This is a genomic window from Psychrobacter pasteurii (assembly GCF_900162815.1).
Lineage (GTDB): Bacteria > Pseudomonadota > Gammaproteobacteria > Pseudomonadales > Moraxellaceae > Psychrobacter > Psychrobacter pasteurii.
Genome location: NZ_FUGD01000049.1, coordinates 1 through 57,671 on the forward strand (window position 1 = coordinate 1; position 57,671 = coordinate 57,671).

The 57,671-nt window shown below is 42.7% G+C and carries 48 protein-coding genes and 2 pseudogenes (1 of these 50 running past the window's edge); 14 read left to right on the forward strand and 36 right to left on the reverse strand.

Annotation, left to right across the window (positions count from 1 at the left end):
- A pseudogene (locus A1232T_RS02450) lies at nt 1-390 on the forward strand (transposase); the annotation flags it as partial.
- A 69-nt stretch (nt 391-459) separates the two neighbouring features.
- Here the strand turns inward: A1232T_RS02450 and A1232T_RS02455 are convergent.
- The 6 genes from A1232T_RS02455 to A1232T_RS02480 form a co-directional block, all read right to left on the reverse strand.
- A complete protein-coding gene (locus A1232T_RS02455; protein WP_244152344.1) occupies nt 460-684 on the reverse strand; it encodes a cation transporter in 225 nt (74 codons plus the stop codon).
- A gap of 65 nt (nt 685-749) precedes the next feature.
- The gene (locus tag A1232T_RS02460) at nt 750-998 is read right to left on the reverse strand and encodes a heavy-metal-associated domain-containing protein (RefSeq protein ID WP_077447891.1); all 249 of its coding nucleotides are present in this window, start codon (nt 996-998) and stop codon (nt 750-752) included.
- An 84-nt stretch (nt 999-1,082) separates the two neighbouring features.
- Nucleotides 1,083-1,943 (reverse strand): 3-deoxy-8-phosphooctulonate synthase, encoded by an 861-nt coding sequence (gene kdsA / locus A1232T_RS02465; RefSeq protein WP_077447892.1) that lies wholly within the window; start codon nt 1,941-1,943, stop codon nt 1,083-1,085.
- 233 nt (nt 1,944-2,176) lie between these two features.
- Nucleotides 2,177-3,805, reverse strand: coding sequence for a CTP synthase (locus A1232T_RS02470; protein ID WP_077447893.1), 1,629 nt, complete (start codon nt 3,803-3,805; stop codon nt 2,177-2,179).
- A gap of 328 nt (nt 3,806-4,133) precedes the next feature.
- Complete coding sequence (locus tag A1232T_RS02475; protein ID WP_077447894.1) at nt 4,134-5,183, reverse strand: porin; 1,050 nt, start codon at nt 5,181-5,183, stop codon at nt 4,134-4,136.
- A gap of 641 nt (nt 5,184-5,824) precedes the next feature.
- On the reverse strand, nt 5,825-8,026 hold the full coding sequence (locus A1232T_RS02480; RefSeq protein ID WP_077447895.1) for a malate synthase G: 2,202 nt from the start codon (nt 8,024-8,026) through the stop codon (nt 5,825-5,827).
- Nucleotides 8,027-8,651: 625 nt separating this feature from the next.
- Between A1232T_RS02480 and A1232T_RS02485 the strand changes: the two genes are divergently transcribed.
- Nucleotides 8,652-9,383: a MiaE family protein gene (locus A1232T_RS02485; RefSeq protein ID WP_077447896.1), complete on the forward strand. Its 732-nt coding sequence runs from the start codon at nt 8,652-8,654 to the stop codon at nt 9,381-9,383.
- A gap of 160 nt (nt 9,384-9,543) precedes the next feature.
- On the opposite strand, the gene A1232T_RS02490 is transcribed toward A1232T_RS02485, so the two are convergent.
- The 4 genes from A1232T_RS02490 to mtgA all read right to left on the reverse strand — a co-directional run bounded on the left by A1232T_RS02490 (nt 9,544) and on the right by mtgA (nt 13,464).
- On the reverse strand, nt 9,544-9,882 hold the full coding sequence (locus A1232T_RS02490; protein WP_077447897.1) for a hypothetical protein: 339 nt from the start codon (nt 9,880-9,882) through the stop codon (nt 9,544-9,546).
- Between the two features lie 114 nt (nt 9,883-9,996).
- Nucleotides 9,997-10,173, reverse strand: a complete 177-nt coding sequence (locus A1232T_RS14065) for a hypothetical protein (protein WP_167367025.1) — start codon at nt 10,171-10,173, stop codon at nt 9,997-9,999.
- A gap of 278 nt (nt 10,174-10,451) precedes the next feature.
- Nucleotides 10,452-12,668, reverse strand: coding sequence for a polyphosphate kinase 1 (gene ppk1, locus A1232T_RS02495; protein WP_095532717.1), 2,217 nt, complete (start codon nt 12,666-12,668; stop codon nt 10,452-10,454).
- A gap of 118 nt (nt 12,669-12,786) precedes the next feature.
- Nucleotides 12,787-13,464: a monofunctional biosynthetic peptidoglycan transglycosylase gene (mtgA, locus tag A1232T_RS02500; RefSeq protein ID WP_077447898.1), complete on the reverse strand. Its 678-nt coding sequence runs from the start codon at nt 13,462-13,464 to the stop codon at nt 12,787-12,789.
- A 173-nt stretch (nt 13,465-13,637) separates the two neighbouring features.
- On the opposite strand from mtgA, the gene A1232T_RS02505 reads away from it, so the two are divergent.
- The 6 genes from A1232T_RS02505 to A1232T_RS02530 all read left to right on the forward strand — a co-directional run bounded on the left by A1232T_RS02505 (nt 13,638) and on the right by A1232T_RS02530 (nt 20,035).
- Complete coding sequence (locus A1232T_RS02505; RefSeq protein ID WP_077447899.1) at nt 13,638-13,943, forward strand: glutaredoxin family protein; 306 nt, start codon at nt 13,638-13,640, stop codon at nt 13,941-13,943.
- Nucleotides 13,944-14,215: 272 nt separating this feature from the next.
- Nucleotides 14,216-15,979 (forward strand): L-lactate permease, encoded by a 1,764-nt coding sequence (locus tag A1232T_RS02510; RefSeq protein WP_077447900.1) that lies wholly within the window; start codon nt 14,216-14,218, stop codon nt 15,977-15,979.
- A gap of 171 nt (nt 15,980-16,150) precedes the next feature.
- A complete protein-coding gene (locus A1232T_RS02515; protein ID WP_077447901.1) occupies nt 16,151-17,362 on the forward strand; it encodes an alpha-hydroxy acid oxidase in 1,212 nt (403 codons plus the stop codon).
- Nucleotides 17,363-17,529: 167 nt separating this feature from the next.
- Nucleotides 17,530-18,276: a rhomboid family intramembrane serine protease gene (locus A1232T_RS02520; protein ID WP_077447902.1), complete on the forward strand. Its 747-nt coding sequence runs from the start codon at nt 17,530-17,532 to the stop codon at nt 18,274-18,276.
- A 60-nt stretch (nt 18,277-18,336) separates the two neighbouring features.
- Nucleotides 18,337-19,140, forward strand: a complete 804-nt coding sequence (locus A1232T_RS02525) for a MipA/OmpV family protein (protein ID WP_077447903.1) — start codon at nt 18,337-18,339, stop codon at nt 19,138-19,140.
- A gap of 118 nt (nt 19,141-19,258) precedes the next feature.
- Complete coding sequence (locus A1232T_RS02530) at nt 19,259-20,035, forward strand: hypothetical protein (RefSeq protein WP_077447904.1); 777 nt, start codon at nt 19,259-19,261, stop codon at nt 20,033-20,035.
- A 132-nt stretch (nt 20,036-20,167) separates the two neighbouring features.
- Here A1232T_RS02530 and A1232T_RS02535 read toward each other — a convergent pair whose 3' ends face one another.
- From A1232T_RS02535 to hppD, 4 genes are all read right to left on the reverse strand, one after another.
- Complete coding sequence (locus A1232T_RS02535) at nt 20,168-21,577, reverse strand: Na+/H+ antiporter NhaC family protein (protein WP_077447905.1); 1,410 nt, start codon at nt 21,575-21,577, stop codon at nt 20,168-20,170.
- Between the two features lie 90 nt (nt 21,578-21,667).
- Nucleotides 21,668-22,009, reverse strand: coding sequence for a 4a-hydroxytetrahydrobiopterin dehydratase (locus tag A1232T_RS02540; RefSeq protein ID WP_077447906.1), 342 nt, complete (start codon nt 22,007-22,009; stop codon nt 21,668-21,670).
- A 108-nt stretch (nt 22,010-22,117) separates the two neighbouring features.
- On the reverse strand, nt 22,118-22,957 hold the full coding sequence (gene phhA / locus A1232T_RS02545) for a phenylalanine 4-monooxygenase (RefSeq protein WP_077447907.1): 840 nt from the start codon (nt 22,955-22,957) through the stop codon (nt 22,118-22,120).
- 206 nt (nt 22,958-23,163) lie between these two features.
- Nucleotides 23,164-24,282, reverse strand: coding sequence for a 4-hydroxyphenylpyruvate dioxygenase (gene hppD, locus A1232T_RS02550; protein ID WP_077447908.1), 1,119 nt, complete (start codon nt 24,280-24,282; stop codon nt 23,164-23,166).
- Nucleotides 24,283-24,529: 247 nt separating this feature from the next.
- Here hppD and A1232T_RS02555 point away from each other — a divergent pair, with 247 nt between their 5' ends.
- The 3 genes from A1232T_RS02555 to A1232T_RS02565 all read left to right on the forward strand — a co-directional run bounded on the left by A1232T_RS02555 (nt 24,530) and on the right by A1232T_RS02565 (nt 27,634).
- On the forward strand, nt 24,530-25,474 hold the full coding sequence (locus A1232T_RS02555; RefSeq protein ID WP_077447909.1) for a LysR family transcriptional regulator: 945 nt from the start codon (nt 24,530-24,532) through the stop codon (nt 25,472-25,474).
- Nucleotides 25,475-25,673: 199 nt separating this feature from the next.
- A complete protein-coding gene (gene fahA / locus A1232T_RS02560) occupies nt 25,674-26,963 on the forward strand; it encodes a fumarylacetoacetase (RefSeq protein ID WP_077447910.1) in 1,290 nt (429 codons plus the stop codon).
- A gap of 95 nt (nt 26,964-27,058) precedes the next feature.
- On the forward strand, nt 27,059-27,634 hold the full coding sequence (locus A1232T_RS02565; RefSeq protein ID WP_077447911.1) for a VOC family protein: 576 nt from the start codon (nt 27,059-27,061) through the stop codon (nt 27,632-27,634).
- 112 nt (nt 27,635-27,746) lie between these two features.
- On the opposite strand, the gene A1232T_RS02570 is transcribed toward A1232T_RS02565, so the two are convergent.
- A complete protein-coding gene (locus tag A1232T_RS02570; protein WP_077447912.1) occupies nt 27,747-28,568 on the reverse strand; it encodes an IclR family transcriptional regulator in 822 nt (273 codons plus the stop codon).
- A 134-nt stretch (nt 28,569-28,702) separates the two neighbouring features.
- On the opposite strand from A1232T_RS02570, the gene maiA reads away from it, so the two are divergent.
- Entirely contained in the window at nt 28,703-29,377 is a 675-nt protein-coding gene (gene maiA / locus A1232T_RS02575; RefSeq protein ID WP_208606904.1) for a maleylacetoacetate isomerase, read from the forward strand.
- A 96-nt stretch (nt 29,378-29,473) separates the two neighbouring features.
- On the opposite strand, the gene A1232T_RS02580 is transcribed toward maiA, so the two are convergent.
- The 21 genes from A1232T_RS02580 to A1232T_RS02680 form a co-directional block, all read right to left on the reverse strand.
- Nucleotides 29,474-30,295 (reverse strand): ferredoxin--NADP reductase, encoded by an 822-nt coding sequence (locus A1232T_RS02580; RefSeq protein WP_077447914.1) that lies wholly within the window; start codon nt 30,293-30,295, stop codon nt 29,474-29,476.
- 137 nt (nt 30,296-30,432) lie between these two features.
- Entirely contained in the window at nt 30,433-31,908 is a 1,476-nt protein-coding gene (gene nuoN, locus A1232T_RS02585) for an NADH-quinone oxidoreductase subunit NuoN (RefSeq protein WP_077447915.1), read from the reverse strand.
- A complete protein-coding gene (gene nuoM, locus A1232T_RS02590; protein WP_077447916.1) occupies nt 31,908-33,665 on the reverse strand; it encodes an NADH-quinone oxidoreductase subunit M in 1,758 nt (585 codons plus the stop codon). Before nuoM ends, nuoN begins: the two co-directional genes overlap by 1 nt.
- A 1-nt stretch (nt 33,666) precedes the next feature.
- Nucleotides 33,667-35,541: an NADH-quinone oxidoreductase subunit L gene (nuoL, locus tag A1232T_RS02595; RefSeq protein WP_077447917.1), complete on the reverse strand. Its 1,875-nt coding sequence runs from the start codon at nt 35,539-35,541 to the stop codon at nt 33,667-33,669.
- Between the two features lie 4 nt (nt 35,542-35,545).
- On the reverse strand, nt 35,546-35,899 hold the full coding sequence (nuoK, locus tag A1232T_RS02600) for an NADH-quinone oxidoreductase subunit NuoK (RefSeq protein ID WP_077447973.1): 354 nt from the start codon (nt 35,897-35,899) through the stop codon (nt 35,546-35,548).
- A gap of 116 nt (nt 35,900-36,015) precedes the next feature.
- Nucleotides 36,016-36,723, reverse strand: coding sequence for an NADH-quinone oxidoreductase subunit J (nuoJ, locus tag A1232T_RS02605; protein ID WP_077447918.1), 708 nt, complete (start codon nt 36,721-36,723; stop codon nt 36,016-36,018).
- A complete protein-coding gene (nuoI, locus tag A1232T_RS02610) occupies nt 36,720-37,268 on the reverse strand; it encodes an NADH-quinone oxidoreductase subunit NuoI (RefSeq protein WP_011960909.1) in 549 nt (182 codons plus the stop codon). The genes nuoJ and nuoI overlap by 4 nt, the downstream gene beginning before the upstream one ends.
- A 186-nt stretch (nt 37,269-37,454) precedes the next feature.
- Complete coding sequence (gene nuoH / locus A1232T_RS02615; RefSeq protein WP_077447919.1) at nt 37,455-38,501, reverse strand: NADH-quinone oxidoreductase subunit NuoH; 1,047 nt, start codon at nt 38,499-38,501, stop codon at nt 37,455-37,457.
- Between the two features lies 1 nt (nt 38,502).
- Nucleotides 38,503-41,520: an NADH-quinone oxidoreductase subunit NuoG gene (nuoG, locus tag A1232T_RS02620; RefSeq protein ID WP_077447920.1), complete on the reverse strand. Its 3,018-nt coding sequence runs from the start codon at nt 41,518-41,520 to the stop codon at nt 38,503-38,505.
- A gap of 16 nt (nt 41,521-41,536) precedes the next feature.
- The gene (gene nuoF / locus A1232T_RS02625) at nt 41,537-43,045 is read right to left on the reverse strand and encodes an NADH-quinone oxidoreductase subunit NuoF (RefSeq protein WP_482822383.1); all 1,509 of its coding nucleotides are present in this window, start codon (nt 43,043-43,045) and stop codon (nt 41,537-41,539) included.
- A 101-nt stretch (nt 43,046-43,146) separates the two neighbouring features.
- Nucleotides 43,147-43,656 carry an NADH-quinone oxidoreductase subunit NuoE gene (gene nuoE / locus A1232T_RS02630; protein ID WP_208606905.1) on the reverse strand — a complete coding sequence of 170 codons (510 nt, stop codon included), beginning with the start codon at nt 43,654-43,656 and terminating at the stop codon, nt 43,147-43,149.
- 89 nt (nt 43,657-43,745) lie between these two features.
- Nucleotides 43,746-45,533 (reverse strand): NADH-quinone oxidoreductase subunit C/D, encoded by a 1,788-nt coding sequence (nuoC, locus tag A1232T_RS02635; protein ID WP_077447923.1) that lies wholly within the window; start codon nt 45,531-45,533, stop codon nt 43,746-43,748.
- 160 nt (nt 45,534-45,693) lie between these two features.
- Nucleotides 45,694-46,362 (reverse strand): NuoB/complex I 20 kDa subunit family protein, encoded by a 669-nt coding sequence (locus A1232T_RS02640; protein ID WP_077447924.1) that lies wholly within the window; start codon nt 46,360-46,362, stop codon nt 45,694-45,696.
- A 10-nt stretch (nt 46,363-46,372) separates the two neighbouring features.
- Nucleotides 46,373-47,011, reverse strand: a complete 639-nt coding sequence (gene ndhC / locus A1232T_RS02645; RefSeq protein ID WP_077447925.1) for an NADH-quinone oxidoreductase subunit A — start codon at nt 47,009-47,011, stop codon at nt 46,373-46,375.
- 287 nt (nt 47,012-47,298) lie between these two features.
- Complete coding sequence (gene dcd / locus A1232T_RS02650; protein ID WP_077447926.1) at nt 47,299-47,874, reverse strand: dCTP deaminase; 576 nt, start codon at nt 47,872-47,874, stop codon at nt 47,299-47,301.
- 267 nt (nt 47,875-48,141) lie between these two features.
- A complete protein-coding gene (locus A1232T_RS02655; RefSeq protein ID WP_077447927.1) occupies nt 48,142-49,245 on the reverse strand; it encodes a DUF2804 domain-containing protein in 1,104 nt (367 codons plus the stop codon).
- On the reverse strand, nt 49,245-50,495 hold the full coding sequence (apbC, locus tag A1232T_RS02660; protein WP_077447928.1) for an iron-sulfur cluster carrier protein ApbC: 1,251 nt from the start codon (nt 50,493-50,495) through the stop codon (nt 49,245-49,247). Before apbC ends, A1232T_RS02655 begins: the two co-directional genes overlap by 1 nt.
- Nucleotides 50,496-50,765: 270 nt before the next feature.
- Nucleotides 50,766-52,103 (reverse strand): magnesium transporter, encoded by a 1,338-nt coding sequence (gene mgtE / locus A1232T_RS02665; RefSeq protein WP_077447929.1) that lies wholly within the window; start codon nt 52,101-52,103, stop codon nt 50,766-50,768.
- Nucleotides 52,104-52,492: 389 nt separating this feature from the next.
- The gene (locus tag A1232T_RS02670) at nt 52,493-53,290 is read right to left on the reverse strand and encodes a 3-hydroxybutyrate dehydrogenase (protein WP_077447930.1); all 798 of its coding nucleotides are present in this window, start codon (nt 53,288-53,290) and stop codon (nt 52,493-52,495) included.
- A gap of 97 nt (nt 53,291-53,387) precedes the next feature.
- Nucleotides 53,388-54,017, reverse strand: coding sequence for a CoA transferase subunit B (locus tag A1232T_RS02675; RefSeq protein ID WP_077447931.1), 630 nt, complete (start codon nt 54,015-54,017; stop codon nt 53,388-53,390).
- Nucleotides 54,018-54,093: 76 nt separating this feature from the next.
- Nucleotides 54,094-54,795, reverse strand: coding sequence for a CoA transferase subunit A (locus tag A1232T_RS02680; RefSeq protein ID WP_077447932.1), 702 nt, complete (start codon nt 54,793-54,795; stop codon nt 54,094-54,096).
- A 351-nt stretch (nt 54,796-55,146) separates the two neighbouring features.
- Between A1232T_RS02680 and A1232T_RS02685 the strand changes: the two are divergent.
- Both A1232T_RS02685 and metG read left to right on the forward strand, forming a co-directional pair.
- Nucleotides 55,147-56,557: pseudogene (locus tag A1232T_RS02685) on the forward strand (GntP family permease).
- 293 nt (nt 56,558-56,850) lie between these two features.
- Nucleotides 56,851-57,671: the 5' portion of a methionine--tRNA ligase gene (metG, locus tag A1232T_RS02690; protein WP_077447933.1), read on the forward strand. The gene runs 1,267 nt beyond the window's last position; 821 of the gene's 2,088 nt are visible here — the first part of the coding sequence; it begins with the start codon at nt 56,851-56,853; its stop codon lies off the right edge, out of view.

Sequence of the window (57,671 nt, forward strand, 5' to 3'; positions counted from 1 at the left end):
CAAGAGACGTCCGTCAAGGGTGCAGATATTAGTCAGTGGTATTATTGGCGTTGGCAAATAGAATCTTATTTTAAATTGCTTAAAAGTGCAGGACTTCAGTTAGAGTCCTGGTTACAGCAAAGTGGAGACGCTTATTTTAAGCGGTTGTTAATTGCCTCTCAGGCTTGTACGCTCGTGTGGCGTATTATGCAAGTATCTGATAAACAGTCGAAAGAGTTTGCTTTGTTTTTAGTGCGCCTCTCAGGTCGGCAAGTGAAACGGAGCAAACCAATAACCGCACCTGCTGTGATGGCAGGATTGTTCCAGTGGCTTAATTTTACCGAACTGGTAAATCATTATCCCCCTGACAAACTAAGTGAATTCGCTGATGCCGCTAGTAAATTTGTGTAGATACCTATGCACTTCAGGGGGTGGATATAGGGCGAATGGTGATAAAATAAAGCTATTAACCCTTTTGACTTATTCGCCTGCAACTACCGCATCAAAGCCTGCCTCTTCAATAGCTTCTACTATAGCATCAACAGCTACTGCTGAGGAATCATAAGCCACTGAAGCTTTATTGCCTTCTAGATCTACTTCTACTGACTGCACCCCATCAAGCTGTGTTAAAGCGCTGTCTACGCTTTTTACGCAGCCGCCGCAAGTCATACCATCGATGTTAATTACTTGGGTTTCAATGCTCATTATCTACTCCTTATCATTTTTTATTGTTTTGGCTTATATTTAATTTATATTCTACTCGATGCTGACTAGTTTTTTGGATTGGCGGGAGCATCCACAGGGAAAGGCTGAGTAACATAATCTACCATACGGATGGCCGCCTTAATGGCATGGATAGAGGTTTTGGTATCTTCAAATTTTACAACCCCGGTATCACTCTCAGGAGATAGCTCGGCTGCCAGCACCCCATCCATATTTTGTAAGGCAGTAATGACACCCTCAATACCTTCAGCATCATCAATGTTTTTGATACTAAATTGCACCTGTTGAATAGCCATACTGCCTCCGTTTTATCATTTAGATTAATATCGTTGTTTTGGGTTTATGTGTGGCATATATTGTGCGGCATATAGCAGGTCAAATTAATGAGTATCTAATACGCTAAAGCCTTTTACCAAGTCATCGATTTGCTTTAACTGAGTTAAAAACGCTTCTAATTGGCTCATTCTTAACGCACAAGGACCATCACATTTTGCCACTTCTGGATCTGGGTGAGCTTCTAAGAATAGTCCTGCCAGGCCTGTTGCCATACCAGCACGAGCCAGTGTGGTAATCTGTTCACGGCGACCACCCGCACTATCACTGCGCGCGCCAGGCTGCTGCAAACTGTGCGTGACATCAAAGAATACCGGCACATCCATCTGCTTCATAGTATCAAAGCCCAGCATATCTACCACTAGGTTATTGTAACCAAAGGAAGTACCACGCTCACATAGGATAATCTTGTCATTTCCGGCTTCTAAGCACTTATTGATGATATGGCGCATCTCGTGTGGGGCTAAAAACTGTGCTTTTTTGATATTAATAATAGCCCCAGTTTTTGCCATAGCCTGTACTAAGTCAGTTTGACGACTTAAAAAAGCAGGCAGCTGAATAATATCGGCTACTTCTGCCACAGGCTGAGCTTGGTATGGCTCGTGGACATCAGTAATGATAGGCACATTATATTTTTCTTTGATTTGACCCAACCAGTCCACCCCTTTTTCTAGGCCAGGACCACGGTATGAGTTTAAGCTTGAACGGTTGGCTTTATCAAAGCTTGCCTTAAAGACATAGCCAATGCCCAAACGGTTACAGATATCAATGTAGCCTTCAGCAATTTCGAAAGCCAGCTCTTTTGATTCTAGAACGTTCATACCACCAAATAGCACAAACGGCTTATCATTGGCGATAGTAATATCATTTAATTGAATTTGTGATTGTGCTTGAGTTAATGCAGTCATAAAGTTCTCTTTTTATTATCCAAAGTTGGCTGATTTTTTAAATAGGTCTTGTTCATTAAAAAATTGATAGATATAAGGATTGTAGTACATGCTAAGCCAAATACAAACCTTATATACAAAACACCAAACTTAGCTTAAAAACGAAAAAAGAGGTCAGGATAGCCCAACCTCTTTTTTTATAAAACGGATTGTTAATCGCACAACCCGTTTATGACTCATGAAATATTATGAGCTTACTTTTGGTTTTTAATCGCAGCTTCGATGAAGCTTGCAAATAAAGGATGACCGGTTCGTGGTGAGCTTGTGAACTCAGGGTGGAACTGTACACCAACAAACCAAGGATGATCCGCAATCTCTACTGACTCAACCAAATGCTGCTTAGCTGAGTAGCCTGAGATGCTCATACCCGCTTCTTCTAATGGCTCAATATAGCGGTTATTCATCTCATAACGATGGCGATGACGCTCAGTGATCACCTTAGAGCCATAGATTTGATGTAGCTTAGAGCCTTCCACCAATTCTGCCTTCTGGCTACCTAAGCGCATAGTACCGCCTAAGTCTGAGTCATCATTGCGAACTTGTAACTCACCTTTTTCGTCTAACCATTCAGTGATTAGGCCGATGATAGGCTCTTCGGCTTGACGATCAAACTCTGTTGAGTCTGCTCTTAGACCTAGCTTGTTGGTCGCAAATTCAATAACTGCCAACTGCATACCCAAGCAGATACCCAAGAATGGAATATTGTTTTCACGCGCATAAGTGATGGCACGCATCTTACCTAATTTACCGCGCTCACCAAATCCGCCGGGTACTAAGATAGCATCGGCCTGCTCTAGTTGCTTAACTAGACTGTCGTCAGTTTCTAACGCTTCAGCATCAACGTAATCAATCTCAACCTTAGTCTTATGGGTAATACCGGCATGCAATAAAGCTTCATTGATTGATTTATAAGCATCGGGTAGCTCTACATATTTACCTACGATAGCTACAGTCAATTTACCTTCAGCATTTAACAGACGATCAACCACTTTATCCCAATCTGATAGATCGGCTTCTGGTGCTTCAATACCAAAACGCTCAAGGATAATATCGTCTAAGTCTTGCTCATGTAGGGTGCGTGGAATCTGATAAATACTATCAGCATCTTCACATAAGATAACCGCGCGCTCTTCTACATTGGTGAATAACGCAATCTTACGACGGTTGTCTTCGCCAATGGCATGCTCAGAACGACAAATCAATACGTCTGGCTGTAGGCCAATTGAACGCAGCTCTTTTACTGAATGCTGAGTAGGCTTGGTCTTAGTTTCGCCAGCACTTGAGATGTAAGGCACTAACGTTAAATGCATAAGCATGGCACGATTTCGGCCTAGCTCAACTTGCATCTGACGAACCGCTTCCATAAATGGTAGCGACTCAATGTCACCCACAGTACCACCAATTTCGATGATAGCGATATCATGACCTTCGCCACTGGCGTGGATACGGTGTTTGATTTCATCAGTGATGTGTGGAATAACTTGTACTGTACCGCCCAAATAATCACCACGGCGTTCTTTGTTCAATACAGTTTGGTAGATACGGCCACTGGTAAAGTTGTTGGTTTTACTCATTTTTGAGTGGCGTAAAAAGCGCTCGTAATACCCTAGGTCTAAATCAGTTTCAGCGCCATCTTCGGTAACGAATACTTCACCGTGCTGGAAAGGACTCATGGTACCTGGATCGACGTTGATGTACGGATCCATTTTGGTCATGGTGACTTTTAGGCCACGCGCTTCCAATACGGCCGCTAAAGAGGCTGCGGTAATACCTTTACCTAGTGAGGACACAACCCCACCGGTCACAAATATAAATTTAGTCATAGTTTTAGTCTTAATGCGGCAGTCGCAAGTTGGTAAAAAGAGATTTTACTAAATTTGAGGGAGAATTTACAGGGTTGACTTTGTATTAACTTTAAGATTGCAATTAGATAGACAGGATATATTGATACACTCATCAAAAACCTTCAGATTTGAGCCTGACTATAGTAATACACAACAATTGTCAGGGGCATAGTGTAACAGTTTCTTGCTGTGTAGACGCATGAAAATAGGTATGGTTTTAACACTCATTGCTAATTTAAAGTTTTGACCCATAAAAAAACTCATCCCCGAAGGGATGAGCTTTTTGAGAATAAGATTCTAATTTAAATTAGAATTTGTATTCTAGACCGCCACCAAATGCGAATACTTTACCGTCGCCAAGGTTGCCACTAAGACGCTTGCCGTCCTTATCAACCCATACAACATTATCAGCATCGTTTTGACCAATGTAAGCATGAGCAATCATGTTTTTCTGATAGTAGTACTTACCACCAACAACGATTTGGCTTGAGTCAAAACCATCTACACCGTCTAAGTTAGAAGTGTTGTTATACTGAGTGTAAATAGTAGCAGGCTTAGCAAAGTTAGTTAGACCCATTTGAGCACTAATTACATAGCCTTTTTCTTTCTTATCGCCGTAATCGTAGTCAGCTTCTTGATATAAGCCACCTAGCGTTACAGGGAAACCTGAGTTGAAAGTAGCTAGGTCTAAAGTAGCAGTACCACGGATTAAGCTACCAGCAAGGTTTACATCATCATCATATGCAACACCAGCCGTGAAACCTTGACCTTGGTCATACATTAATGAGGCACCCCAGCCACTGTTATTATCGTCACTGATATCATCATCATTGGCATACATAGCAGCAAACTGTAATGGAATACCATCAATCTTAGGTGCTTGCCAAACCACAGAGTTTGAGATACGACCGCTGTCTGCCATGTTTAAGGCAGCAACTTTCTGTTCTGATTTAATCTTAGTAGTACCTAGGTTATCCCAATAGCCTTCGTTTACTACTACGTTGTTGATATAGTCAGTAGTTGATTGGTTATGACCAACGCGGAACTCACCAAAAGTGTTGTTTTTAACACCTAGGAAAGTATCACGGTTTTTGAAGGTTTGGTCATCATCATTATCAACATCAACTGCGTACTCTAATTGATAAATAACATCAGTGTTAGCACTTAATGGCTCTGAGCCTTTAAGGCCTAGACGTGAACCATTAGAGTTAATTTGAACGCCGTCATCGCTTTTGTTGCCTAGCTCTTCATCAACGTAATCAGCAGTCATAAATACTTTGCCGTAGAACGTTGGAGCAGCGTTAGCCGCAGATACAGATAGAGCAGCAACAGCTGATGCTAAAAGTAGTTTTTTCATGGGGTAAATCTCCACTTTACAATTTTAGTTATGGGCTGCCCTAACAAGCTAACGCCCAGTTTCTTCCATAAAAGATCTAAACTTTACTTGTACCTAAAAAAAGAGACAAACTTAGTTAGAACTGACTTAAATATGATTATGGCAACATTATGTGACATATCTGTTAAATGAGTAACTGAATTTATCTATTCGTTTCATATTATAACGATACAAGATAAAACTATATTTATAGTTCTGTTACATCACTAACCAAACTCATACTTTCGATCTAAGGATATCAACTTTGAAATAATTTGCAACATTTATTTCAAAGTTTTTATCTGCTGCATCCCCCTATATTTTATTTAAAACACTGATTTTCTTAAAAAAATTAGTGCTAAAAAAATTATTTAGCCCCTATTGATAACCGATCTTAGATACATTTTGGGCTGATATTTGCTACTTACTGGATTCTGCCCCTATCTAAATGATGGTTATTAATATTTGGCTTCAATATGGATCTGTAGCACCAGGTTAATAGATCACAGCACTTTCCTACAGGCAATAAAAAACCCTAAGGCGTATATCAAATACGCCAAAGTGAAATTAGGACGGATAATAAAGACTAAGCTATATAAAGCCTATTTTATTCACCAGTCGGCTTAGCGCGCTTTTAGCTCTAAGCGGGCAGCGTGTAGCAATGGCTCAGTGTAACCACTTGGCTGCTCACGACCTTTAAATACTAAGTCACAAGCGGCTTTGAAGGCGATTGAATTGTCGAAGTTATCAGCCATAGGCATGTAGTTTGAATCGCCTAAGTTTTGCTCATCAACAACTTTGGCCATACGCTTCATAGATTCCATAACCTGCTCTTCAGTTACGATACCATGGTGTAACCAGTTAGCGATGTGCTGGCTTGAGATACGTAGCGTTGCACGGTCTTCCATTAGACCAACGTTATTGATGTCAGGCACTTTTGAACAACCCACACCTTGATCAACCCAGCGTACAACGTAACCTAAGATACCCTGTGCGTTGTTATCAAGCTCTTGACGCTTCTCTTCTCCACTCCAGTTAGTGTCTTTGGCTAATGGAATGGTCAAGATATCATCTAGGCTAGCACGCTCACGGCCTTTAAACTTCTCTTGAATCTCTTTAACGTTGTTTTGATGGTAGTGGATACTGTGTAGCGTTGCGCCAGTTGGTGAAGGTACCCAAGCAGTCGTCGCACCCGCTTGAGGATGGTTAGACTTAGTCTCAACCATTTCTTTCATTTCATCAGGCTTCGCCCACATACCTTTACCGATTTGAGCACGACCAATTAAACCTGTCTCGATACCCACATCTACGTTCCACTGCTCATAAGCAGGTAACCAAGCTTGTGACTTCATGTCGCCTTTACGTACGAACGGACCGGCATTCATACTGGTGTGCATCTCATCGCCTGTACGGTCTAAGAAGCCTGTATTAATGAAGATCACACGCTCTTTAGCTTGGCGGATACACTCTTTTAGGTTAACAGTAGTGCGACGCTCTTCATCCATTACCCCCATTTTTAGAGTGTTACGTGGTAATCCTAGGGCATCTTCAACCGCTGCGAATAATTCGTTAGCGAACTTAACTTCTTCAGGACCATGCATTTTCGGCTTAACGATGTACATTGAACCTTCACGAGAGTTTGAACGCTCATTGTTGCCTTTAATATCATTGATGGTTAATAATGGCGTTACCAAGGCGTCCATGATGCCTTCGAAAATTTCTTCTTGACCTTCGCCTAGATCTACCAATACCGCTGGGTTTTGCATTAAGTGACCCACGTTACGGATTAACAATACCGCACGACCTGGTAATACTAGCTTGCCACCATCTGGAGTAGTGTATTCACGATCTGGATTTAGTTTACGGGTTAACTCTTTACCGCCTTTATAGAAAGTCTCAGTTAGGTCGCCGTTCATTAAACCAAACCAGTTACGGTAAGCTTCTACTTTTTCTTCAGCATCTACAGCCGCTACTGAGTCTTCACAGTCTTGAATAGCAGTAATAGCTGATTCTAATAACACGTCTTTAATATGAGCGGGGTCAGTTTCGCCCACTGGATGGCTGGCATCAATTTGGATTTCAACGTGTAAGTTATTGTTCTTTAATAAGATACCTTTTGGATTGCTCTCTTCACCCACATAGCCTACAAACTGAGCGGTATCCGCCAATGTAGTGCTGTTATCACCTTGAGCAATTTTTAATTCGCCACCTTCAACGCTAAAACCAGTAACGTCTGTGTAGCTGCCTTGCGCCAGTGCAAAGTTCTCATCTAAGAATGCTTTGGCATAAGCTACAACCGCTTCACCACGTTTTGGATTGTAGCTGCTGCCTTTGTCTTTACCATCAGCGGTATCGATTACATCAGTACCATATAAGGCATCATAGAAGCTACCCCAACGAGCATTGGCTGCGTTAAGTGCGTAGCGAGCATTACGAACAGGTACTACTAGCTGTGGGCCAGGGATACTAGCGATTTCAGGATCAACATTCTCTGTTGAAACTTCGAAGTCATCGCCTTCTGGTAATAGGTAGCCGATTTCAGTTAAGAATTCTTTGTATTTTGGATAGTCGATTTCGCCATCTTTGGTTGGGTTGTCTAAGTGCCACTGGTCAATCTTGGCTTGTAGCTCATCACGCTTGGCCAAAAGCTCTTTGTTGCGTGGCGTGAACTTCTTGACAATCTCTTCAAAGTTAGACCAATAAGCGTCTGATTCCACACCAACACGGGGTAGCACATCATTTTCAATAAAATTATAAAGTTGGCTATCAATGGCTAAGATGCCTTTTTGAACGCGATTTTCATTGTTATTAACAGAGTTACTCATACCATATGATCCTTTGTTGGTGAATGAATTAATCAGTGTCTTCAGTGTTTCCTATAAGCCTACCCTATGCACAAGCATCTTTAGGCTAGTTATTATTAATTTTATTGAAACAAATTAGCGCTATACCCATAGCTGAAATACACTCTTATACTGATTGACGACCCACTAGGAGGCCGTCTTTCTTCATACTACTATCATTGAGATAAATAAACAAGAAACCGCCATTTTTTAAATAAATGTTTAATCTTTACTGCCTTGATACTCCTAATTAAACCCTTTATTATCAATGTATTACCAAATATTTTTATAGAGAACTTATGAGTTCTTTGTCATTAATTGGCCGTTAGTAGCTGTAACAAAAGATTTTTATAGCCCTAAATAGTGCCTTATTAACGTTAATTTCAAAGCCATAAAGTAAGTTGCTAAAAACTAGAAGTATAACTGTGGCTAATATGTTACCTCTAATTTGTTACAATAGTCATTTTTAACTTTATGCCCTTTAATCTGAATACTCTTTAACCTAAATACTCTTTAATCCGAATACACAATCAACCTGAATAAAATATAACCTTATTGATTTACACCTGCTGTCTGGCTTAGTCAAAGGTATAAATGAGCTGCTATTATGAGTGACGATCTTCTTAATGACCAAAACAACACCGTGACTGCTCCTGCCAAAACGGATATCTCTCACATTCATGATTTCTTGGGAGCCCCTACCCCTAAAGCTTGGCTTGAAGCTGCCGTCAATGATTTACCGACTATTATTCAAGATCATGCCAACTGTGAGAAAAAAGCCGCAGGCACTGCGATGAACTTAATATTCCGTTATGAGTTCCATCAAGATTTACAAATGAAACTGGCGCAGTTAATCCGTGAGGAAATGCTGCACTATGAGCAAGTGGTGGGAATTATGGAAGAGCGCGGTCAAAAGTGGCGCCATTTACCCGCCAGCCGCTATGCCAAAGGTATGTTGAAGCACAAACGCACTTATGAACCCGCTGCGATGATTGATATTCTGATTATCGGGGCCTTTATTGAGGCTCGATCTTGTGAGCGTTTTGCCGCCTTAAGTGAGGTGGTCGATGATGAGCGCTTGGCAAAATATTATCGCTATCTACTCAAGTCTGAAAGCCGTCATTATGAAGACTATATCACCCTCGCCCGCTCATTACAGCCTAAAGACGGAGCAAGTGTGGATCTTGAAGCCTTATCGAAAGCTACTAATGGCAGTATCAATACCGATGAGGACACCATGAATGTTGATCAACGTATTGCTTTTTTTAAGCAAGTTGAAGCTGAGCTGATCAATAGTCCAGATACCGAGTTAAGATTTCACAGTGGTATACCTGTTTAAAGTGCTGAGCCTCTTCTATTAATTAGTAAGCTGCAAGTTCGAGTCCTTAAGCTTATCAAATAAAAAAAAGACCCACTAACTTAGTTAGTAGGTCTTTTTTATTAATGAGACTTTTAATAAATGGCATTTATTCTAATCTATGCCGCTTACTCTCGTCACACTAGTCGTTATCATGACGACCTAAATCAAAGGCGTTTAAGTCACCGACATTTTTACCCGCTGGCGGTAATTTAGCATCCTTTTCGCGACCATCTTCATAGACATCATCAGTTTCTTGAGAAGCCTGTTGTGGTCCATCAATGTCAGGCTTATGTTTTCTGCCTTCATAATCACCAGGCTCTAGATTACCTTTGTCACTGGTCTCAGTATCCACATTCTGATCAATAGAAGGGGCTTGTTTAGGATCAGCCTGTAATCTACGCTCATCTTTTACTTGCTCTTCTTCATTCAGGCTACGATTATTATCATCAACTACTTTTATGGTTTGATTAATAGACATATTTTTCTCTTTATTATAGTTATGGGTTTAAAATATTTAGGTGGTTTGGTTAATTGTATGTCGCATAGCTTTAATGAAAATGATTCATTAAAAAAATGCTAAAACCTTAGCCAACTACTTATCTGTACGTAACTCATCATCGATAAACGGCGTTTCTTGCTGTTCTGATAAGTTGGCTGAGTTTGATTCATCACTTTCAGCATTATTAGGGTCTAGGTTTTCACTAACTTCACTTGGGTTTACTTCTTCAACTGCTTGTTCGATATCCGTTTTATTATTATCGTTACTCATAATATATTCCTTGTGAGTGGGACTAATTTAAGTTTTAACCTAACTATTTTTTAACCTGACTACCTGAGTATAGTTCGAACCTTACAGTTCACGTCTTACTCAAAGCCTTTATAGTTATAACTTATTGGTTATGCTTATTATCATATAGGGATTAATGGTTAGTTAACTACTGGAAACACGTAGCTTTGTGTTTATTTATGTTGAAAAAAAAGCAACTTTGTTAACCAAAGTTGCTTTTTTTACTATTAGCCAAGTAGTTATATTAAAAGAAAATATTATTACTGCTGTGCTGGGTGGACCACGATATCTGAGACATTATTAATTTTCTGCAGAAGATAATCTTGGGCAATAAACGGAGTTTCGCCTGGTTTAGGCTGAATCCGCTGCCAACTGCCATCCCCTTTTAACTCCCACGCTTGTACATTATCCTTTAAATAGCTAATTAAGCCATCTTGGTAAACCCGCTTAAATAACTTACGGTCTTCTACTGGGAAGGCTACCTCAACACGGTGGAACAAGTTACGACTCATCCAGTCCGCACTACCGCAGTACAGACGTTCATCCCCGCCATTATAGAAATAATACACTCGGGTATGCTCTAAGAAGCGGCCCACAACAGAGCACACGGTAATATTTTCAGATAAGCCTTTCACCTGTGGACGAATACAGCTCATAGAACGCAAAATAAGCTCAATCTTCACCCCTGCTTGTGACGCATCATATAACTTATCAATTAAATTACGCTCAGTTAAAGCGTTACATTTGACGATGATATGAGCTTTTTTGCCAGCTTTGGCATTGGCAATCTCATCATCAATAAATGACATTAACTGAGTATGCAACGTAAAGGGCGCATGTAGCAGTTTATTAACATTGGCTGCTTTGCCCATGCCGGTAAGCTCTTGGAAAATCTTGTGCACATCTTCTGAGATATCAGGATCTGCGGTAAATAAACCATAGTCGGTATAGGCTTTCGCATTACCTTCGTGATAATTACCCGTACCCAAATGCACATAACGGCGAATCTTATTGTCTTCACGGCGCACAATCAGCATTAACTTGGCATGGGTCTTATAACCGACGATACCGTAAACCACGACGGCCCCTGCTTCTTGTAGCATATTGGCCACTTCAATGTTCGATGCTTCATCAAAACGGGCGCGCAGCTCAATAATAGCCGTTACTTCCTTACCATTTCTGGCAGCTGCAGCTAAGGCTTTCACAATCTCAGAGTTTTTTCCTGAACGGTACAAGGTTTGTTTAATGGCCAAAACTTTAGGATCGTTTGCCGCCTGCCAGATCATATTGACCACAGGGTTAAATGACTCAAAGGGATGATGTACCAACACATCACCACGACGAATGGCCGTAAACATACTCTCGCCCTTGTCAAACGACTCACGGCGAAAAGCTTTGGGCATAATGTGTGAAAATGGCTGAAAGCGCAGCTTAGGAATATCAAAATCAAATAGCAAACGGGTTAAGTTAACCGGGCCATTGACTCTGTAAAGCTGGTTGTCGTGTAAACCAAATTCATCTAGTAGGTAGTCTCTAATCTCTTTTGGACAATTGGTGGTGACCTCTAAGCGGACTTTGTCACCAAAACGGCGATTATCCAGCTCTCCTTGCAGGGCTTTGGCGATGTCCTCCACATCATCCGATAACTCAAGATCAGCGTTTCGAGTCAAACGGAACTGATGACAGCCAGTGACACTCATACCTGGGAACAGCTTACCGACATGCTCATGAATCACAGCAGACAGCATGATGTGGTGCTCTTTACCCCCAGTTAGCTCATCCGGCAGGCGAATAACCCGCGGTAGGCTGCGAGGTGCTGGGACTACGGCCAGATTAATATCGCGGCCAAAGGCATCTTTGCCCTCTAAGCTGACCATAAAGTTCAAGCTTTTATTCACCAGACGCGGGAACGGGTGCGCCGGATCAATGCTAATAGGTGTTAACACCGGCATGACCTGCTCAATAAAATACTCTTTCATCCACTGCGCTTGCTTGGCATTAAGCTCATTGCGCTTTAGATAGCGAATGTCTTCTTTGGCCAGCGCTGGCAAGATATCTTCATTTAAGATTCTATACTGCTCTTCAATGGCGGTATGCGCCACATCTGAAATCTCTTGCAGCACTTCGCTCGGACGCATTTTGTCAGGCTTGTGTGAGATATTGCCATGATTTAGCTGCTGCATTAATCCTGCCACGCGAATCTCAAAAAACTCATCCATATTGGAGGAGAAAATAATTAAGAAAAACAAACGCTCTAATAAAGGATGACGCGGATTAGTAGCTTGGGCTAAGACTCTTATATGAAACTGAAGCCAAGATAACTCTCTATTGATATAGCTGTTTGGCGAGTAAGTCCCATCTTCATAACGCTCCCAGTCCAAAGTCGTCAGCTGAGACCCTGATTTATCGATAGCATTATCAGTGCCTGTGGCTTGTGGCTTATCTTTTGCCTGATCTTGTTTATTGGCTGTGGTCATAGTGCAACTCGCCTCCTTCCTTTATAGGTATGGGTTATATTCTGGCTACTCTGTGGCTAATACTTTAGCTGAAAAATCACTTTGGTCTATACTTTACCATGCAAATCTGACAAAGGTATTAAGGCAGTACCGCCTGGTGCATACGGCGCATAATAATTCGCTGCTTATTGCGCAGTCGCTGATTGCTCATGTTTTTTTCATAATATTTAGGATTGGTCAGCATACTAATTAGCAAAGCAGATTCATCTCGATTTAAGTTTCTGGCCGATTTATTGAAGTAATATTTGGCCGCCTCTTCAATCCCATAGATACCATTACCAAACTCGGCCACGTTCAGATAAGCGGTCAAAATACGCTGCTTATCCCACATGCCCTCAATCATGACCGTTATGCTGGCCTCAAGCCCTTTACGCACATAAGAGCGATGGGAAGTTAAAAATAGGTTTTTTGCCAACTGCTGAGTAATGGTCGACCCGCCAGCGGCCACTGTACCCGTACTTTCATTCTTCTTCATCGCCGCTTCGATACCTTCCATATCAAAGCCGTGATGGCTCACAAATCGAGAGTCTTCACTGACAACCGCCGCCTGCTTAGCAGACTTGGCAATATTGTCATATTCCACCCAAGTTTGGGTCACCTCACCCCCGCCCAAACGGTGGGTTAACATGAACATACTGTTATTAATAGGCTGTGTCTTCCACACCATTAACAGGCCAGCGACAGAGACATAAAACGCCACTGCCAATATCATTAGTGCCCAAAAGATACGCTTAAAAAAAGTAGAAACTGCCGTCATAATTTTTGACTCGGCTAACGGTTAAAATTAAAACAATGATAAACTAACTTTACGCTGACTGGTAGCGGTCTTTTCCAAGGCTCACTAGAGGCTATCTAGTAACCAACTGCCCAATCAAGGAATAACTACCAGACAACGAAAAATTAATTAAATTAGCCACATAGGATAACACTTTGACTGATATTGCCACTACCCGTCAGCTAATTATGGATCAGGCCCAACTGGATCTAAGGCCCGATAACGCTGAAAGCACTTGGTTTTTATTAGGTACTCTAGGCTGCCACTTGTGTGATGAAGCCGAAAATACGCTTAGGCTATTTTCAGGCGTTGTACCTATTACTCTTCAAAAAGTAGATATTGCTGATTTTGATGAAGCGCTTATGAATCAGTTTGCCACTATCATTCCAGTTGTTCTTACGCCAACCCAGCAATTAAATTACCCTTTTTCTGTGGCAGACCTTATGGCACATGGCGTATAAAAAATACTTATGACGGATAATACTATTGTTTACTTGAGTGCTAAATATCAATAAAATAGCCAACCCGCTTAACATTTATTGAGGAATAACCGCTCCGTTTAAGCGTATGAATCTAAATAGATTTAGCCAATTAATCATTCTGATTTTAGTTATCTAAATCTTATTTCTTTTTTTAAGTTACTAGCATTTTATTTAAACCCAATTGTTACTTATAGGTTATTAAGTCAATAACTACTACCCTCAAGCACTTCTAAGCTAAACAAGGATGTTTTATGTTTACTTTTTTGGCGCTCACGCCTATTTTAACCGTCTTCTTATTACTGGTGGTGCTACGCCTGCCAGCTAAGTATGCGATGACCGCCTCTTATTTGGTCACCGCGTCACTGGCCTTGTTTGTGTGGCAAACTGGCACCGCAAAAGTAGCGGCGGCCACCACCAACGGGGTTATCGTTGCCCTAACCATCTTATTTATTGTTTTTTCGGCTATTTTGCTCCTCAATACGCTAAAAGAAAGTGGCGCTATGATGGCTATCCGTCGCGGCTTTATGGATATCACGCCCGATAGGCGCGTTCAGGCCATTATCGTCGCTTGGCTGTTTTGTTCTTTAGTCGAGGGGTCATCTGGTTACGGTACGCCTTCAGCGGTTGGCGCGCCTTTATTACTCGCGCTAGGATTCCCTGCGATGGCCGCGGTTATGGTGGTATTGATTATCCAGTCCACACCTGTTTCTTTTGGCGCAGTTGGTACACCACTCCTACTTGGTGTTTGGTCAGGTATTGATAATAAACAGGACTTGGCTGACTCTATTGAGCCACTTACAGTTGCAGATTATTTATTACAAATCACGGCCAATGTCGGTTTCTTTCATGCCTTAATCGGGGTATTAATCCCTCTAATTTTAAGTGCTTTTTTAACCCGTTTCTTTGGTGAGAAAAAGTCCTTCGTTGAAGGCTTAAAAGTTTGGCCTTTTGCGCTTTTCGCAGGCATTTGTTTTACGCTGCCCTACTTCTTGGTCGCCAAATACTTAGGCCCAGAATTCCCCTCGCTGGTTGGTGGCTTTATTGGTTTGCTTATTGTCATTCCAGCAGCCAAGCGCGGTTTTTTAATGCCCAAAGAGATCTTTGACTTTGGCCCTAGAGAAAACTGGGACAAAGAATGGCTAGGTACGCTTGCCCAAGAAGACTTTGATGACAATGTCACACCAAAGTTCTCTGTTTTAAGAGCTTTTTCTCCGTATGCTATTGTGATTGGTCTATTGATTATCACCCGCATTATTGAACCGCTTCAGAAATTTTTAACCGGCGACTCTGCGACGATTGTACTTAGCAATTTATATGGCAGTGACATCTCTAGTAAAATTCAAATGCTATATTCGCCGGGCACTATTTTGATTATCACCTCTTTATTGTGCATGTGGATTTTTGGCATGAATAAAGGTGAGGTTAAACGCAGTTGGTCGAACTCTGCAAAAACCATGGTCGCAGCAGCGCCTGCCTTGTTATTGTCTGTGCCTATGGTTCAAGTGTTTATTAACTCTGGATCAAGTATTGATGTTGCCACCGACTTGCCAGCAATGCCTATCTTATTGGCACAAAGTGCCAGTGATGCCTTTGCTCAGACATGGCCACTGGTATCACCATGGATTGGGGCCATGGGTGCTTTCATTGCTGGATCGAATACCATTAGTAATATGATGTTTTCTTACTTTCAATGGTCAACAGCCAGTCAAATTGGATTAAGTACCGACCTTGCTGCTCAAGTTGTGGCTCTACAAGCTATTGGCGGTGCTGCTGGCAACATGATTTCAGTGCATAACGTGGTGGCTGCCTGTGCGGTTGTGGGTTTGGTTAACAAAGAGGGATACGTCATTCGTAAAACCTTGGTTGCCATGACCTACTATGTGGTTCAAGCTGGCTTCTTAGGCATGGCAGTTATCGCAGGTGGTCTAATTTGGTGGTTATTAGCCATTATATGGCCCATCGTATTTTTGACAGTGATGTCTGTTACCAGTAAATCAGCGGCCTCTAAAAGCTAAAGTGTTTTGCTTAATTTTGTTCAAACAACTTACTTAAGCTTCGAATAAATAGATCCGTTGTGCTATCAGTGTATTAAATAATACAATCGATAATCCTGACCTATTAACTCTAATTTTCATTAGCCTTTGGGCATCCCTGCATTGACGCCCACACCAGTTGAGTGTATTACTATGAAAGATTTATCAAAAATCACCGAAATTGAAGATTTACGCAAAATCGCTGAGCGTAAAGTACCGCGTATGTTCTACGATTATGTGGACTCAGGCTCATGGACGCAGACGACTTACCGCAATAATGAGACCGACTTTGACCGCATTAAATTGCGTCAACGTGTCTTAGTAGATATGGACAATCGCAGTCTGTCCACCACCATGATCGGTGAAGACGTCAGCATGCCTATCGCAATTGCGCCAACTGGATTTACCGGTATGATGTGGGCCAATGGCGAGATGCATGCCGCCAAAGCTGCCAAAGATTTTGGCATTCCTTTTTCACTGTCTACCATGAGCATCAACTCTATTGAAGATGTGGCGGAATATACCAATCACCCGTTTTGGTTTCAGCTGTACGTGATGCGTGATAAGGACTTCATGGCCAATCTAATCCGCCGTGCCAAAGAAGCCAACTGCTCTGCCCTTATTTTAACCGCAGATTTGCAGGTATTGGGTCAGCGTCACAAAGACATCAAGAACGGTCTATCAGCGCCACCGAAGCCTACTTTGGCCAATATCTTAAACCTAATGACCAAGCCTGAGTGGTGCTTTAATATGCTCGGTGCTAAACGTCGTACCTTCGGTAATATTGTGGGTCATGCTAAAGGTGTGGGTGATTTGTCCTCGTTGTCTTCATGGACCGCTGAGCAATTTGATCCAAGCTTAAGTTGGGATGATGTGGCTCGTATTAAAGACATGTGGGGCGGTAAACTAATTATCAAAGGCATTATGGAACCGGAAGATGCGGTATTGGCTGCCCGTAGTGGCGCTGATGCTATGGTCATCTCTAACCATGGTGGCCGTCAGCTAGATGGTGCGCCCTCCTCTATTGCCTGTCTGTCAGACGTGGTCCAAGCGGTACAAGCGGAAAAAAGTGACATTGAAATCTGGCTCGACAGTGGTATTCGCTCAGGTCAAGACGTGCTTAAAGCCGTTGCTTTAGGTGCAAAAGGCACTATGATTGGTCGTTCATTCTTATACGGACTGGGCGCTTATGGGGAAGATGGCGTTCGCCGTGCGTTAGAGATTCTTTATAAAGAGTGCGACGTGACCATGGCATTCTGTGGTCATACCAATATTAATAATGTAACCGACGACATTTTAGTCAAAGGCACCTATGAATATTTGAAGACCTCTATTCCGCAATTAGAGCCTATCCGCTGGGGCTAGGCCGGCTGAGGTTTGTCTTAGGATAAAGACTTCCTAAGGCAAACTTTATTGTCAGTGAGTCGGTATTTTCAAGCTATTTTTATTAACGCTGTCAATAAGTGTGCGATGGCTATACTGTGCCTTTAGCTATGCTAAAATAGCCACACCTTGTGTTATAAAAAACTATTATGCCTATCACTACGTTATTCAGCCGTGCCCCGGTCACCGTCTTATTGCTGCTAAGCTTCGTGGGTTTATTTATAATCCAGATTGCCACAGGAGTCGACATTAATGAGCCCAGCTTAGAGTCGCTTATCCAGTGGGGAGCCAACGCCTTGCCTTATACCATAGGCTATGAGCCTTGGCGCTTGGTAAGTAGTGGCTTTTTGCACATAGGCTTAATGCATTTATTATTTAACTGCTTTGCGATGTATTACTTCGGTCAAGTGGCGGAAGTTACCTTTGGTTCAGTTAAGTTTTTGCTATTATTTTTGCTCTCTGTCGTGGGCGGAAACCTATTAAATAACTATGTAACTTGGTGGCAAATCTTCCACAATGATGGCGCTCCTGGTATTTCCGCGGGTGCCTCAGGTGGCATTATGGGCATAGGTATGGCCCTACTCATGGTTGAGTTATTAAAGAAAACTTTACTCAACTTCCCTGCAAAAGGTGGCAATCCCCAATTAAAAAGCTTAGCCATCATCATGGGTATCAACCTGATGTACGGTTTTGCTGTCCCTGGTATCGATAATGCCGGCCACATTGGTGGCGCTCTAACCGGTGCGGTCTTAGCCGTTGGCATCATGCTTGGCTACCGCTACTCTGCCCACAGTAATAAACTTTCTTTTACCGCCTTACCTTGGTTAATTTTTGCTATTATTGCGCTTATATTTTATAAGTTATGGCTAGACTTACATCTACAGATAGGGCTATAGTTAATTGAATTTTCTTCTCCTTTTTCGCTGCAGCCCCCTAACCACAATACGAGTATCCCAATGAAAATTTCTACCAGTAAACTTATGAACACAGCTGCGATTACCCTAGCATTAGGGGTACTTACGTTAGCTTCCACCTCAGCCCAAGCTGAGTCTGCCCCGACTGTATCGACTAGCGACAATGATAAGCTAGGCCTACAGTTGGGTGTGAACCTTAGATGGAACAACAGCGCTTACGACTTGGATGACAATGAAGTCTCTGTACTGCCTAGCATGTTTTATGACGACGGTAAGTATTATGCCCGTGGCAGCCAACTGGGTACCTACTTAGTGAATGATCGCGACAATGAGGTCTTAGCCTTTGTACAGCCAGGTGGCGAAAACTTTGACCCTGACGATGCCAAAGGTGACCTAGCTCAGCTTGATGAAAGAAAATGGTCAGGCTTAATTGGTGCAAGCTATATGCGTGCCACGCCTATCGGTGGCTTTAGAGCTCAGCTTTCAACCGATATTACTGGACGCAGTGAAGGTACCGTGGCTCGCCTGACTTATCTGGCCAGACTAAACCCAGGTAAATGGACCATCTATCCTAGTGCAGGCCTTGAGTGGGTAAACAGCAACTATAACGAATACTACTACGGTATTAGCCAAAAAGAGGCCAACAAGACCAGCTTAGATGCTTACAAGCCAGGCTCAAGCATCAGTCCGTATCTCAGCGTCAACGGCATTTATGATATTAATAAAGACTGGGACTTATTCTTAGGTCAATCCGTTAAGTTCTTAGCAGATGAGCAGCGCGATAGCCCAATGGTGGATGAGAAGGTAAGCTACACAACCACACTGGGTCTTATGTACCAGTTTTAATAGAACAAAAGCTATAATAAATAATTATGCGTGCTATCTAAGCCAGCTAAAGCGCAGTAGCGCAGCCTATTTCTTGTCCTATTTTTAACATTTTTGGCTCATATTAAGAGGAATTTACGTGCAACAAACTCAACAAGCTATCAGCCAGGTTCCTGATAAGTCTTATGAAGATTTTGATGAGGGAATGAAGTTTAGTATCTCTGACGTTTGGTCCTTCGTTACCGACAAAGTAAAATCTGCTTACGGTAAGGCGGCCAACTCTATTGATGATGAGTTCTCGTTGCCGGTTAGCCAAGAGCAAGTAAATGGCGCTTTAAAAAAGTTTGTCACAGACAACGTGAAAGCCATTTTAGAGCTGAGGGTTGAGCTTCATGATGACTGGTTTAGACTGTTTTGTACTATTGATATCAAGGGTATTTACGTCGAGGTTGCCAGTAACTTTGAGCTGGTACACGTTCAGATAGACCGGGATGTTCAGCGCTTTGTGTTTGGTCAGCTGACCAATACCGATGTGTTAAAACTGCGCTGTGATTCTGTCTTTAAACGTTATGGTATTAAGCTTGTGATTTGGTTTTACCACAGTGTTCTAAAAAAAGACCCACTGGGTATGATTTTGCATAAAATTAATATCGTTAAGCCAAAAGACAATGTGCTGTACCTAGATATTAACCGCTGGCTTAGAAAGAATAAGAAAATCATCAGCACTCTGCACAAGGTTCAGGTCAACTATGGCCTAACTGAAGAAGAGCAGCTGATTTTGAAAACTAAAGTTAACGTCCGTGATCTTCTGGTTAATTCAAATATTGAAGACATCATTACGCCAAAAGATGATCCCGAACTGTTAAAAGGTCCGCTTAACCCTATTTCTGATGCGATAGAACCTAGCCAAGAATAATAGAACAATTTTCTTTTTTTGCCGGCAAATATCAACCTGACCTCATATCAAATTAAAAAAGCCTCAATTTTAAAATTGAGGCTTTTTTTGTGGCTGATTACTTCTTACTTAGCCTAACTTAGCTCTGAGCATTTACTGAGCAGCTACTGTTTTTTCAGCATCGGTTATTTTAGAGATGGTAATACCCGTGTAGCCAAATAAAACCGTCAATAAGAAGGATAAGTAACAGAAGAACGCATATGGCAGATAATCAAGAACCGGTACACCTAACGCTTGGCTAATAAACACACCACACACACTCCAAGGTACCAATGGGTTAATGACCGTACCTGCGTCTTCTAGCGTACGAGATAGGTTTTTTGGATGTAGGTTTAATCGCTCAAACACAGGTCTAAACGCGGTCCCTGATAACAGTAGACTTAAATACTGCTCACCAATCAACACGTTAATACTTAGTGCAGACATGGCAGCGGCAGCAATGGCTCGGCCAGAAGTGGTTAGACTGTCTTTAATACCCGATAACAGCGCTGGCAAGATACCCAGTGCAGTTAACAATCCACCCAAGCTTAAAGCTAGGATAACGATGGTCTGGGTAAAGAACATACTGTTTACCCCGCCACGAGATAGCATACCGCCTACTTCGCCTAGCTCTAGGCTTTCAGCAGGTTTATACCCTCCAAAGAAGTAACCACCCAGCTCGCCAATGCTCGGTGAGCTATGGATATAAGTCACAATAAGCGCGGCGATAATGGTACAAATGATGGTATAAATCGCATTCACTCGCATTAATGCCAGCGCTATTAATACCACAAAGGGTAAGACAGCATAGCCATGCACTAAGCCACTATCAATCAGCTGGGCTTGCAAGGTGATCACCTGACTTAAGTCAGAGGCCGTAGTGTTGCCCGACATAAACCAAAATAAGAAGGCGGTAATTAGCCAAGCAGGTACTGTGGTGTACATCATATTGCGAATGTGCTCGAACAAATCGATGCCCACCACATAGGCTGCAATGGTACAGGTATCTGATAAAGGCGACATCTTATCACCAAAGAATGCACCTGATACTACCGCACCTGCTGCAATCGCTACGTTGGCATCAAACGCATGGCTCATGCCAATAAAAGCCACACCAAGTGTGGCTACAGTAGTCAAACTACTGCCCAGTGCAATACCAATAATAGAGGTTAAAACAAACGCAGAGATGTAATAAAACTCTGGTGAAATGAGCTCAAAACCAAAATACATTAAGGTTGGAATCGCCCCTGACATCATCAAGGCAGCGACCATCAATCCAATGAAGAAGAACAGATAAATAGCCCCAATACCTCGCATGACACCGCTTGCCATTTGGGTCTGCATGTCATCCAAGGTTAACCCTTTAAACAAGCCCACTGCCAATAGAAAACAAATGGCCAAGATTAGAGATAAATGGGGTACCCAGCCAAAGCCGATCATGGTCACACCCATAATCACAATAATTAAGGTGGAGAGCACGAACGCTAGCTTTGGCGAAACCTGAGTTAATATTTGTGGAGGCATAACACATCCTTATGTTGCCGTTGTCTTAAAAATCCATTTTATTTAAAAGCTACCAATGAATGGCTGTGTCCGCTATATACGATATATACGTTATTTAGCAAACAGCTCATCGGTCTTTGCCGCCATAACAAAGTCATTGCGATGCAAGCCTTTGATGCTGTGTGACCACCAGCTGACCGTTGCCTTGCCCCACTCTACTAAAATACCTGGGTGATGGCCTTCCGCCTCGCTGATTTCAGCTAATTGGTTAGCAAAATTCATTGCTGCCATAAAGTTTTTGAACTTATAAACTCTATGTAGCTGTTTAATGCCATCGACATCCACCAGTGACCACTCAGGGATTTGGGTCATTAGCTCATTGGCTTCGTCTTGAGTGACAGTTGGTGCCCCAATGCGACAGGCTTCACAGCTTGATTGAGATAGGGTTGTCATAATAATTTCCTTTTATTTATTTTCAATTGAGTGTTCAGTTATTTTAAGTTTTTTGAGTTTAAGTTGTTTGAATCTTGAAGCAGCGCTATGGATTTGGTTCACTTCAAGCTAATAAGTGGGATCAAATAAGCCAAGCGACATCGCTTTTTTTACTTCGCTCATCACATCACTGTTTGCAATATCAAACAGAGTGTCCAAATCATCAATCACATAATAAATGGGCTGAATATGGTCAATGCGATAAGGCGTGCGCAGGACGTCTATCAAATCAAACTCTCGATACTCAGGCTCACCACTTAAGGCGTAAACTGTCTCAGAAGGAGAGCTTAAGATGCCGCCACCGTAAATACGGCGCTCATCCAGCTTGCGGCCCACCAAGCCAAACTCAATGGTAAACCAATACATACGGGCTAAAAACACCCGCTCTTCTTTGCTTGCCTCAAGACCGAGCTTGCCATAAGTTTCATTAAATGCTGCAAATGCAGGGTGTGTCAGCAATGGACAATGCCCGACAATCTCATGAAAGATGTCAGGCTCTTGAATATAGTCCATATCCTCAGGGCGGCGAATGAAGGTCGCCACAGGGAATTGTTTATTCGCCAAAAGCTTGAAGAATTTACCGAAGCTGATTAAAGCAGGTACCGCAGCCGTTTGCCAGCCTGTGGTGCTTTGTAGTACCGCGTCAATATCACTCAATTGAGGAATATTGTTTTGCGGTAAGTTTAGTTTCTCAAGTCCTTCTAAATACTCTGGACAAGCTCTATTGGGAATCTGCTTTTCTTGACGAGATAATAAAGCGTGCCACATCTCGTTTTCTGGCTGACTGTATTGGATAAAGCCATTAGAATCCGGTGTATGAGAGACGTAAGGCTCTTTGGTCGGCGCAGAGGGCGACGAATTCTGATCTTGGATCAGGGAAGATTGGGTCGGTGAAGCAGTGCGTTCCATGCCAGCTCTCCTTCTATTAACTGTAAGCTATAAGATTACTGCAAGCTATAAATCGTTAGTTTATCGGCCTAAAAGTTTGGCCTATATCGGTTAGATTGCATCCTTTCATCTAACGCTGATTGTGTTGTTTAAAGCGGATTATTTTATTTGAACTTTTTGCTTAGCCCTATCGTAGAGCTAAGCAAAACGTCTACCCTCTATTAAAATTAAGCACCAGCAACATCAGTGTCATCATTGGTACCATCAGTTTCAATCGCACCACGGCGTACCTGATCACGTTCAATAGATTCAAATAAGGCCTTAAAGTTACCTTCGCCAAACCCATCTTCATAATCTCCTTTACGCTGGATAAACTCGAAGAATACTGGGCTACCTAAAATGGTTTCTGAGAAGATTTGTAGTAGTAATCTTGGCTTACCCCCCTCTGTGGTACCGTCTAATAAGATGCCACGGGTTTGCAGCTCTTTCACATCTTCACCATGACCTGGTAGACGCTCACTGAGCATCTCATAATAGGTGTCATTTGGCGCAGTCATCAGTGGAATACCCGCTTTTTTAAGCATATCGATACTCTCTAACAGGTTGTCACTTAATAGCGCAATATGCTGAATACCCTCACCATTAAACTGCATCAAGTACTCTTCAATCTGACCACCGCCTTGACGGGCTTCTTCGTTAAGAGGAATACGAATCTTGCCGTCTGGTGCAGTCATCGCCTTACTGGTTAGACCGGTATATTCACCTTTAATATCAAAATAACGGATCTCACGGAAGTTAAATATACGCTCATAGAAGTTGGCCCAGTACGCCATACGACCACGGTAAACGTTGTGCGTTAGGTGATCAATGACCTTAAAGCCATACCCTTTTGGATGTCTATCCACACCAGGCAAGAACTCAAAGTCGATGTCATAAATTGAGCTGCCTTCATCGAAGCGGTCAATTAAATAGATTAAAGAGCCGCCGATACCTTTAATTGCTGGTAATTTAAGCTCCATAACACCAGTTGGCACTTCAACAGGTTGAGCGCCCATTTCAATAGCACGTTTATACGCTTTGCGAGAGTCTACTACGCGAAAGCCCATGCTACACGCCCCAGGACCATGCTCTTCAACGAAGTAGCTGGCGTGGCTTTTTGGCTCTCGGTTTAAGATAAGATTAATGTCACCTTGGCGATATAAGGCAACATCTTTTGAGCGGTGATTGGCGACGTGGGTAAAGCCGAGTTTTTCAAATAATTCCTCGACAAGTTTTGGCTCGGGCGATGCAAATTCTACAAAGTCAAAACCACATAAGCCCATTGGGTTGTCAAATAAATCTGCCATGTCAAATCGTCCTTAATATTGTGTGAGCACGCCCCGTCTTAGGTTAGTCTTCGCTGAAATACCTAGACCTTCTGGTGCTGCTCTATCCTTAGAGTTCATTTAAAGAGGTGTCAAAAATTGTGTTGTCATCTAGCAGGTAAATAGCCAGACAATACATTTATCAACAATAGTTGACCTGATATTTATATTAGAATAGGTTTATTTATAAGACTAATCGTATTTTATGATTTATTTATAAGGTTTTCCTATGAATGTAACTCTACGTCAATTAAATGCGTTTATTAACGTGGCTGAAACGGGCAGTTTTACTCGAGCCAGTGACAAAATGCATTTGACCCAATCTGCCGTTAGCGGACTGATCAAAGAGCTTGAAAATAATTTAGAAGTGTTGCTATTTGATCGCACTACCAGACAACTATCGCTCTCTGTGGTGGGTTATCATTTACTGCCTCAAGCTCGGCGCGTGCTCAATGAAATGACCTTATTTGAGAATGAAGCCTCAAGCCTGACCAGTTTGGCTCAAGGCAAAGTTAGGTTGGCTGTCTCCCAGTTTGCCGCCTCTTCCATGCCTGCAGTCATTGCTCAATTTGCCAAGCAATACCCAGACATCAATGTCACTTTGCTGGACTGTTCGGCTGAGCATGTGCTTCAGCATATCGAGAATATTGAGGTGGATTTAGGGGTGGGTGTTGAGCTGGCCGAGGTCGATGAGGATGATAATTTAACCGCTGATTTATTATATGAACTGCCCTTTTGTGTTGTCGTTCCTGAAGAGCATCGTTTGGCCAGCTTCACTGAAGTGACTTGGAGCGACTTGGCGGGTGAGCCACTAATTACGCTAAATGGCCCCTTCATTGATCATGTCACTTTAGAGCTTAGTGAAGATATTGCTCACCAAATCAAAAACGCGCCTTACAAAGTCAACTTTATGTCGACGGCACTAGAGATGACGCGCCAAGGCTTTGGGGTAACCTTGTGCTTGCCCTATATGCCAGAGGTCATTGACTGGGTGAGCGCCAATAAGTTGGTTCTAAAACCGCTTTCTGAACCTGTCAAACTGCGTAAGTTTTATATTTATCAACGCTCATCACGTGCCCTATCGCCTGCCAGCATGACCTTCAAAGACTTCTTGCAGCGTTATTTTGATGATTACTTTACTGAGTTATCTCAGTTACACATGTTGCCTTCTTAGTGACTCTATTAGCAACACCGTTAAAAAATTTTAACTTGCAAAGCATCAGTGAATAAATTACATTATTTATAAACAATTACCTATATCGTAATATACCGTTTGTTTATTTTATTATTGAATAATTAATTACTGAGTTAAATTACTAAGCCAAACCATAACCCACTAACGATATTCAGACTTTCAGAAAAAGGATTTTTCTATGTCATCAATTGATAAAAACCTAACCTCATTTGTTGAAGTGGCTAACGACAGCGACTTTTCTATTCACAACCTACCTTACGGTATCTTTAGCGAAACCACAGGTGGCAAACGCCGTGCGGGTATCGCTATTGGTGATCAAGTTTTAGATTTGTCTGTCCTTGAAGATGCTGGATTATTAAAGCTCTCTGGCGGCCCGTACTTTGATAAACCCACTCTAAATAGCTTTATCGAATCTGGTAGAGACAACTGGACCACTGCCCGTAACACAGTGCAAAAGCTACTGTCTGCCGACAATGACACCTTACGTGATAACGACGGATTACGCCGTAAAGCCTTGTTTAATCAATCAGACGTTACCCTTCACCTGCCGCTACACGTGCCTGGCTACACCGACTTTTATTCTTCAAAAGAGCACGCCACTAACGTTGGCACCATGTTCCGTGACCCAAATAATGCACTACTACCAAACTGGACAGAACTTCCAGTAGGCTATAACGGCCGTGCCAGCACCGTCATTGTCAGTGGTCATGATGTGGTTCGCCCCTCAGGTCAGCTAAAGCCTAATCCAGATGAGCGCCCTATCTTCTCTGCCTGTAAGCGTTTAGATTTTGAATTAGAAACCGCGTTTGTGGTAGGTAAGCCCAACCATATTGGTCAGCCTATCTCTATCGATGATGCTTGGGAACATATCTTTGGTATGGTGCTGTTGAATGACTGGTCTGCCCGTGATATCCAGAAGTGGGAATACGTGCCACTAGGTCCATTTAATGCCAAAACATTTGCCTCTTCTATCTCACCTTGGATTGTGACTTTAGATGCTCTAGAGCCTTTTAAAACCTCGGTGCCAGTACAAGATCCACAGCCTCTGGCCTACCTGTGTGAAGACAAAACCGACAATACTTACGACATCAACTTATCCGTTGAACTAATGACGGAGAAATCTGATCAAGCGACCGTCGTTTGTGAAACCAACTTCAAATACATGTATTGGTCTATGGCGCAGCAGCTTACCCATCACACCATTACCGGCTGTGCCGTACAAGTGGGCGATCTGATGGGGTCAGGCACTATCTCAGGACCAACGCCAGAGTCTTATGGCTCTATGCTAGAGATTGCTTGGAACGCAACCAAACCTGTGACCTTAAAAGACGGTGAAACCCGTACCTTTATTGAAGATGGTGACACAGTCATTATGAAAGGCTATAGCGAAAAAGACGGTATTCGAGTCGGCTTTGGTGAAGTGCGCGGCAAAGTACTGCCTGCATTGAACTTTAATTTCACCAACTAATACGCTGAACAACTGGCCTTAAAACATTATCGGCTTAATAAAATTAGCTGGTAAATAGTGACTACATAAAGGCATTAAATCAAAAGGATTTTGATATGAGCTTTGCAATTGAAAAGATTCACCACGTGGCCTATCGCTGTAAGGATGCCAAAGAAACGGTTGAGTGGTACCAAAAGAATTTAAATATGGGTTTCGTACTGGCTTTTGCAGAGGACTATGTACCCTCTACCAAAGCCTACGACCCTTATATGCATATTTTTTTGGATGCCGGTAACGGTAACGTATTGGCCTTCTTTGAGTTGCCCAATCAGCCAGAGATGGGCTCTGACCCAAACACGCCAGACTGGGTTCAGCACTTGGCGCTTAAGGTTAAAGATGAGCAGGCCTTGCTGTCAGCTAAAGCCCAGTTAGAGGCCAATGGTATTGATGTGGTAGGCGTTACCAACCATGGTATATTCCATTCAATCTACTTCTTTGACCCCAATGGCCATCGTTTAGAATTGACCTATGATGATCCAACTTCTGAACAAAAAATCTCGCTGATTACCGAAGAGATGAAGGTCGAGATGTTAGAGGAATGGACACGCACCAAACGGGCACCCACCCACACTCAATTCTTACACAGTGATGAGCTGGCTGAAGTCAAAGAGGTTGCTCCTGTTGGGGAGTAACAAAGCAAACAGCCTAAAGTATTGAAGAGCAGTTAGAGAAAAAACCACAGTCAGTCAACCTGCCTGTGGTTTATCCAGACAACACATTTAAGTGGATAGCTAAGTAGGTAACTTAACTGGGTAAATGCTTACGCATAATATGTTGAATAGCTTCTACCATACGCTGATCTTGAGTCTCTGGTAACTGTTCTGTGGTACCAATGACCGTCAGTGCATACTCTGCATATTGAGTTTGACCAGCCCCATTTTCAGGTGCGCTATTAGATAAAGTACTAATCGGTAAGCTGATGGCACTGATTCCCATCAGCATATCACCAGTGACCGTGGCATAACCTTTACTTCGGATATCATTAAGTAGCTGCTCATAGTGTTGCCACTTGAGATCTAAATCGGCATTGGTATCAGCGTCTAGCCACTCAGCATTTAACAGCGCTTTGATAGTGCTTTTATCTTGCAGACTGGCAAATAAGCGGCCTGTCGCCGAAGTGGTCAGTGGCATACGCGAGCCAATTCGAGTAATGATGCTCACCGGTGAATCCGATTCAACCGACTGGATTACCACGGGTCCATCTTTGAACCATTTGGCAATCTGCACACTGCATTGCATCGCGTCTTTAATCTCAGTTGCCGCACGTGTTAGGTGCTCAAGTAGGTTGTTTTGATTAAGCCCACTATAGCTTAAAGAGTTGACTCGATTGCCAAGTGCATATCGCCCGTCTTCTATTTGTCTGGCATAGTCCTTACGAATCAGGCTCACCAGATAACGGTGAACTTTAGCAGGGTGCATATCAATGGCTTGTGCAATCTCTTTGAGCATCATCGGCTCATTATGATCGATAAGTACATCCAGTACCGTTAGCCCAACTTCAAGCGATTGTACACCGCCTTGTACTTTATTCGAGGGAGACTCTTTAGAAGCTTGAGAAGATGACATGGCTGATTTACCCACTAGACCAAATGTATTAATGTTTAATAATGAAAATGACGGAATAAAATAGGCGTAATAATAACGACTGGCTGATTATCACGATTATAACCCCATTTAACATCTTAATAAGGAAAGTGATGATGAAGCTATATGGATATTTTCGCAGTGGCACCTCCCATCGCACTCGTATTGCCATGAATTTAAAGCAATTGGACTATGAGTCAATCTCAGTCAATCTGGCTCAAGATGAACAATTAGAATCTGCTTTTAAATCTATCAACCCGCAAGGTCTTGTGCCTGTTTTACAAGCCTCTGCATTAGAAGCCTCTAAATCAGAAACCCAAGATTTGGTTATGTTTCAAAGTCCAGCCATTTTAGAATGGTTGGAAGAAGCCTATCCCCAACATCCATTATTGCCGCAAGAGTTGACAGGCCGCGTCAAAGTCAGAGCACTGAGCGCCATGATAGGCTGTGATATTCATCCGATTAATAACCGCCGAATCCTGCAGTATTTAAGAAATGAGCTTAACGTCGATGAATCACAAGTTATGGCCTGGTGTCAGCGCTGGATCTCTGACGGGTTTACCGCTTTAGAGTCTCTTTTGGCTCAAGATAAAGAGCGTGGTAACTTTTGCTATGGGAATCAGCCAACACTAGCCGATTGCTACTTAATACCCCAAGTATATTCAGCACGCCGATTTAAAGTAGATTTAACGCCCTACCCTAATATCGTTGCTATCGACAAGCACTGTCATACTCTGCCTGCTTTTATTGAAGCAGCACCAGAAAATCAGGCTGATGCTCCTTCCTCATAATCTTGATGTTTTATCACAAAATTTGTCATAAGATTTATCATAAAAAAATGCCCATTAATTTAATGGGCATTGTTATAACCAATAAGCAACGACATCTTACCAGTAGTTTTCAACTGCGATATTACCTTCACCGCGGCGGTTCATGACCAGACCCATATCTTTTAAGGTCTCTTTGGTATCTTCAACCATATCTGGGTTACCACATAACATCACATGTGAATGTTCCGTAGTCAGTTTCTCACCCGCTACTTCTTCTAGCTTACCACTGGTTAATAGTTCTGGCAGACGCTTATCTAAAGCCCCTTCTACATTTTCACGGGTAACGATAGGAATAAAAGTAAGCTTCGCAGGTGAAGTTACTAAGCCACCGAAGTCCTCTTCGAATGTTTTAATAAGCTCAACATACGCCAACTCCGCTTCGTTACGAGCACTGTAAGCCAGTACGATGTGCTCATAATCTTCCCATGTCTTCATATCTTGAAGCATCGATAAGAAAGGCGCTAGTCCTGTACCTGTCGCTAATAACCATAAGTCTTTTGGCAGTGGCGCCTGATAGCGGGCTAAAGTTAGGAAGCCAAAAGGAATGGTGTTTAACAACAGCTCATCACCGACTTGTAAGTGCTGTAGCTGTGAGGTAAAGGCGCCATCAGGGATAACAATTGAGAAAAACTCTAGCGTCTCATCATAAGGGGAAGATACGACTGAGTAAGCACGATAAATATCTTCATCAGGAACATCTGGAGTCTTGTTATCAACATGATGTTTTAACTGGCTAGGATTGACACCCAAGCGTACCCACTGGCCTGCTGTAAATTTGAAGCTTTCAGGGCGAGTTACTGTGAAGCTAAATAAACTGGGGGTCCAAGTTGTAATACTCAGCACCTCTACTTTTTGAATATTATCTGATTTATCAGTCATAGTTTCTACTTTTTTATAAGTTAATTATTAGTGTTTATGAAGACAAAAAAATGCTTGTAGAGCATTTCACCCTACAAGCATAACATATCACGCTATTTAACTCATCCAAATGAGGCCAGACTCAATAGACTCTAGGCTTACCAGATAACCGATTGAGTAGCCCAACTGATGAATTCATTAGGCAGAACCCCGACGTATAACACTATTAAAGTCACTAGGATTACCATAAAGCCACCCGCTTGAATACCCCAGTCACTTAACGCGTCAAACTCAATTGTCTTAGTAGGACGCTTAAATAAAGTTAACATCACACGTAGGTAATAGAATAGACCAATGGCACTACCCACAACGATCATCGCTGCTAAGAACCACTCTCTACCATCTACTGCTGCTACGATAGCGAAGAACTTAGTGATAAAGCCTGCCGTCAATGGAATACCTGCCATAGACAGTAACATCACTGTCATTACCCCAGTCAATACTGGACGACGCCAGAATAGACCTTGGTAATGATAAAGCTCAGCGGCCTCACCTGCGTCTCTATAAGTACTAGACATTAGGGTAATTACCCCAAACAGACCCAGTGAAGTTAAAGCATACATCGCCATGTACATATTAGTGATGGAGTACGCCCCGGGACCAATACTTACCGCTACTACCAACACATAACCCATATGCGCAATAGAGGAGTAACCCAATAGGCGCTTTAAGTTGGTTTGACGTAATGCCAGTAAGTTACCAAATAAGATAGATAAAGTAGCAATCACAACCAACAACGTATTTACCGCTGGTAAGGCCAACACCGCAGCATCCAACATAAATCTAATGGCCAATGCCATCATAGCCACTTTGGTCACGGAAGCTAAGTAAGTCGCAACCGGCGCTGGTGCCCCTTGGTACACGTCTGGTGTCCAGATATGAAAAGGAGCTGCTGATAATTTAAACGCGATACCAAAGGTCATCATTGCAGCGCCCAAGATCATCAGCGGTGACTCAAATACGTTACCTAACGCATGAGCAATGCCTTTGAATTCTAGAGTACCTGTTGAAGCATAAATAAATGCCATACCCATTAGCAAAGTCGCTGAAGCGGTGGCAGACAATACCAAGTACTTCAAGCCAGATTCTAGCGAGCGATCACGCATGAAGGCATAAGCCAACATACCGTATAAAGGCACGGATAATAACTCAAGACTCATAAAGAATGAGGCTAAGTTGTGTGCCGATACCATTAGCAGTGCGCCAACCGTCGACAATAGCAATAATAGGTACAACTCTTCTTTATGATCTTTAAAGGTCTTGAAGTACGGATACGCCAAAGTACAGCAAGCCAATGAAGCTAAGAAAATAAATACCATATTGAACTGAGCAAAGGGATCAATGATAAACATACCACTGACGATCACTTGCTCAGGAACGGCAAACCAGCCCATTATCTGACCGATCAAGGCGATCAAACCTAAGTTTAATCCCACAACTGATAGCGTACCCGTTAAGAAGTGAGAACGCTTAATAGCAATAGCGATCATCACAACCAATAAGGTAATCGCGACAATAATTACTGGAGCAAAAGGTAATAATACAGGCCAAGCATTTGCTAGAAGATTATTCATTAACGTACCTCCGCTGCGGCAACTGCTGACTGTATTGACTCTACAGCTTCAAAATTAACAACTTCATGATAAGTATAAGCATTATTAATCCACTGCATAGCATGACTTGACGTGTCTAGGACAGTTTGTGGATATAAGCCCAACCAGACCAGTCCAACTGCCAAGATAAAAAGTAACGCCAGTTCACGTTTATTTAAATCATGTAGATTAATAGGCTTATCGTGCGACTCTTCGCCTTCGTAGCTGTGGTTAATCATATGCGTCGTGTTATTTTCATTGACTGCCAAAGTAGCATTCGCAGGCTGTACCTTAGCTTTCTCTAACTCAGCAGGTTGAGCGCTATTTGTGGCTACTGATGCCGCTGCATACTTAGGCACAGTCTCTTCCCCAAATAAAGCGCGGTAAATAATAATCAATGAATATAATCCTGCCCATACCAAGCTGAAAGTAGCAATAACTACGAACCCTGGATATTTTTCGAAAGAGCCTAATAAGATTAAGATTTCACCAATAAAGTTACCGGTACCTGGGATACCCAATAACGCTGCACAGAAGAACATTAAGAAAGGTGCGTAGTAGCGGAACTGGCCCCACATGCCTCCCATCAATGGCAATTCACGTGTGTGCATACGCTCATATAACTGACCGGCCATGATGAACAGAGCTGCTGACGATAAACCGTGAGCCAACATCTGAACCATAAGACCTTGCAGACTGATTAAGGTACCTGCATAGATAGCCAGTACCACAAAGCCCATGTGCGAAATACTGGTATAGGCTAATAAACGCTTAATATCGGTTTGGACGAAGGCCAACCAAGCACCATAGAAGATACCAATGGCGCCTAGAGTGATGGCAATCGGTGCAAACTCTTGTGAAGCTGTTGGGAATAACGGTAAAACAAAACGAATCAGACCATAAGCAGCCGTCTTAATTAAGATACCTGCCAAGTCAACCGAACCCGCTGTTGGTGCTTGAGCGTGGGCATCAGGTAACCAGCCATGAAATGGCATGATAGGTAACTTAACCGCAAAACCAATGAAGAAGCACAGCATGATTGGGTATTCCCAACCGCCAAGTTGTGTGCCTAATAGGTCATTGTAGTTAAAGCTAAAGATACCTGAAGTGCGGTAATTCATGATGACCAGTAATAAAATGCCAATCAACATAATCAAACCAGAGGCCTGAGTATAGATAAAGAACTTAGTGGCCGCGTATTCTTTGGTCTTACCATTGATGGCGTTATGACCCCAGATGGCAATTAGGAAGTAGATGGGAACTAACATCATCTCCCAGAAGAAGAAGAATAAGAATAAGTCGATGGCTAAGAAAACCCCGATTACCCCGCCCAAGCTCCATAGAAGGTTCAGATGGAAGAAGCCAACACGGCGCTGAATTTCGCCCCATGAACAGCCTACCGCCATAATACCTAAGAAAGCAGTTAGCGAGACCATCAATAGCGACATACCATCAAGAGCCAAGTGGAAGCTAATACCAAAGGACTCAATCCAAGGCACACTAAACTCAGCAAACCAAGGCAGTTGAGCCGTTGGGGCCAGCACTTGCTCACTCATACCAGCAAAAGCACCTTCACGCCATAAAACTAACGTTAGGCCAAAGGTGATGATCATACCGATCAAGGCGATCCAGCGTGGCAGACGATTATTAATTTTCTCTACTAACCAGCATAGCGTACCCGCGATGAACGGGGTCGCAATCAATGCTGGCAACATCCAAGCTAATTGAAATTCTGTCATCTTAAATCACCGTCGTCATGACTAGTATCAATAACACTGCCATCCCCAATCCAAAGCTTGCGGCATATCCTCGAAGCGAACCTGTCTGAGTCATGGCCATCACTTTGTTACCCGCTGAAGCAATTGCAGGTAGGATGTTCCATGTCTTATCAACCGGATCCGCTTTAAGTAATTTACCAATTAATAAAAATGGTTTTACGAACACTAAATCATATAAAGCATCAAAGCCTAAACCGTTGTAGCACCAGTAATAAATAGCACCACCTAGGCTCGACGCTTTGAACTTAGCCAATAATTTACCGCTGTTAGCCACATACAGTAAGAAAGCTAAGATTAAGCCTGACGCCATAGCACCCATGGCAATAAATTCTGCCGTGTGTTTGGCATGAGCCTCACCATTTAACTCTAATAGATGACCCACACTCTCAGGCAACACACCTTGTAGCGGCGGCGTAATTAATGCGCCCACTGCGGTAGATAATACCAGTAGTACGACTAGAGGTAACTGATAAGAGATCCCTGATAGCTTATGTGCCTCGGTTTTTTCTTCACCGAAGAAAGTGAACCAAATCATACGGAAGGTATAAAGTGACGTTAGTAACGCACCGAACACCCCCATGTAGAATAGGACTTGATGACCGGTTGCATAGCTCTCCCAAAGGATTGCTTCTTTTGAGTAGAAACCTACTGTTACCCAAGGAATAGCGGCTAGCGCGCCACCACCGATGATGAAACACCAAAATACCAAAGGAATCTTCTTACGCAGACCACCCATCTTAAAGATATTTTGTTCATGATGCACAGCCGTAATCACCGCACCGGCTGATAAGAACAATAAAGCTTTAAAGAAAGCGTGAGTCATTAAGTGGAAGATAGCCCCTTGCCAAGCGCCAACGCCTAAAGCTAAGAACATATAACCAATTTGGCTCATGGTCGAATACGCTAGGATACGCTTGATGTCTGTTTGTGCTAGTGCACAGAAACCAGCCACTACTAAGGTAATCGCACCCACAGCACCAACCCAGTACAATAAAATACCTGGTGTTAATATAAATAGTGGGTGTAAACGGGCAATTAGATAAACCCCAGCCGTTACCATGGTCGCAGCGTGAATTAACGCAGAAACAGGCGTTGGACCTGCCATCGCATCAGCAAGCCAAGTGTGCAGTGGAATCTGTGCTGATTTACCCATGGCACCACCTACCAACATCATCGTTGCTAATATCAACGTAGAGTTATTGGCTTCGAACAGTTGCGGTGCTTGAGTAATAATATCTTGGATATTTAGCGTGCCGAATTCACGGAACAATAAGAATAAACCAAAGGCTAAGAATACGTCACCGATACGAGTTACGGTAAAGGCTTTAATAGCTGCACGGCCATTGGCTCGGTCTTGATAATAAAATCCAATTAGTAAGTAAGAACAAATACCTACCCCTTCCCAACCTAAATAAAGAAGCAGTAAGTTATCCGCCAATACCAACAAGATCATGCTGGCAACGAACAAATTCATATAACTAAAGAAGCGAGCAAAGCCAACATCACCTTTCATGTACCATGAGGCAAATAGGTGAATTAAGAAGCCCACACCCGTGATAACGCCTAGCATGGTTAAGGCTAAACCATCAAAGCTTAGACCAAAGGCTGGCGCAAAGTCGCCCACCTGTAACCAGGTCCATAAAGGAATGTTTATCACCGTGCTAGGATCATTGTTTTGCAAATAGCTTACTGAGGCTACTAAGGCACATAAGGCAGATAACCCCATGCTACCAACGCCCAGCCATTTGGCAACATTCTCGGATAAATGATCGCGCATTGTCGCCAATATTAAGAAACTAAGGGCTGGAAAAATAAAGGTTAACGCTAATAAACTCATCTCATTAACCTCTCATCTCATTGGCCGAATCAATGTCTAGGTGACCACGGCGATGGTAGAACTGTAATAGAATTGCTAAGCCTAATGACGCTTCAGCAGCTGCTAGGGTTAAGATAAAGATAAACATCACCTGACCGTCAGCACTTAACCAATGGCTACCCGCCACAATAAAGGCTAAACCGGCAGCACTCATCATAATCTCTAAGCTCATTAGCATGAATAAGAAGTTGCGACGAACCATAACGCCACATAAGCCAATGGCAAAAATGATGCCTGCTAATATTAGGCCATGCTCCATTGGGATAGGACCTAAAATAGAGTTTTCTACTACCGTGTTATTCGGTGTACCCTGCACCATTTCGACAGGCTTTACTTGCAGCGACTGAACTGAAGTTGCTGAAGTAGCATCTGGATTTGCATTACTCACAGCTGCCCCTTCAAGGGTGGTAGCTGTTTCAGAGGTTGCAGTTGCCATTAACTATCCTCCTTATTGTGCAGGTTAGATCTAGCGTTGTATTGAGTATTGGTATCAATGAAGTCTTTGGCATCAACAGGTTGATAGTCATAAACCTCATCGGTATGGCCTCTTGGGGCTGAAAGACGGCTGGTATGACTTTCATTTTCATCATCCAACGCTCTTTTACCCAAGTGATAAGCCGCAACTAGCGCTGCCAATAATAGTAAAGCTGCCACTTCTACTAATAATAGGTATTCCGTAAATAAGGCGATACCCACTTGCTTAGCAGAGACCGTTTGCGCACCTATTGTGGCTCCCGCTACCTCTGTACCCTCTACAGTAGAAATGCCACCGCCTAAAGACAGCATATAAACCAAGACCACTGCAATAACAAAAGTTAATGCGGTAGGCACTGCCCAAACATCTGAGGCCAGCCACTTACTTTCACGAGCATCGTTCTTGGTGCCTAAATTCAGCATCATAATAACGAAGACGAACAGTACTAAAATTGCACCAGCGTAAACAATAACTTGCAACGCTCCGGCAAAAGGCGCGCCGATAATAAAAAAGATACCTGCCAAAGCAAGTAATGTCACAATCATAGACAAAATGGCATGAACAGGATTAGCGAGCATAATGACACGCAAGCTGGCAATAATTGCCACCAAGCCCAATGCGTAGAATCCTACCAATGCAGTGTTATCAAACCAGTGTAGCCAACTCATGGCAATAGACTCCTTAAATCGACAGGTTGAGCCTCATTTTGGGCAGCACCTTTTGGTTTGTCTTTAATCGCCATACCGCTAACACGGTAATAGTTATAGTCAGGATATTTACCTGGACCTGAGATTAATAGGTGTTCTTTTTCGTATACTAAGTTTTGGCGTACATATTCACCCAACTCGAAATCTGGAGTTAGCTGAATGGCTGTCGTCGGACAAGCTTCTTCGCACATACCACAAAAGATACAGCGAGAGAAGTTAATACGGAAAAACTCAGGATACCAGCGCCCATCTTCACGCTCAGCTTTTTGTAATGAGATACAAGCCACAGGGCAAGCTACTGCACATAAGTTACATGCCACGCAGCGCTCATCCCCATCAGGGTCACGGGTCAGTACAATACGACCCCTGAAACGTGGTGGCACAGGTACAGGCTGTTCAGGATACAATATGGTATCTCGAGGTCTAAACGCATGACTGTTAACCATCCACATAGAGCGCACAATGGTAAACATGCCCACGACTGTATTTTTCAACGTTTTAAACATGTTAACTTCTCTAATTGCTTATCAGTGATAAGACCCCTAAAGCGTATTAGCCGGTCTATCTAACCCAATAAATAGAAGATTCAAAAACTCAGTATTTTATTATTAAACTAAGTCTTACTTAACTATACTTTTTCTAAATTGCTGTCTTACTATCAGTGTCTTTAGTTTATAGTGGCTTTAACTATATTAAGCGGCAGAGATTAAGATTAAGGCCGCAGTAATTAATAAGTTAATTAAAGTCACAGGTAAACACACCTTCCAACCAAAGTTCATAACTTGGTCATATCTTGGACGCATTAATGAGCCGCGTGCTAAGACGAACATAGTCATGAAGAATAAGGTTTTGATCATGAACCAAAAGGCTGGCGGTAAAATGGTAAAGCCTAGATTTAACGGCGCATCCCAGCCCCCGAAGAACAGACAAGTCATTAACGCTGAAATAAGCACAACGTTGACATACTCACCAATAAAGAACATACCAAACTTCATGCCTGAATATTCGACATGATAACCTTCAGCCAGTTCTTGTTCTGCTTCTGGTTGGTCAAAAGGATGTCGGTGAGTCACAGCGACACCGGCCACAACGAAGGTTAAGAACCCTAAAAATTGTGGGAAAATATTCCAGTGCCAAAAGCCGCCTGTTTGTGCTTCAACAATCTCACGCAGGTTAAAAGAACCTGTCATCGCCACAACACCCATTAGCGACAACCCTAAGAACACTTCATAACTGATGGTCTGTGCTGCAGAGCGAAGGCCGCCTAGTAAAGAGTATTTATTTTCAGAGGCCCAGCCACCGAACATAACCGCGTAGACTGCCATACCTGCCATAGCAAAGAAGAATAAAATACCAATATTCCAATCTGCCACGCCTAACATTGGCGAAATAGGAATAATGGCAAATGAAGCAAGCGCTGTGAACATGGCAATTGCTGGCGCTAGGATAAACATAAACTTATCAGCAAACTTTGGCGTCCAATCTTCTTTAAAGAAGATTTTCAACATATCTGCCACAAGCTGTAATGACCCCCAAGGCCCTACTCGGTTTGGACCATAACGGTCTTGCCATAAAGCCAGCATACGACGCTCATAAATAATCATTAACGCAGCGACGATAACCACAACTAAGAAAATAACCAAAGCTTGGCCTACTAGGAATAAAGTATTCCAAGCTTCTACCGATAAGCTTTGACTTAGAAAGCCTGGCACCTCAGGGATGATTCGAATAGATTCCATATTAACCTCCCTGACCCTCTAACTGTGGTTTGTTATTCATTATGTTTGAAGCTTTTGGTGGATCTATTTTTACTACAGAGGCTGGTAAATGGCCATGTAAAATTGGCACTTGGCCCACTGGGTAACCAATACAGCCTTCTGCAAGATAAGTCACAATAGTTACTGGTAACTCGACGCGCTGCCCATCTACAGTGATGGCTAGCCAATCGTTATTACTCACTTGCCAATGCTCAGCATCCTCTACACCAATATAGAAGGCAGGTTGCTGCATTTGTTCTGCAACCACTGGGCTTCTATGTGCCATTGCAGAGCTGCCATATATATTATGCACCGGAACTAACTTGGCTTGACCTTGGAAAATACTGGTCTTAATAGGCTGAGCTAATTCTGGACGAATGTATTCACGCTTAGCACGCTTTTTGGTTTCATCCATTAAGTCAAATAGACGGATACCTGGGTCGCCTTGTTTTAGGCTACCTCCTACTTTGTCTTGATACTTATTCCAAGCTTGTGGTGAGTTCCAACCTGGTGCTTGAGCAAATGGAATCATTGAGCCTGGTGTCTGAGTGCCGCTATAACCTTCCATCGAGAAAGTTAAACCGGTATCTAGATCTTTTGGCTGCATAGGCTCATGCACTGAGATATTGGCACGCATTGCGGTACGACCAGAATAACGTCTTGGCTCACGCGCAATTTTTAGACCTGAAATACGGAAGTCTGAATCAGGAGCTGCCTGTTTGATCCCTTCTAAATTCGGATGGGTTTTAATCAGCTCATTGATAACATCATCTAGCTGAGTCCAATCTAGAGGCAACTGATTTAGACTGGTTTCAACAGCATGTAGCCAGCGCCAGCCCTCTTTAATACAGTTTTTATTATCGTAATAGCTTGGATCATAAACTTGGAAGAAGCGCTGAGCACGACCTTCAGCAGAAACTAAAGTACCATCTGCTTCGGCGAAACTTGCTGCAGGTAAGACGATATCCACAAATTTATGCCAGTATAAGCTTTGATGATCTAAAGCAATCACGGTCTTATCGCTTAACAGCTGAGCTAATTTATCGATATCTAAAGCATCGGTTAGTTGGTTTTCGGCGACAATAACCGCATCGAAGTCTGATGCCAATAATTCTTCAACCGACTTACCACCTAATAGACAAACCCCAAAACTGTTGGCATTGGGCACACTTAAGTATAGTCCCGCTTGCTTACTGTATTTTTCATTGGCTTGCTTTAATTCTAAAGGCTCTTGGTTTGGCTGACGTTCTAGATTATCAGCTGCTTTAGATTGACCGGCTTGATCTGGTTTGGCATCCAGCTCTTTGTCCTCAGCAGGCTGTTGCTGAGCTTGTTGAGCACGAACCTTAGCATTATGAACTTCAATTTGCTCAAGCTCATAAGCTTTGATTTGATCACGTTTGTCCGTTAAGGCTTGGGCAATTTGAGCAGAAGCTTCGATAATAGCCACGCTAAACTGACCGGTACCTGAGACAACCAATGGCTTATCAGCGGTCACTAAATCAAATGCGATTTGCTGAGCCAACTCTTGCATAGGGTCTTCTGGCTGCTCTTGTAGTGTAGCCTGCTTAATTTGCTCAAGATCATTACCCAAAGCCTTAATGGCATCTGCTACTGCAAAGCCTAAGCTGGCAATGTCTTCTGGCGTCGCCACACAGCTGACTTTACTGATGTCATCTAACTTAGTTTGCACCGTATCAGCAATGTAGACTGGGCTTAGCTCTTTTTGACCAATACGCTGCACAGGCTCTGCTAACCAAGACTCTGTTCTTAGAGCTTCAGCCATTTTGATTTTTTTGTTTTTAGCAGCTTGACGGATGGCCAAAGCAATACGAGGGCTGGTCTGGGTAACATCTTCACCCAACACAAATACCGCATCATATTCTTCAATTTCAGCCATAGTTGGGTTATAAATGCCTTGAGTACTTAAAATCTCAATACATTTTTCGACCAGACTCTGTTGATGGCTGTTTAGACCGGTTGAGAAGTTATCAAAGCCAACTAATTTTTTTAGAGCGAAGTTGGTTTCTAAACTGGCTCGTGGTGAACCAATACCGATAACTTTTTTGTCCTTTAAGCGCTTCACAGTCTCATCTAAAGCATAGTCAACATTAATTTTGACGTGCTTGTCATTGATGTGCTCAATGGCTTGAACAGGACGGTCTTCACGGTTCACATAACCATAGCTAAAGCGACCTAAGTCACATAAGAAATAACGGTTTACTTCACCGTTGTAACGGTTCTCAATACGACGTAACTCGCCATAGCGCTCACCGGCTGAAATATTACAGCCCGCTGAACAACCATGACAGATGCTTGGCGCATACTGCATGTCCCATTTTCGGTTATAACGGTCTGAATGCGTCTTATCAGTGAATACACCGGTTGGACAAACTTCGGTTAAGTTACCTGAAAACTCGCTTTCAAGTTGACCGTCTTTGTCGCGACCAAAATAAACGCGGTTATTTGAGGCATAAACGCCTAAGTCTTCACCACCTGCGTAATCTTTATAATAACGAACACAGCGATAACAAGCGATACAGCGGTTCATTTCATGTGCAATGAATGGCCCTAACTCTTGGTTATGGTGTGTGCGCTTGGTGAAACGGTAACGACGTTTGTTATGACCTGACATATAAGTCATGTCTTGTAAGTGACAATGACCGCCCTCTTCACACGTTGGACAATCGTGAGGGTGGTTGGTCATTAAGAATTCAACAATAGATTTTCGAAATGCTTTGGCCTCAGCATCATCAACCGAAATATACATGTCATTGGTAGGAGCTACCATACATGACATGACCAATCGGCCTTTGCCTGCTGCTGCATCTTCTGCGTTGTTAAACTGCTTTACCGCGCACTGACGGCATGAGCCGACTGAACCAAGTGCAGGGTGATAGCAGAAATAAGGCACATCGATACCCAGTGACAAACACGCCTCTAATAGGTTGTCTGCTCCGTTTACCTCGACCTGCTTACCGTCAATATGTATGACCGCCATGCCTGTTTCTACTCCTCTACTTCACATCACTAGGGTTAGAAGTTGGGGTCTTATTCCCGGCTTCTGCGCCTGCTGTTGTATCCGAATTAACGTTACTACCGGTATCTGCGCCTGAATTAGACGATGCTGCAGGACTGCTATTTCCCATAGATGACATTACTTTTTTAATTTCCGACTCAGCCCATTCCGAGGTCTCAGCATCTACTTCAACGGCTGGTACCACGATTTTGCTGTCAAATTCATGACGGAAATATTTAAGCGCACTCATTAATGGCTCCATAGCCCCTGGTGCGTGCGCACAGAAAGTCTTGCCTAACCATAAATCACGAGTTAAGCCTTCAAGCTTTTCAACATCACCGACTTGACCTTCACCATCATCGATAGCGGTCAATAGCTTCACGCCCCAAGGTAAGCCATCACGGCAAGGGGTACAAAAACCGCAGGATTCACGTTGGAAGAAAATCTCTAAGTTTTTAAGTAGTGGCACCATGTCCTGTGACTCATCAACCACCATAATCAGACCGGTACCCATACGGCTGCCCGCCTTTTGGATACTATCAAAGTCCATTGGGACATCTAAGTGATCTGTAGTTAGGAAGTCGGTAGAAGCCCCGCCTGGTAGCCAAGCTTTTAGACGCTTGCCCTGCTTCATGCCGCCGGCCAAGTCTTCAATGATTTCACGTGCTGTATAACCAAATGGCAATTCCCAAAGACCTGGATCATTCACCAGACCAGAACAGCCAAAGATTTTGGTTCCTGGCGTGGTACTGTTGCCCTTCTCATTTGGCAGACTTTGATACCACTCAACACCATTCACCAAGATGGCTGGCATATTACTTAAAGTCTCTACGTTGTTCACAACGGTTGGACGACCCCAAGCGCCTGACACTTGTGGGAAAGGTGGCTTAGTACGTGGGTTAGCACGGCGGCCTTCTAGACAGTTAATTAAAGCAGTTTCTTCACCGCAAATATAACGACCGGCGCCAGTGTGTACGTGTAGGTTAAAGCCAAATTCTGAGCCTAAGATATTATCGCCCAATAAATTGTTGGCCAAACACTCATCAATGGCAGCCATTAAGCGCTCTGCTGCTAAAATATACTCACCACGGATAAAGATATAACCGTCAGTGGCACCAATGGCATGAGCGGTAATTAGCATACCTTCGATAAGCTGAAATGGCAGACGCTCCATTAACAAGCGGTCTTTAAAGGTGCCTGGCTCCATTTCGTCAGCGTTACAGATTAGGTAGCGTGGGCCCCCATCTGGAGGCGTCATAAATGACCATTTAAGACCTGCGTTAAAGCCTGCACCACCACGGCCGCGAACGTTGGCCGCTTTAATCATATCGCCCACTTCTTTTGGCGCTTTATTTAAAGCGGTCTTTAGACCTTCAAAACCACGTAAAGATTGATAAGTTTCTAAATCTAAAATGGCATCATGGTGTGCCAAACGCCAAGTTAACGGCTTAGTCTCGATTGTCGCAGTAGCTTTGCCACCATAGATAGGCACACGTTGATTGTTCAACTGGCTGGGTGCTTGACCTTGCTTACGACGAGCAAACTGCTCAGCAATGCTCAATCTTGGTGTTGCAGCATTTTCGGCAGCTAAATTTTGTTCATTCTGACTCATGGATAATACTCCAATAACTCGGCAACCTGATCAGGAGTAACAGGACCAAAAGTATCTTCATCAATTAACACAGAAGGGCCTTTATCGCAGTTACCTAAGCAGCAAATAGGCAATAAAGTGAAGCGACCATCTGCTGTGGTCTGACCAAAATCAACCCCTAACTGGCTTTTTAACTCAGCGGCCAACTCTTCATAGCCTGTTAAATAGCAGGCAATAGAGTCACAAACCAAAATCACATGGCGTCCCACTGGCGAGCGATAAATACGGTTAAAGAAAGTAGCAACCCCTTCAATATCGGTTACTGGCACATCAAGTAAATTAGCAATCGCATTTACTTGAGCATCATCTACCCAACCATTGCGCTTTTGAACCAATTTCAAAGCATCCAATGAAGCCGCTCTTGCTTGAGGATAATGATGAATGTACTCATTAATTCCCTCAATCTCTTGAGCAGTCAAGATGCTGGCAACATCTACGGTTGGGGTTTTATCGGTAACAATCTTAATCATTGTATTATTTTCTCTTTAACTGCTAGCCAGGTTTAATGGCCCTGCTGGCTTGATACCCTAGAAAATTGAAAACTATCCGCTATCTTTTATCTGTCTGTATCGGCCATAACAATATCAATTGAGGCTAAATAGATAATCGCGTCTGACACCAAACTGCCGTTAATCACAGAAGGCATTTGCTGTAAATGAGCAAATGTTGGCGTACGAATACGAGTACGATAACTCATGGTCGAGCGATCTGAGGTAATGTAATAGCTATTAATACCCTTAGTCGCTTCCACCATCATTGAGGCTTCACCCGCTGGCATTACTGGACCCCAAGATACCGAAATAAAGTGATTAATTAGGGTTTCAATATCATTTAAAGTACGGTCTTTTGGTGGTGGCACAGCCAATGGATGATCGGCTTTATAAGGCCCAGACGGCATATTATCCATACACTGTCTGATAATGCGTAATGATTGACGAATCTCTTCAATCTTCACCATACAGCGGTCATAAGCGTCGCCGTTATAGCCTACGGGAATTTCAAAGTCGTAGTTCTCATAACCCATGTACGGACGAGCTTTACGCAAGTCAAACTCAACGCCAGTAGCACGCAGACCCGCACCGGTAACACCCCAAGCTAAAGCTTGTTTGGCATCATACTGAGCGACGTTTTGAGTACGGCCTTTTAGTACTGAGTTCTCCATTGCTGCTTTAACATATTCGTCTAAGCGTTTTGGCATCCAATCTAAGAACTCACGTACCAGACGCTGCCAACCACGAGGTAAGTCCGCTGCTGTACCGCCAATACGGAACCAAGCAGGGTGCATACGGTAACCGGTCACCGCTTCAATCACGTCATAAGCTTTTTGACGGTCGGTAAACATATAGAATACTGGGGTCATACCACCAGCATCTTGAATAAAGGTACCGAAGTACAATAAGTTGTTGGTAATACGGAAGAACTCACTCATCATCACACGGATGGTTTGAGCGCGCTCTGGAACAGTAATTCCTGCTAATTGCTCAACCGCCATAACATAAGGCAGCTCATTCATTACGCCGCCAAGATAGTCGATACGGTCAGTGTATGGAATGTATGAGTGCCAAGTTTGACGCTCTGCCATCTTCTCAGCACCACGATGGTGATAACCGATATCTGGAATACAGTCGATGATCTCTTCACCATCTAGCTGTAGCACCAATCTGAATGCACCGTGAGCTGAAGGGTGGTTAGGTCCTAAGTTTAGGAACATAAAGTCTTCATCACGACCACTGCGCTTCATGCCCCACTCTTCAGGAACAAAACGTAGGTTCTCTTGCTCAAACTGTTGCTTAGCAGCGTTTAAGAAGTAAGGCGTAAATTCTGTGGCACGCGCATGATACTCTTTGCGTAGCGGGTGACCTTCCCAGTATTTAGGCAATAAAATACGGGTTAAGTGAGGATGTCCTTCAAAGACAATACCAAACATATCCCACACTTCACGCTCATACCAGTTGGCATTTGGCCAAATCTTGGTCGCTGTAGGAACGTTTAGATCATCTTCTGACAAGGCTACTTTGACACGAATATCGCTATTACGCTCAAGAGACATTAAGTGGTAAAAGACTGTGAAATCACTGGCAGGCAACCCATCACGATGTTTACGCAAACGCTCATCCATTGCAGATAAGTCAAGTAACATCACATAAGGCTTAGGCAGGGTGCGTAAGAACATTAGGATTTCAAGTAAATCACTTCGTGCAACCCAAATGGTAGGAATGCCATCAAAAGTAAATTGCTCTGTAAATTTACCCGCAAATTTAGTTCCAAGTTCACGCAGCACGGGATGCTGTGTCGTATTTGGATTGGCGCTATTATTAGTCGCGTTGCTATTATCCGTTACCATGGTTACCGCTTACCTCAGAGTCATTGCAATTATTGCGAATACGGAAGGGTGAATATTTTTATGAAGGGTTCTGTACTTTGGGCACAAAACCCTATTTTAACTGTCTAACTTTACTGGCTATCAAATTTACTCGCTAGCAAATAAGCTAATAAAGCCTAGTTTAGATGCTATCTGGGCTGCGTAAGTTCTTCACTGCAATGCGATCGGCTTGTTTGCGATCACGCTCAGGCAACATTTGTGGCTGGTAGATACCTTTTTCATTTACATAAGCCCCTAATGGACGGCGCTCTTTGGTAATAGAATCTTGTAATAGCATCAAGCCTTGAATCAACGCTTCAGGGCGAGGTGGACAGCCTGGTACATAGACATCCACGGGAATAATTTTATCCACGCCTTGTACCACTGAATAAATGTCGTACATACCGCCAGAGTTAGCACAAGAGCCCATAGAGATTACCCATTTTGGCTCAAGCATCTGTTCATATAGACGCTGAATAACTGGGGCCATCTTCACAAAACAAGTGCCAGCCACAATCATTACGTCAGCCTGACGAGGAGAAGCACGAATAACCTCAGCCCCGAAACGTGATAAGTCATGCACTGCTGTTAAAGTCGTTGCATATTCAACGTAGCAGCATGAAGTACCAAAGTTAAATGGCCAAAGTGAGTTTTTACGTCCCCAGTTAGCTGAGGCATGTACCATATCCTCAAGCTTACCCATAAACACGTTACGGTTGACTTCATCCTCAATAGGATTATTAACTGTTTGACGTGTCTGCGCAGGATAAGTTTCGGCGTCAGGATTAGCACGGGTTAGCGTATATTTCATGATTTAACCCTTAAGAAGACGATTTATTAGACGAAGATGAAGGAGTTGAAGCTTGGCTGAAGTCAGCTGTGGTGATATTACCCGTCACGTTAATACGGTCAATATTCGCTAAGTGACGTTTATTGGCTTCAATATCATTAGAGACATTAACTTGACCAGAAGATTGAGCAGGCACTTTGCCTGTTGGGTCGGTATGTAGCTCATCAATACCATTAAACTGAGTGATACTGGCTAGGTCGAAACCTGCAGGAGCTTGAGTTAGACGCTCTTTTTTACGGCGTTTATCAGAAGGTGCCCAGTTCATTGCCCCTAATTTAAGTTCATAAACCAGACCAACAAACAAAATACCAATAAAGACGGCGGCGGTAGCAAAGCCAATCCAGCCCACTTCTCTTACAGATACGGAATAAGCATACAGATATAAAGCTTCTAAATCGAAAATAACAAAGAAGATGGCCACAAGATAGAATTTTGCAGACATACGAATTCGGGCATTGCCAGCTCCGACAACGCCCGATTCAAATACTTCTTCTTTTTCTGTACCTTGCGAGCGTCCACCTAATAAACGGGGTACTACCAGCATGAATACAACCAAACCAATAGCTGCCAAAATGAAGGCTAATGCTGACCAATTAAAGGCGGAACTCATCTGTATATCTCCTTACTGGCACGTATCCTCTGAAGCCCTTAGTTTATTCTGAGGATAAGAGCAGTGATTTATAGGATACATCGGCTGGTAAAATTAAGGTGCTACTATACTTTTTTTACAGACTAAATGCCAATTTAATACTGAATGAGAAGGTCATATTTCAAAATATATTCCCTCTTTACATGCATTGACATTTATGGCTTTTTACAGCAACACCTTTCAGTAAACGTTTGAATATAAAATAATTTATCGCATTTCACGATTGGTGCTTAAGTCACTCTTAAGCCCTACGTGCGAGGTAGAGTTACCCCTACCTGACCTTGGTACTTACCCCCACGGTCTTTATAACTGGTCTCACAAACATCATCAGCATCACTTTGGAAAAATAGCATTTGTGCTACCCCTTCACCGGCATAAATACGAGCAGGTAAAGTGGTGGTATTACTAAATTCTAAAGTAACGTGCCCTTCCCACTCAGGCTCAAGCGGGGTAACGTTGACGATTATACCACAGCGAGCGTAAGTAGATTTACCTAAGCAAATGGTTAAAACATCACGAGGGATTCTAAAATATTCTACCGTACGCGCTAGGGCAAATGAGTTGGGAGGAATAATACACTCATCTCCAACGATATCGATGAAGCTGTTTTCATCAAAGTTTTTAGGATCGACTATGGCAGAGTGCACATTGGTGAAAACTTTAAACTCACGGGCACAGCGCACATCATAGCCATAGCTAGAAGTACCGTAGCTAACCAGCTTATCGCCAGCGTCATTAAAACGGACTTGGCCGGGTTCATATGGCTCAATCATGCCATGTTCTTCAGCCATTTTACGAATCCAGCGGTCAGATTTAATTGACATTTTACACCCTCAAACTATTGATTTAAAACTATTAATTTAAAATAAGATATTATACAAAAGGTAAATTATAAAAGATTCGACCTTGTAATTACAGCTTCATTACTCATCGTGCTATCGATTTAAGCCATTTAGTGTGGCTATTTTACGCTCATTAATCACTTTGTGCTAATACTGTAGCGTATTCACTCATTTAAAATGTAAACAGCACCTACTGCCTTTATTTTTGTTTTGGGTAAATTGGTCAAATAACAGTCTTTACCATTTGCTTTACCATTTGGCAAAATGATCTTCTGCTAGCCCCATCACCTGGTCTAAAACGATAATCTCTCCCTCTGCAAGCTTTATATGACCTGAATAATGGCCTATCCATTGCTCGAAGATACTGGCTAATAATCCATAGTTATCCGTCTTTTTATAGACTTTAAGCGGAGTAAAAGTCAGCTCAATATCGACCAGACTCCAGCCTAGGTTTTGATGACTAATACTCCAAGCAGAGTTGCTTTCACTGTCTTGACTGTCTCTTCGGAACATTACTGAAGGGAGATGATAAATTTCACCGTCTAGCCAGCAAGCATTCTCACTCACCCCAGTCTCATTAACGCCCATAGATAAATTCAGCATGAACTGCCGGCCGTCAACAAGCTGGGTATTAATACAACTCCAAAACCAGTTGGTCTCATGGCGCATAAAGCCTAAGGTCCAATCTAAGTTGGCACGGGTGGAGGACTCAAATTCAAGATGAGTCAGAGTGCTTTGTTCGCCTTCACTCTCACTGGTTATAGAATAATGCTTGGACGAGCTATGTAGGATTAACTCTCCTGAGGTCGCTTCAAATGGCTCTTTTTGGGTAAAGGTCCAGCCTCGTCTACCTGAAGGCGAGCATACGGCTAACGGCTGCTTGGCTCGCTGCAAGTCGGCATTCACCGTAAATACTTCACTATTTAATCTGACACTCGCAAACTCAGGGGAGAAGTGCATTTTCACCGTCAGCTTGTCATGTTCGAAGACCATCTCGCCATTTTGATGATCACCGCTAAACTGAGTGTTTAATGTCAGAGGTAGTAAGGCTTCAACTATCTCAAACTGTTTAGTGCCTTCATGATAAATATAAGCAAACGCCGTCGTCGCCAACTTAATCGTAGCCACAGCCAGACAGATTCGATAAGGCCCATGTACTATTTGAATAAAGGCAAACTGATTGGCTTTTAATTGCTTGCGCCACTGAGCGACTGGCTTTTGCGAAATCAGGTGGCTGTGATAATCCAAATAATTTATTTGGTTTACCTGAGAGAACACCCCAAACTTAGGCTGCCCTTGCTCAATAAGCTTATCAATGGCAGCTAAGTCATAAGAAGCTGTATTATTTATCATTAAAAGATACGACCATCATCACGTTTTTTGGCAAATTTGGCTATATTTGCTTCGATATTAGTAGCGATATCAAGATAGAACTGCGCATAATCATCGCCCTGACCCTCATTAGCAATAACGCTCGGTACCCCTTTGTCAGCTTGGGCACGAATGTCACTTGCTAGCGGAAGTTGTCCTAACAATGGCACTTGATATTCTTTAGCAATAGACTCGCCACCGCCTGCGCCAAATATGGCTTCAGTATGCCCACAGTTTGAGCAGGTATGCAATGCCATATTCTCCACCACCCCTATCACCGGAATGCTGGTTTTATTAAACATCTCAATCCCTTTTTGGGCATCCATTAGCGCGATATGCTGTGGCGTGGTAACAATTACTGCACCCGTCACTGGAATGCGCTGTGCCAAAGTTAGCTGGATATCACCCGTACCTGGTGGCATATCAATAACCAAGTAATCTAGCATCGGCCAGTTGGTCTGATTAAATAGCTGCATCAATGCACCGGTGGCTTTTGGACCACGCCAGGCCACAGGAGTGTTATCGCCATCCAATAAGCTACCGATAGATAACATCGCCAGACCATGCGCTTCTACAGGTACAAACTGCTCATTTTCTAACTGAGGCTTAACCCCTTCTACCCCAAGCATACTGGGCATAGAAGGTCCATAAATATCTGCATCCAGCACCCCTACTTTATTACCCAGCTTTTGTAATGCCAAGGCGATATTGACGGTGGTGGTAGATTTACCCACACCGCCTTTGCCTGAGGCCACTACTAAAATATGTTTAATACGAGGATGAGGTTGCAGACTCGATTGAGTCGGAGCACGCTTGGTGATTGGTGGCTCGGCTGCAGCAGCAGTTTTTGGAGCCGCATCGATGGTTTTTGGTAAGGTTTTGCCACTTCCTTTGGTAGAGCTAACAGGCATAGCGTTATTGTCTGACATGGTTTTGGCTCCAGTAGCTTTAGGCAGCAGGGTAATATTTAAGTTAACTTCTTCTATACCGTGAGGCTTAAGCTTGAGACCCAGTTGTCTTTGGACCTCTTCAGGCTCTGCGCTCTCATCTAGGCGCAAATCTAAAGTTACCGTATCCCCATGATGTTGAAACTTGATTAACTCGTTTCTGCCACGACCCTGCGGATAGTTAGCCATCACCTCTTTTGCTGCGGCTTCTAATTTTGCTGCTTGCTGAGAGTCTTCACTTTTGAGGGTGTTTTTATGAATCGTTTTTTTTATGAAATCAAACATTAATGCACTGCCCCTTAGCAACTTGTAACTGCTATCTATTGTGGTGCGTTATGTGGTTAATTAATAACTGACTCGTAGTATCTGTTTACGGTCGACACCTTTATAGCCTGCTAGCAAGTAAACTTAATATATAGCGAATCAGTTTAGCTCAATTTATGACTTAAAAAAACCACAATGGCTTTGATGCTATTGCCATTTTCTTTTTATCTAAGAATAAAACCAGCTTTTATAAAACCAGATTTTCTACATCTTCTTTATTACAGCACCAAGTTACAGTACTAAAAACTTAGAAGCGATGAACAAATAAATAGCGACCCCTGAAGCATCACACACTGAGGTGATTAATGGCGCACTGGCACTGGCAGGGTCAAAGCCAAATTTATTTAGTATAAAAGGCAAGCTCATGCCGATCACACAACCAATCATTACCACAGAGACCATACTCAACGCGAGTACTAACGATACCATGGCATCGCCACGGAAATAACCAATGACCGAAATCGCGGCAGCCATAGTGATACCCAGCAATAAAGCAACCATAGCTTCACGGCCCAATAATGTGAACCAATCTCGCATGACCACCTCTCCGGTAGCCAAAGCACGTACCATCAAGGTGGCAGACTGAGAGCCCGCGTTACCGCCACTATCTACGAGTAAGGGCAAGAAGAATACCAGTACTAAGTTGGCAGCAATCACATCCTCAAAGTGAGCAATTCCCACTCCTGAGATTAGGTTACCAAATACTAAAAACACCAGCCAAAACACACGCTTACGATATAAAATTCGAATACTGGTGTCTTTAAAGCTACCTATTAAACTTGAAACACCCCCTGACTTATGGAAGTCATCTGTGGCCTCATCACTGGCCACGTCCATCGCGTCATCGTGGGTGACAATACCGACTAAGGCTCCGTTATTATCAATAATAGGTAACGCAATTAAGTCATAGCGGGCAATGGTTTTTGCCACATCTTCTTGGTCTTCATGCACATTCGACGCCACTACTTTGGTCAGCATGATGTCGCCAATAATCTGATTGGGCGAGGCCAAGATTAAGGTTCTTAGAGAGACCACCCCTTGTAGCTTACGCTGTTCATCGATGACGTAAGCATGATAAATAGTTTCTGCATCAGGGGCCTCTAATCGCAAAGCGGCTAAAGCTTGTGCTACCGTCATTTGCGCCTTTAAAGTAGCGTAGTCTGAGGTCATTAATGCCCCAGCTGTTTTTTCAGCATAGGCAGACAGTCGTCTGATGTCTTCGCGTTCAGCCTGAGCCAAGGCAGGTAATAAGGCATCGCGCTGATCTTGGTCCAAACGCTTATATAAGTCGGTTCGCTCATCCGATGGCATCTCGCCCACTAGCTTCGCAAGACTGGCTCGAGGAAATAAGAAGGCCATTTCCATCTGTTCTTCTGGGTCAAGATAAGAAAAAACAGTGGCTCTATCTGGCAGCTTTTCTAATAACTTCCACGACATATCAGAGTCTAATAAAGTCAGTATGTCGGCAATGTCGATCGGACGCAAATCCTTTAATTGATCTACGGCTTGGTCAAATTGTTGATTTTCAATGGCATTTTCTAAGAATAATGCAGTCGCTTTATGATCCATAATTTGTACTCCTTGCAGCCCAGTCTTTGTTGCAAGTAACCATAGAAATAAAATAATAAAAAAGAGCCAATAGTTATATTATTGGCTCCTGATTTAGGCTCTAAATACTAGCTTTATTAGGGCAGTTGAAATAAGTGGCAGTCTAAAAGAGTCATTTACATAACACTATTTATATATAAATTTAGAGTTTGTCTTCACTGACTTAGCAATAGTATTGACGGTTTAATTTTTCGTCAAAAGCACCTAAAATCGTCTTTTTGGTGCCCATTAACTCGGTTTAAACAAAACTCAAACAAATGCTAAGCGATTGCCATTTTTTTAACAAGGGGCTGTTTGTTAAAAAAGTGACTTCTAAATTTAAACTGCCTGCTTATTTTCTAGATAAAAAGTTAATTCATAAACCAACCGTGACTAGCTACAATCGACTGCCCAGTAAACACATTAGTTGGGAATGCTGCCAAAAATAGCGCTAACTGTGCAATATCTGCCGTACTGGTAAATTCCTTATCCACTGTATTAACTAGCATAATATCATTAACTACTTGCTCCTCACTAATGCCCTTTTCCCTTGCCTGTTCAGGAATCTGCTTCTCAACCAGCGGTGTTTTCACAAACCCTGGGCAAATCACATGAGAACGAACATTATATTGAGCGCCTTCTTTCGCCAATACACGACATAACCCCAGTAGCCCATGTTTTGCTGTTACATAAGGTGCTTTAAACAAAGATGCTTCATGTGAATGTACGGAGCCGGTATAAATCACCGTACCCACTTTGTCACTATCATACATATACTGTAGTGCCGCTTTTGTGGTCAAAAATGCACCGTCTAAATGAATAGATTGCATCTTTTTCCAATCACTAAAGCTTAACTTATGAATGGGATCAATGATTTGAATACCTGCATTAGATACCAAAATATCAATACTACCGAAGTGTTTAACTAAGGCCTCTACTCCCTCATTTACCGCTGTTTCAGAGGAGACATCCATAGCGATGGCTAAAGCCTTACCGCCTGACTCTTCAATGACTGCTGCTACTTTTTGTGCAGCTTCAAGATTAATATCTGCCACACCAACGGCTGCGCCTGCTTTGGCATAAGTTTCAGCAATGTCACGACCAATACCACTAGCAGCGCCAGTAACCAATGCCACTTGGCCGGTTAAATCTTGATTTAGTTGACTCATCCTTGTGTACTCCTAAGTGCCGAATAGCATCTTAAAATTGACGCTATTCGGCTGTATATAGATTTATACTTGCAATTTAATAGTCATATAAAAATAACTACTGACTAATAGTAACTGGCGTATTTTTTTGTAGCTCTTCAAAACTTACACCATCAGCCAACTCTACTAGCTTAAGACCATTTTCAGTGACATCCATTACCGCAAGCTCAGTGATAATACGGTCAACCACTTTTTTTCCAGTTAAAGGCAGCTGACACTCAGCCAAGATCTTAGGTTCGCCATGCTTATTAATTTGCTCCATAAGTACGATGACTCGCTGCACGCCAGCCACTAAGTCCATAGCACCGCCCATGCCTTTTACCATCTTACCTGGTATCATCCAGTTGGCTAAGTCGCCGTGCTCAGATACTTCCATTGCACCCAAAATAGCCAGGTTAACATGACCGCCACGAATCATAGCAAAAGAGTCTGAACTGCCAAAGAAGCTGGCGCCAGTTTTAGCAGTTACCGTTTGCTTACCGGCATTAATTAAATCTGGATCAACTTTATCTTCTGTAGGAAACTCACCAATACCTAATAGACCATTCTCTGACTGTAGCCAAACCTTCATACCTTCAGGGATATAGTTAGCTACCATGGTAGGCAGTCCAATCCCTAAATTCACATAAAACCCATCTTGTAATTCTTTAGCGGCGCGTTGAGCCATTTGCTCTCTCGTCCATGCCATGTTAATACTCCTTGTTTGCTTTTTTATTCTTACAAAATATTTATACCAATCATTGATAACCATTCACTGTATGGTTTTATTTTTTGACAGTGATTTTTTCAATGCGTTTTTCTGGTGTGCTATTTAATACCAAACGCTGTACGAAAATACCCGGCAAGTGAATCTCATCAGCATCTAGCTCACCAATCTCAACGATTTCTTCTACTTCAGCCACGGTGATTTTGCCCGCCATAGCACAATCTGGGTTAAAGTTACGGGCAGTTTTATTGAAAATTAGGTTCCCAGCTTTATCCGCTTTTTGGGCCTTCACTAACGCCACATCGGCTGTAAGTGAATGCTCTAGGATATAAGTGCGACCATCAAATTCACGGGTCTCTTTGCCCTCAGCCACTTGAGTGCCCACACCTGTAGCTGTATAAAAGGCTGGAATACCTGCCCCACCTGCACGCAGTTTTTCTGCCAAAGTCCCTTGTGGGGTTAATTCAACTTCTAATTCACCGCCTAGGAATTGACGCTCAAACTCTTTGTTTTCACCCACATAAGAGGAAATCATCTTTTTGATTTGACGCGTTTGTAATAGCAGGCCTAGCCCAAAGTCATCTACCCCAGCGTTATTACTAATACAAGTCAGCTCTTTAGCGCCGCTGTCTCTTAAAGCCAGGATTAGAGCTTCAGGAATACCGCATAGGCCAAATCCGCCGATGGCCAAAGTTTGTCCGTCCTGGATGATATCTTTTAGCGCAGCTTCGGCACTATCGTATACTTTTGATTGACTCATTATTCTCTCCCTGTTGAATCAACTTAATTTGTTGCGTAGACATTATCTATGCTGATAATGTAGGTTTTAGTAGAGCTATGAAATTTTTGGCTAGTTACGTACTCTTTTTTCAATAGTTATAGTGTATATTCGTAATATCTAATACAATGCAATTAGCCAGTAAATAGCTTATGAGCTCATTAGTTTACTGTATTTATCACTTATGGTACAACTGTTTACTTATACTCTTGTTTATCCTTCTATTTATATTGATCTACTTGATATAAGGACTTATCAGTAGCACAGCCAATTAAAGAAATTTAATTGGCTGAATGTTTCTTTATTCATACTCAAGCCAAGGAGAAGGCGTTTATGTTTAGCACACTTGCGATTATCATTACTTTATTATTGCTGATGTTTTTTTGCCTATCGCGGCTACTCAGTTTTAATCTTAGCCCCTATCATGGCTGTTTTAGCAGTCCTGTTGTCAGGTGACTTTTTAAGCAGTATCCCTGCCTATACTGATGTATTCATGTCCGCGCTTAGTGGGTTCTTACTAAAGTTCTTCCCAATATTTTTATTAGGCGCATTATTTGGTCGTTTGATCGCCGACTCGGGTGCTGCAACTGCCATTGCAAATACTGTTGTCGATAAGTTAGGCAGTAATAAAGCTATCTTAGCGGTAATTTTAGTATGTGCTATTTTAACTTATGGTGGTGTTTCATTATTTGTGGTGGCTTTCGCAATCTACCCGATTGCCAAAAACCTATTTAAAGCCGCTGATGTCCCTAAGCGTTTAATTCCAGCAGCCATCGCTTTAGGGTCATTTACCTTTACCATGACAGCTTTACCTGGCACACCTGCAATTCAAAATGCCATTCCTATCCCATACTATAATACCAACGTATTTGCCGCACCCATTCTTGGAATCATAGGGGCCGCGATTATGTTTTTTGCTGGTTGGTACTGGCTACAATCTCGTGCCAATAAAGCAAAATTAGCTGGCGAAGGCTATGGTGAACATGATGATGATTTAGAGCAAAAAGGAGACATTGATCACAGCCAAACCACATCTGATAATCAAATTTCCTTTGTTACAGCAATGATTCCTCTTATCCTAGTTATTGGCCTAAATGCCCTATTAACTTATGTCGTGTTCCCAAGTCTAGACTTCAGCAGTTTGCAAGCTCAGTATCCTGACTTAAATATTCAGGGCTCTTTAGGACTTTGGTCAATTATTATTGCTCTACTTGTAGCATGTACCGTCTTGGTTATATTACGCATTGGTCATTGGCATAATCTCAAGACCTCTATCAACCGTGGTACATATGAGTCTATGCTGCCCATCTTCAACACTGCCTCTGAAGTGGGATATGGTGCAGTTATTGCCTCTTTAGCCGGCTTTATTATTATTCGTGATAGTATTTTAAATCTTACCCCAGATAACCCCCTTATTTCTGAAGCAGTAGCTATGACTACTTTAGCCGGTATTACAGGCTCCTCTTCAGGCGGTCTAAGTATTGCACTATCAACCCTAGGGGAAAACTATTATCAAATGGCACTGGCCACAGGCATTAACCCTGAGCTTATGCACCGAGTAGCAGTTATGGCCGCAGGTGGACTAGACACGTTACCGCATAGTGGTGCGGTGATTACTTTACTGGCAATTTGTGGTCTTACTCACAAACAATCTTATTTGAATATAGCTATGGTAACCATGCTGATCCCTTTAGTAGCCACTACTACTGTAATTATTTTAGGAACGTTACTAGGGTCTTTTTAATAAAAGAATAGAGTAAAAAAACTTATTTAAAGAAGCCTTCTTATTTAGGTAAGAAGGCTTCTTTAGCATTTTATTTATATAAAAGTAAAATTTATATCCCAACCTCCAACAATTTTTTCACCAACTTACGCCAATATATCTTCATAACCACCCTATTTTAGAGCCCTCTATTTCTAATTGAGCCTATTTAAATAGAGGTTAATTCCCATTTTTATGCCATTTGCGGTATCATAGGCACACATCTTAAATTCAGATAATCTTCTTAAAAACCAATAAACTTTATAGGTGATTTTGTGCGTCAAATTCTTGTTACCAGTGCCCTTCCCTATGCCAATGGTCCTATTCATCTAGGCCACTTGGTTGAATATATTCAAACTGACATCTGGGTAAGAGCTATGAAGGCTCAGGGTCATCAAGTAACTTATGTTTGTGCTGATGACGCTCACGGCACCGCTATTATGTTAAAAGCTGAAGCCAATGGTATTAGCCCAGAAGAGCAAATTGCGAACGTAAAAGCTTCACACGAAACTGATTTTAGTAAGTTCTTAATTAACTTCGATAACTATCATTCAACTCATTCAGAAGAAAACCGTGAGTTGTCTGAGCTAATTTATCGCCGTTTAAATAGTGAAGGTCATATCTCAACCAAAGATGTTGAGCAGTTATTTGACCCAGAAAAAGGCTTATTCTTAGCGGACCGTTTCGTTAAGGGCGAATGTCCTGAATGTGCGGCGCAAGATCAATACGGTGATAACTGTGAAGTGTGTGGTACCACTTATAACGCTACTGAACTAAAAAACCCGTACTCAACTCTTTCAGGCTCAACCCCGGTTCTAAAAACCTCTAAGCACTATTTCTTTAACTTGCCAGAGTTTGAGCAGTTCTTACAACAGTGGACTAAAGATGAGGGCCGTTTGCAGCCTTCAGTATCCAATAAGCTACAAGAGTGGTTTGAAGCGGGACTTGCCAGCTGGGACATCTCACGTGATGCTCCCTACTTTGGTTTTAAAATCCCAGATACACCAGAAAATGAGCCAGACAAATACTTCTACGTTTGGCTAGACGCGCCTGTTGGTTATATGGCCAGCTTCAAAAACTTATGTGAGCAGCGTAA

Bases quoted from the DNA above. Each gene is read 5' to 3' on its own strand.
- maiA (WP_208606904.1), top strand. From the start codon at position 28,703: ATGAAGCTATATGGATATTTTCGCAGTGGCACCTCCCATCGCACTCGT.
- A1232T_RS02485 (WP_077447896.1), top strand. From the start codon at position 8,652: ATGAGTGACGATCTTCTTAATGACCAAAACAACACCGTGACTGCTCCT.
- apbC (WP_077447928.1), bottom strand. From the start codon at position 50,495: ATGTTTGATTTCATAAAAAAAACGATTCATAAAAACACCCTCAAAAGT.
- nuoH (WP_077447919.1), bottom strand. From the start codon at position 38,501: ATGGAATCTATTCGAATCATCCCTGAGGTGCCAGGCTTTCTAAGTCAA.
- ndhC (WP_077447925.1), bottom strand. From the start codon at position 47,011: ATGAGTTCCGCCTTTAATTGGTCAGCATTAGCCTTCATTTTGGCAGCT.
- nuoG (WP_077447920.1), bottom strand. From the start codon at position 41,520: ATGGCGGTCATACATATTGACGGTAAGCAGGTCGAGGTAAACGGAGCA.
- A1232T_RS02520 (WP_077447902.1), top strand. From the start codon at position 17,530: ATGCCTATCACTACGTTATTCAGCCGTGCCCCGGTCACCGTCTTATTG.
- A1232T_RS02655 (WP_077447927.1), bottom strand. From the start codon at position 49,245: ATGATAAATAATACAGCTTCTTATGACTTAGCTGCCATTGATAAGCTT.
- A1232T_RS02480 (WP_077447895.1), bottom strand. From the start codon at position 8,026: ATGAGTAACTCTGTTAATAACAATGAAAATCGCGTTCAAAAAGGCATC.
- A1232T_RS02535 (WP_077447905.1), bottom strand. From the start codon at position 21,577: ATGCCTCCACAAATATTAACTCAGGTTTCGCCAAAGCTAGCGTTCGTG.
- A1232T_RS02565 (WP_077447911.1), top strand. From the start codon at position 27,059: ATGAGCTTTGCAATTGAAAAGATTCACCACGTGGCCTATCGCTGTAAG.
- A1232T_RS02540 (WP_077447906.1), bottom strand. From the start codon at position 22,009: ATGACAACCCTATCTCAATCAAGCTGTGAAGCCTGTCGCATTGGGGCA.
- A1232T_RS02510 (WP_077447900.1), top strand. From the start codon at position 14,216: ATGTTTACTTTTTTGGCGCTCACGCCTATTTTAACCGTCTTCTTATTA.
- hppD (WP_077447908.1), bottom strand. From the start codon at position 24,282: ATGGCAGATTTATTTGACAACCCAATGGGCTTATGTGGTTTTGACTTT.
- nuoL (WP_077447917.1), bottom strand. From the start codon at position 35,541: ATGAGTTTATTAGCGTTAACCTTTATTTTTCCAGCCCTTAGTTTCTTA.
- A1232T_RS02515 (WP_077447901.1), top strand. From the start codon at position 16,151: ATGAAAGATTTATCAAAAATCACCGAAATTGAAGATTTACGCAAAATC.
- A1232T_RS02675 (WP_077447931.1), bottom strand. From the start codon at position 54,017: ATGGCATGGACGAGAGAGCAAATGGCTCAACGCGCCGCTAAAGAATTA.
- A1232T_RS02460 (WP_077447891.1), bottom strand. From the start codon at position 998: ATGGCTATTCAACAGGTGCAATTTAGTATCAAAAACATTGATGATGCT.
- nuoI (WP_011960909.1), bottom strand. From the start codon at position 37,268: ATGTTTAAAACGTTGAAAAATACAGTCGTGGGCATGTTTACCATTGTG.
- nuoK (WP_077447973.1), bottom strand. From the start codon at position 35,899: ATGGTGCAGGGTACACCGAATAACACGGTAGTAGAAAACTCTATTTTA.
- ppk1 (WP_095532717.1), bottom strand. From the start codon at position 12,668: ATGACCACAGCCAATAAACAAGATCAGGCAAAAGATAAGCCACAAGCC.
- A1232T_RS02555 (WP_077447909.1), top strand. From the start codon at position 24,530: ATGAATGTAACTCTACGTCAATTAAATGCGTTTATTAACGTGGCTGAA.
- A1232T_RS02580 (WP_077447914.1), bottom strand. From the start codon at position 30,295: ATGACTGATAAATCAGATAATATTCAAAAAGTAGAGGTGCTGAGTATT.
- A1232T_RS02455 (WP_244152344.1), bottom strand. From the start codon at position 684: ATGAGCATTGAAACCCAAGTAATTAACATCGATGGTATGACTTGCGGC.
- A1232T_RS02680 (WP_077447932.1), bottom strand. From the start codon at position 54,795: ATGAGTCAATCAAAAGTATACGATAGTGCCGAAGCTGCGCTAAAAGAT.
- A1232T_RS02570 (WP_077447912.1), bottom strand. From the start codon at position 28,568: ATGTCATCTTCTCAAGCTTCTAAAGAGTCTCCCTCGAATAAAGTACAA.
- mtgA (WP_077447898.1), bottom strand. From the start codon at position 13,464: ATGACGGCAGTTTCTACTTTTTTTAAGCGTATCTTTTGGGCACTAATG.
- A1232T_RS14065 (WP_167367025.1), bottom strand. From the start codon at position 10,173: ATGAGTAACGATAATAATAAAACGGATATCGAACAAGCAGTTGAAGAA.
- A1232T_RS02670 (WP_077447930.1), bottom strand. From the start codon at position 53,290: ATGAGTCAACTAAATCAAGATTTAACCGGCCAAGTGGCATTGGTTACT.
- dcd (WP_077447926.1), bottom strand. From the start codon at position 47,874: ATGTCAATTAAATCTGACCGCTGGATTCGTAAAATGGCTGAAGAACAT.
- kdsA (WP_077447892.1), bottom strand. From the start codon at position 1,943: ATGACTGCATTAACTCAAGCACAATCACAAATTCAATTAAATGATATT.
- nuoJ (WP_077447918.1), bottom strand. From the start codon at position 36,723: ATGAGTTGGCTACACTGGTTTGATAACACTGCATTGGTAGGATTCTAC.
- mgtE (WP_077447929.1), bottom strand. From the start codon at position 52,103: ATGGATCATAAAGCGACTGCATTATTCTTAGAAAATGCCATTGAAAAT.
- nuoN (WP_077447915.1), bottom strand. From the start codon at position 31,908: ATGAATAATCTTCTAGCAAATGCTTGGCCTGTATTATTACCTTTTGCT.
- phhA (WP_077447907.1), bottom strand. From the start codon at position 22,957: ATGGAACGCACTGCTTCACCGACCCAATCTTCCCTGATCCAAGATCAG.
- nuoC (WP_077447923.1), bottom strand. From the start codon at position 45,533: ATGGTAACGGATAATAGCAACGCGACTAATAATAGCGCCAATCCAAAT.
- A1232T_RS02525 (WP_077447903.1), top strand. From the start codon at position 18,337: ATGAAAATTTCTACCAGTAAACTTATGAACACAGCTGCGATTACCCTA.
- A1232T_RS02490 (WP_077447897.1), bottom strand. From the start codon at position 9,882: ATGTCTATTAATCAAACCATAAAAGTAGTTGATGATAATAATCGTAGC.
- nuoM (WP_077447916.1), bottom strand. From the start codon at position 33,665: ATGACAGAATTTCAATTAGCTTGGATGTTGCCAGCATTGATTGCGACC.
- A1232T_RS02640 (WP_077447924.1), bottom strand. From the start codon at position 46,362: ATGAAATATACGCTAACCCGTGCTAATCCTGACGCCGAAACTTATCCT.
- A1232T_RS02470 (WP_077447893.1), bottom strand. From the start codon at position 3,805: ATGACTAAATTTATATTTGTGACCGGTGGGGTTGTGTCCTCACTAGGT.
- A1232T_RS02475 (WP_077447894.1), bottom strand. From the start codon at position 5,183: ATGAAAAAACTACTTTTAGCATCAGCTGTTGCTGCTCTATCTGTATCT.
- fahA (WP_077447910.1), top strand. From the start codon at position 25,674: ATGTCATCAATTGATAAAAACCTAACCTCATTTGTTGAAGTGGCTAAC.